This is a genomic window from Acidovorax sp. Root267, from assembly GCF_001429215.1.
Classification (GTDB): domain Bacteria; phylum Pseudomonadota; class Gammaproteobacteria; order Burkholderiales; family Burkholderiaceae_C; genus Acidovorax; species Acidovorax radicis.
On the sequence record NZ_LMJC01000002.1, the window covers coordinates 111831 to 168599 of the forward strand.

50 protein-coding genes (1 of these 50 cut by a window edge) are annotated in these 56769 nt (G+C 67.3%); 14 read left to right on the forward strand and 36 right to left on the reverse strand.

Features of this window, described 5'->3' with window-relative positions:
• Positions 1–63: 63 nt before the first annotated feature.
• A complete protein-coding gene (locus tag ASE39_RS04830) occupies positions 64–1131 on the forward strand; it encodes a PfkB family carbohydrate kinase (protein ID WP_057270397.1) in 1068 nt (355 codons plus the stop codon).
• A gap of 3 nt (positions 1132–1134) precedes the next feature.
• Here ASE39_RS04830 and ASE39_RS04835 read toward each other — a convergent pair whose 3' ends face one another.
• The 3 genes from ASE39_RS04835 to ASE39_RS04845 form a co-directional block, all read right to left on the reverse strand.
• On the reverse strand, positions 1135–2613 hold the full coding sequence (locus tag ASE39_RS04835) for an NYN domain-containing protein (protein ID WP_057270398.1): 1479 nt from the start codon (positions 2611–2613) through the stop codon (positions 1135–1137).
• Between the two features lie 69 nt (positions 2614–2682).
• Positions 2683–3645, reverse strand: coding sequence for a tripartite tricarboxylate transporter substrate binding protein (locus ASE39_RS04840; RefSeq protein WP_057270399.1), 963 nt, complete (start codon positions 3643–3645; stop codon positions 2683–2685).
• Positions 3646–3817: 172 nt separating this feature from the next.
• Positions 3818–4249 (reverse strand): Lrp/AsnC family transcriptional regulator, encoded by a 432-nt coding sequence (locus tag ASE39_RS04845; protein WP_057270400.1) that lies wholly within the window; start codon positions 4247–4249, stop codon positions 3818–3820.
• A 132-nt stretch (positions 4250–4381) separates the two neighbouring features.
• Here ASE39_RS04845 and ASE39_RS04850 point away from each other — a divergent pair, with 132 nt between their 5' ends.
• Positions 4382–5338 carry an arginine deiminase-related protein gene (locus tag ASE39_RS04850; RefSeq protein WP_057270441.1) on the forward strand — a complete coding sequence of 319 codons (957 nt, stop codon included), beginning with the start codon at positions 4382–4384 and terminating at the stop codon, positions 5336–5338.
• 203 nt (positions 5339–5541) lie between these two features.
• On the opposite strand, the gene ASE39_RS04855 is transcribed toward ASE39_RS04850, so the two are convergent.
• On the reverse strand, positions 5542–5886 hold the full coding sequence (locus tag ASE39_RS04855; RefSeq protein ID WP_057270401.1) for a hypothetical protein: 345 nt from the start codon (positions 5884–5886) through the stop codon (positions 5542–5544).
• A gap of 419 nt (positions 5887–6305) precedes the next feature.
• Between ASE39_RS04855 and ASE39_RS04860 the strand changes: the two genes are divergently transcribed.
• From ASE39_RS04860 to ASE39_RS04870, 3 genes are read left to right on the forward strand one after another with little or no spacing between them, the layout of a single operon-like run.
• Positions 6306–7328, forward strand: coding sequence for an ABC transporter substrate-binding protein (locus ASE39_RS04860; RefSeq protein WP_057270402.1), 1023 nt, complete (start codon positions 6306–6308; stop codon positions 7326–7328).
• Entirely contained in the window at positions 7325–8224 is a 900-nt protein-coding gene (locus tag ASE39_RS04865; RefSeq protein WP_057270403.1) for an ABC transporter ATP-binding protein, read from the forward strand. The genes ASE39_RS04860 and ASE39_RS04865 overlap by 4 nt, the downstream gene beginning before the upstream one ends.
• Complete coding sequence (locus ASE39_RS04870) at positions 8217–9074, forward strand: ABC transporter permease (protein WP_057270404.1); 858 nt, start codon at positions 8217–8219, stop codon at positions 9072–9074. Before ASE39_RS04865 ends, ASE39_RS04870 begins: the two co-directional genes overlap by 8 nt.
• 241 nt (positions 9075–9315) lie before the next feature.
• On the opposite strand, the gene ASE39_RS04875 is transcribed toward ASE39_RS04870, so the two are convergent.
• From ASE39_RS04875 to uvrA, 6 genes are all read right to left on the reverse strand, one after another.
• Positions 9316–9690 carry a ferredoxin family protein gene (locus ASE39_RS04875; protein WP_057225948.1) on the reverse strand — a complete coding sequence of 125 codons (375 nt, stop codon included), beginning with the start codon at positions 9688–9690 and terminating at the stop codon, positions 9316–9318.
• Complete coding sequence (locus tag ASE39_RS04880) at positions 9687–11339, reverse strand: FAD-binding protein (protein WP_057270442.1); 1653 nt, start codon at positions 11337–11339, stop codon at positions 9687–9689. Before ASE39_RS04880 ends, ASE39_RS04875 begins: the two co-directional genes overlap by 4 nt.
• Before the next feature lie 96 nt (positions 11340–11435).
• On the reverse strand, positions 11436–13238 hold the full coding sequence (locus ASE39_RS04885) for a twin-arginine translocation pathway signal protein (RefSeq protein WP_057270443.1): 1803 nt from the start codon (positions 13236–13238) through the stop codon (positions 11436–11438).
• Positions 13239–13309: 71 nt separating this feature from the next.
• Complete coding sequence (locus ASE39_RS04890) at positions 13310–14494, reverse strand: sigma 54-interacting transcriptional regulator (RefSeq protein WP_057270405.1); 1185 nt, start codon at positions 14492–14494, stop codon at positions 13310–13312.
• Positions 14495–14820: 326 nt separating this feature from the next.
• On the reverse strand, positions 14821–15327 hold the full coding sequence (locus tag ASE39_RS04895) for a hypothetical protein (protein WP_057270406.1): 507 nt from the start codon (positions 15325–15327) through the stop codon (positions 14821–14823).
• Between the two features lie 200 nt (positions 15328–15527).
• Positions 15528–21401 carry an excinuclease ABC subunit UvrA gene (gene uvrA / locus ASE39_RS04900; RefSeq protein WP_057270407.1) on the reverse strand — a complete coding sequence of 1958 codons (5874 nt, stop codon included), beginning with the start codon at positions 21399–21401 and terminating at the stop codon, positions 15528–15530.
• A 184-nt stretch (positions 21402–21585) separates the two neighbouring features.
• On the opposite strand from uvrA, the gene ASE39_RS04905 reads away from it, so the two are divergent.
• From ASE39_RS04905 to ASE39_RS04915, 3 genes are all read left to right on the forward strand, one after another.
• A complete protein-coding gene (locus ASE39_RS04905; protein ID WP_010466706.1) occupies positions 21586–22701 on the forward strand; it encodes an ABC transporter substrate-binding protein in 1116 nt (371 codons plus the stop codon).
• Between the two features lie 184 nt (positions 22702–22885).
• Positions 22886–23953 carry an ABC transporter substrate-binding protein gene (locus ASE39_RS04910; RefSeq protein WP_242421366.1) on the forward strand — a complete coding sequence of 356 codons (1068 nt, stop codon included), beginning with the start codon at positions 22886–22888 and terminating at the stop codon, positions 23951–23953.
• Between the two features lie 104 nt (positions 23954–24057).
• Positions 24058–25170, forward strand: coding sequence for an ABC transporter substrate-binding protein (locus ASE39_RS04915; RefSeq protein ID WP_057270409.1), 1113 nt, complete (start codon positions 24058–24060; stop codon positions 25168–25170).
• A 109-nt stretch (positions 25171–25279) separates the two neighbouring features.
• Here the strand turns inward: ASE39_RS04915 and ASE39_RS04920 are convergent, their stop codons facing one another.
• From ASE39_RS04920 to ASE39_RS04950, 7 genes are all read right to left on the reverse strand, one after another.
• Positions 25280–25471, reverse strand: a complete 192-nt coding sequence (locus ASE39_RS04920) for a hypothetical protein (RefSeq protein ID WP_057270410.1) — start codon at positions 25469–25471, stop codon at positions 25280–25282.
• A 154-nt stretch (positions 25472–25625) separates the two neighbouring features.
• A complete protein-coding gene (locus tag ASE39_RS04925; protein WP_029414364.1) occupies positions 25626–27287 on the reverse strand; it encodes an MFS transporter in 1662 nt (553 codons plus the stop codon).
• A gap of 174 nt (positions 27288–27461) precedes the next feature.
• A complete protein-coding gene (locus ASE39_RS04930; protein WP_057270411.1) occupies positions 27462–28115 on the reverse strand; it encodes a 2-hydroxychromene-2-carboxylate isomerase in 654 nt (217 codons plus the stop codon).
• On the reverse strand, positions 28112–28378 hold the full coding sequence (locus ASE39_RS04935) for a DUF1289 domain-containing protein (RefSeq protein ID WP_057270412.1): 267 nt from the start codon (positions 28376–28378) through the stop codon (positions 28112–28114). The genes ASE39_RS04930 and ASE39_RS04935 overlap by 4 nt, the downstream gene beginning before the upstream one ends.
• Entirely contained in the window at positions 28375–28893 is a 519-nt protein-coding gene (locus tag ASE39_RS04940) for a YbaK/EbsC family protein (RefSeq protein ID WP_057270444.1), read from the reverse strand. The genes ASE39_RS04935 and ASE39_RS04940 overlap by 4 nt, the downstream gene beginning before the upstream one ends.
• A gap of 26 nt (positions 28894–28919) precedes the next feature.
• Entirely contained in the window at positions 28920–29828 is a 909-nt protein-coding gene (locus tag ASE39_RS04945; protein ID WP_057270413.1) for a hydroxymethylglutaryl-CoA lyase, read from the reverse strand.
• A gap of 156 nt (positions 29829–29984) precedes the next feature.
• The gene (locus ASE39_RS04950; protein WP_057270414.1) at positions 29985–30896 is read right to left on the reverse strand and encodes a LysR family transcriptional regulator; all 912 of its coding nucleotides are present in this window, start codon (positions 30894–30896) and stop codon (positions 29985–29987) included.
• Between the two features lie 88 nt (positions 30897–30984).
• Between ASE39_RS04950 and ASE39_RS04955 the strand changes: the two genes are divergently transcribed.
• The 3 genes from ASE39_RS04955 (at position 30985) to ASE39_RS04965 (ending at position 33938) form a co-directional block, all read left to right on the forward strand.
• Entirely contained in the window at positions 30985–31965 is a 981-nt protein-coding gene (locus ASE39_RS04955) for a 3-hydroxyacyl-CoA dehydrogenase NAD-binding domain-containing protein (RefSeq protein ID WP_057270415.1), read from the forward strand.
• Complete coding sequence (locus tag ASE39_RS04960) at positions 31962–32798, forward strand: 3-keto-5-aminohexanoate cleavage protein (protein WP_057270416.1); 837 nt, start codon at positions 31962–31964, stop codon at positions 32796–32798. The genes ASE39_RS04955 and ASE39_RS04960 overlap by 4 nt, the downstream gene beginning before the upstream one ends.
• 87 nt (positions 32799–32885) lie before the next feature.
• Positions 32886–33938, forward strand: a complete 1053-nt coding sequence (locus tag ASE39_RS04965; protein WP_057270417.1) for a tripartite tricarboxylate transporter substrate binding protein — start codon at positions 32886–32888, stop codon at positions 33936–33938.
• Between the two features lie 27 nt (positions 33939–33965).
• Here the strand turns inward: ASE39_RS04965 and ASE39_RS04970 are convergent, their stop codons facing one another.
• The 8 genes from ASE39_RS04970 to ASE39_RS05005 form a co-directional block, all read right to left on the reverse strand.
• Positions 33966–34424 (reverse strand): DUF3592 domain-containing protein, encoded by a 459-nt coding sequence (locus tag ASE39_RS04970; RefSeq protein ID WP_057270418.1) that lies wholly within the window; start codon positions 34422–34424, stop codon positions 33966–33968.
• A 68-nt stretch (positions 34425–34492) separates the two neighbouring features.
• Positions 34493–35413, reverse strand: coding sequence for a glyoxylate/hydroxypyruvate reductase A (locus ASE39_RS04975; RefSeq protein ID WP_057270419.1), 921 nt, complete (start codon positions 35411–35413; stop codon positions 34493–34495).
• 219 nt (positions 35414–35632) lie between these two features.
• Entirely contained in the window at positions 35633–37654 is a 2022-nt protein-coding gene (locus tag ASE39_RS04980; RefSeq protein ID WP_057270420.1) for an acetyl/propionyl/methylcrotonyl-CoA carboxylase subunit alpha, read from the reverse strand.
• Positions 37655–38374: a DUF4126 domain-containing protein gene (locus ASE39_RS04985; protein ID WP_010466736.1), complete on the reverse strand. Its 720-nt coding sequence runs from the start codon at positions 38372–38374 to the stop codon at positions 37655–37657. It lies immediately after the preceding gene.
• A gap of 156 nt (positions 38375–38530) precedes the next feature.
• Complete coding sequence (locus tag ASE39_RS04990; RefSeq protein WP_057270421.1) at positions 38531–39310, reverse strand: enoyl-CoA hydratase/isomerase family protein; 780 nt, start codon at positions 39308–39310, stop codon at positions 38531–38533.
• Complete coding sequence (locus ASE39_RS04995) at positions 39307–39816, reverse strand: DinB family protein (RefSeq protein WP_057270422.1); 510 nt, start codon at positions 39814–39816, stop codon at positions 39307–39309. Before ASE39_RS04995 ends, ASE39_RS04990 begins: the two co-directional genes overlap by 4 nt.
• 17 nt (positions 39817–39833) lie before the next feature.
• Positions 39834–41441: a carboxyl transferase domain-containing protein gene (locus tag ASE39_RS05000; RefSeq protein WP_057270423.1), complete on the reverse strand. Its 1608-nt coding sequence runs from the start codon at positions 41439–41441 to the stop codon at positions 39834–39836.
• 22 nt (positions 41442–41463) lie between these two features.
• The gene (locus ASE39_RS05005) at positions 41464–43197 is read right to left on the reverse strand and encodes an AMP-binding protein (RefSeq protein ID WP_057270424.1); all 1734 of its coding nucleotides are present in this window, start codon (positions 43195–43197) and stop codon (positions 41464–41466) included.
• A 101-nt stretch (positions 43198–43298) separates the two neighbouring features.
• On the opposite strand from ASE39_RS05005, the gene ASE39_RS05010 reads away from it, so the two are divergent.
• Positions 43299–44411, forward strand: a complete 1113-nt coding sequence (locus ASE39_RS05010; protein ID WP_242421363.1) for an AraC family transcriptional regulator — start codon at positions 43299–43301, stop codon at positions 44409–44411.
• Positions 44412–44545: 134 nt separating this feature from the next.
• Positions 44546–45232, forward strand: a complete 687-nt coding sequence (locus tag ASE39_RS05015; protein ID WP_057225912.1) for a glutathione S-transferase family protein — start codon at positions 44546–44548, stop codon at positions 45230–45232.
• A gap of 36 nt (positions 45233–45268) precedes the next feature.
• Here the strand turns inward: ASE39_RS05015 and ASE39_RS05020 are convergent, their stop codons facing one another.
• From ASE39_RS05020 to ASE39_RS05035, 4 genes are read right to left on the reverse strand one after another with little or no spacing between them, the layout of a single operon-like run.
• On the reverse strand, positions 45269–46696 hold the full coding sequence (locus ASE39_RS05020; protein ID WP_242421364.1) for a patatin-like phospholipase family protein: 1428 nt from the start codon (positions 46694–46696) through the stop codon (positions 45269–45271).
• Between the two features lie 51 nt (positions 46697–46747).
• Positions 46748–47401, reverse strand: coding sequence for an HAD family phosphatase (locus tag ASE39_RS05025; protein WP_057270426.1), 654 nt, complete (start codon positions 47399–47401; stop codon positions 46748–46750).
• A gap of 51 nt (positions 47402–47452) precedes the next feature.
• On the reverse strand, positions 47453–47893 hold the full coding sequence (locus ASE39_RS05030; RefSeq protein WP_057270427.1) for a YchJ family metal-binding protein: 441 nt from the start codon (positions 47891–47893) through the stop codon (positions 47453–47455).
• A 20-nt stretch (positions 47894–47913) separates the two neighbouring features.
• Positions 47914–48612, reverse strand: coding sequence for a DUF4197 domain-containing protein (locus ASE39_RS05035; protein ID WP_057270428.1), 699 nt, complete (start codon positions 48610–48612; stop codon positions 47914–47916).
• A gap of 130 nt (positions 48613–48742) precedes the next feature.
• Between ASE39_RS05035 and ASE39_RS05040 the strand changes: the two genes are divergently transcribed.
• Positions 48743–49216 (forward strand): YetF domain-containing protein, encoded by a 474-nt coding sequence (locus ASE39_RS05040; RefSeq protein WP_010466759.1) that lies wholly within the window; start codon positions 48743–48745, stop codon positions 49214–49216.
• 23 nt (positions 49217–49239) lie between these two features.
• Here the strand turns inward: ASE39_RS05040 and ASE39_RS05045 are convergent, their stop codons facing one another.
• The 7 genes from ASE39_RS05045 to ASE39_RS05075 form a co-directional block, all read right to left on the reverse strand.
• Positions 49240–50304: a hypothetical protein gene (locus ASE39_RS05045; RefSeq protein WP_057270429.1), complete on the reverse strand. Its 1065-nt coding sequence runs from the start codon at positions 50302–50304 to the stop codon at positions 49240–49242.
• Positions 50305–50411: 107 nt separating this feature from the next.
• Positions 50412–51581: an MFS transporter gene (locus tag ASE39_RS05050; RefSeq protein WP_057270430.1), complete on the reverse strand. Its 1170-nt coding sequence runs from the start codon at positions 51579–51581 to the stop codon at positions 50412–50414.
• Positions 51582–51603: 22 nt separating this feature from the next.
• Entirely contained in the window at positions 51604–52236 is a 633-nt protein-coding gene (locus tag ASE39_RS05055; protein WP_010466765.1) for a hypothetical protein, read from the reverse strand.
• 4 nt (positions 52237–52240) lie between these two features.
• Complete coding sequence (locus ASE39_RS05060; protein WP_010466766.1) at positions 52241–53728, reverse strand: aminotransferase class III-fold pyridoxal phosphate-dependent enzyme; 1488 nt, start codon at positions 53726–53728, stop codon at positions 52241–52243.
• Positions 53729–53766: 38 nt separating this feature from the next.
• On the reverse strand, positions 53767–54408 hold the full coding sequence (locus ASE39_RS05065; RefSeq protein WP_010466768.1) for a class II aldolase/adducin family protein: 642 nt from the start codon (positions 54406–54408) through the stop codon (positions 53767–53769).
• Positions 54405–56024, reverse strand: coding sequence for an FGGY-family carbohydrate kinase (locus ASE39_RS05070; RefSeq protein WP_057270431.1), 1620 nt, complete (start codon positions 56022–56024; stop codon positions 54405–54407). The genes ASE39_RS05065 and ASE39_RS05070 overlap by 4 nt, the downstream gene beginning before the upstream one ends.
• 1 nt (position 56025) lies before the next feature.
• On the reverse strand, positions 56026–56769 hold the 3' portion of the coding sequence (locus tag ASE39_RS05075; protein WP_057270432.1) for a TorF family putative porin. The gene runs 138 nt beyond the window's last position; the window shows 744 of its 882 coding nt (coding positions 139–882); its start codon lies beyond the right edge, outside the window; its stop codon occupies positions 56026–56028.

Sequence of the window (56769 nt, forward strand, 5' to 3'; positions counted from 1 at the left end):
TTGTCGGGTGGATGGGATCGAACTATAGTGGCCAACGAGTTAATAAATCAAGTGGATTTACTTATGGTTTTCCCTATCCAGTCCGCCGACTCCAGCCCCGCCCACACCGCACCGCCGCTGCGGGTGGCCACGGCGGGCGAGGCCTTGTTTGACCTGATCGAAGAGCCCGATGGCCGCCTCAAGCCCTGCGCGGGCGGCGCGGTCTACAACCTCACGCGTGCGCTGGGCCTGCAGGGCGTGGGCACGCTCTACCTCAACCCGCTGTCGGGCGACCTGCTGGGCCGCCAACTGGCCCACGGCTTGCAGGAGGCGGGCGTGGCCCTGGCCGCCCCAGCGCCGGTGCGTGCGCCCAGCGCGCTGGCACTGGCCGCACTGGATACCGAGGGCAAGGCCAGCTACAGCTTCTACCGCGACGGCGTGGCCGACCGCCAGGTGACGGCCGATGCGCTCATTGCCGCGTGCGCCGCCCAGCCCCACCTGCAGGTGGTGGCCACGGGCTGCCTGGCGCTGGTGGCGCAGGACGCCGCCATCTACCTGCCCTGGCTGGCCGCGCAGCGCGCTGCCGGGCGCATGGTGGTGGTAGACGCCAACCTGCGCCTGTCCGCCGTGGACGACGCGCCCGCCTACCGCACCAATGTGATGGCCGCGTTGCAACAGGCCCACCTCATCAAGGTGAGCGACGATGACCTGGAAGCGCTGGCGGTGCCGGGCGCCGATGCGCTGCAACGTGCCCGCCACCTGCTGCGCCAGACGCCCGCCCAATGGCTGGCACTGACCCTGGGGCCCGGCGGCGCCTGGCTGCTGCAACGCGACGGGCGGGCCGTGCATGCGCGTGAGGAAATGCCGCTCACGGTGGTGGACACCGTGGGCGCAGGCGACTGTTTTCTGGCGGGTTTGATCACCGCCCTGCTGGCGGGTCCGGAGCGCGGCGAAGAGGCCTTGGCACTGCGTCCTGGTGGCCTGACGGCCCCCGTCACCGAAGCCCGTTTGCTCGCCGTGCTGCACCACGCGCTGGCCAGCGCCAGCCACTGCGTGGAGCGGGCAGGCTGCACGCCGCCCAGCTATGGGGAAGTGCGCGAGCGGTTGGCGTTACTGCGCACGGCCACTACCCCTACCGCAGCCGCCCAGTAGCCGTCACTCGGCCGGTTTGTCCGCAGGTTTGCGGGTCCGGCTGCGCGGGCGCGCAGCGGACGGTTTGGTGGGCGCTGCACCCTCCGCGTCGGGTGCGGTTGGCTCTGGCGCGGCGGTTGCCGACGGCTGCGAACCCGCGGCATCGCTTGCATCCGCCACGGCACGCGGGCCGCGCGCACGGGGCGCTGCGGTTTTGCGGCCGGCACCGCCTGCGCTACTGCCGCTGCTGCTATCGCCCTTGCTGCGAGCCCGGCTGCGGCGGGGTGCTGCAGCATCGACGCCATCGGGTTCTGCGGGAGCCAGTCCGGCCGGAGGCGAGGCGCCATCGTCGGCCTCGGGAAAGGCATCCGGTAGCGGCGCGGCCTCGGCCGCGACCGGCTGGCTGAAATACCGGCTTGCTGGGCGCTCTGCGGGGGCATCGGCCTGCTCGGGCTCGTGCGACTCGCTGCGGGGTGCGTTGCGCATGTCCGCGCGGTCTACCCCCTCGCTGCGGCGGCCTCGGCTGCGCCCGGCAGGCCCCTGACCATCGCTGCCGCCAGCGGGCAGGTCGGGCGCAGTGGCCACCGCATGGAAGTCGTGCCGCACCGACGCGCCCTGGGGGACCCGCTCGCTCCCTGCCTCGGACCGTGCTGGCGCCGCCGCCCCCGTGGACTGACCGTGGCTGCGGTACACGTACGCACCCGATTTTTCGTCACGCCCAAACTCCAGCAGCCCGCGCGCCTGCGCTTCTTCCAGCAGATTGCCAAACGTGCGGAAGCCGTATCGGCCCTCACTGAAATCGGGCTTGCGCCGCTTGATCGCCTCCTTGAGCACCGAGGCCCAGATCTTGCCCGTGTCGCCGCGCTCCGACAGCAGGGCTTCGAAGGTCTCGGCCGCCAGTTCGACGCCCTGGGTGCGGCGTGCATCCTGGGTTTCCTTGCGGCTGCGCTCTTCTTCAGCGCTGCGGCGTGGGGCGGGCGGGTTGTTGTTGCCGGGGTTCTGGCGGCGCGCCTGGGCGCGCTGGTTTTCGCGCACCAGGTCGTCGTAGAAGATGAATTCGTCGCAGTTGGCAATCAGCAGATCGGACGTGGACTGCTTCACGCCCACGCCGATCACCTGTTTGTTGTTCTCGCGCAGCTTGGAGACCAGCGGCGAAAAGTCCGAGTCGCCGCTGATGATGACGAAGGTGTTCACGTGCGACTTGGTGTAGCACAGGTCCAGCGCGTCCACCACCAGGCGGATGTCGGCCGAATTTTTGCCCGACTGGCGCACGTGGGGGATCTCGATCAGCTCGAAGTTCGCCTCGTGCATGGTGGCCTTGAAGCCCTTGTAGCGCTCCCAGTCGCAATAGGCCTTCTTGACCACGATGGAGCCCTTGAGCAGCAGGCGCTCCAGGATGGGCTTGATGTCGAACTTTTCATACTGCGCATCGCGCACGCCCAGGGCGACGTTTTCAAAGTCGCAAAACAGGGCCATGCTGATGCTGTCGGAGGGGGATGCCATAGATGTTCCGTTCAATGTCTGCACGGATCATCACACGGAACGCCTTTGCCCCCTCCGAGGGTTGGGCTCTCAAGCGGGCTTGGCCAAGCCCAGCTTTTCGACCAGGGCCTTCTCGCGCGTGAAGGTGTCCTGCGCAAACTTCTTGTACGCCGCCGTGCTCATGTACATCGGCACCATGTCATAGCGCGCCAGGGCGGTGCGGTAGCTCTCCTGCTCCATCGCCTGCTTGAAGGCATCATGCAGGCGCTTGACCACCGCATCGGGCGTGCCCTTGGGTGCGCCGATGCCAAAGGGCGAGTTCTGCACCAGATTCAGCCCCAGCTCCTTGAGCGTGGGCGCATCGGGGAACTTGGCCAGGCGCTCTGCGCCCCAGGTGTTGAGCACGCGCAGCTTGCCCGCCTCGACCTGCGGAGCAAAACCGGTGGAGTCGGCCGCCGCCATGATCTGCCCGCCCAGGATGGACTGCATCAGGTCGGCACTGCCCTTGTAGGGCACGTGCAGCAGCTCCAGGCCCAGCTGCTGGGCGATGAGTTCCATCGTCAGGTGCGGGCTGGTCATGGTGCCGGTGGAGCCGTAGCTGAGCTTGCCGGGGTTGGCCTTGGCCCAGGCCACGAAGTGCGTCCAGGTCTTGAGCGGGGAGTCGGCAGGCACCACCAGCCCAAACGCATAGCCGGTGACGTTCAGCACATAGCTGATGTCCTTCACCGGGTCCCAGTTGATCTTGGTGGTGTAGGGCAGGCGGAATACGCCCAGCGGGATCTGCGCCACGGTGTATCCGTCCGCAGCGGCGGTCTGCAAGGCCTGCGCGGGCAGCGTGCCGCCCGCGCCGGGCTTGTTTTCGACGATGACGGGCTGGCCCAGGATCTTGCTGGCGTTGTCGGCCAGAGAGCGCATGGTGATGTCGGTGGGGCCACCGGCCGGGAAGGCGATCACGAGCTTGATGGGCTTGTTCGGAAAGCTCTGGGCCTGCGCCACGAATGCGGGGGCAACGAGGCTGGCGGCTCCCCATTGGATGATCTGGCGACGTTGCATGGCGGGGCTCCTGAAAGGCAAAACAAAGACTTCGCCATTGGACTGCAGCGGGCCTGACGACGGTGATGCGGAAACCCCCTAGCCGGTGTCGCCAATGTGGCACGACCCCCTTCAGGCGCTGCGCTGACTGGACGGTCGTGTGCCGACCATCGCCGTCCGCCAACCTTGGGGCTCAAGCCTTGTACGTGGACAGCAGGATGCTCGTCTCGGTGTTCGCAATGCCCGGCGTCAAGCGGATGCGCCCCAGCGCCGCGTCGAAGGCCTCCAGGCTCTCGGCCCGCACCTCGGCCACGATGTCCCAACGGCCGTTCGTGGTGTGCAGCGTGCCCACCATGGGCTCGCCGCGCAGCGTGCGGATCACCTCGGGCGCTGCGTTGCCTTCGACCGCGATGCTCATCCAGGCGCGGATGCGCTGGGGCTCGGAGTCGGGCCGCAGGCGCACGGTGTAGCCCACGATGACGCCGCCCTCCTCCATCTTGTGCAGCCGGTTCTGCACGGTGCCGCGCGAGACGCGCAGTTTGAGCGCCAGCGTGGCCACGGGCGTGCGCGCGTCGGCCCGCAGGATGCTGAGGATTTCGCGGTCGGTGTCGTCCAGTCTGTTCATAGTGGGCCTCTGGGTGATCAAAACGCCAGATTTTGCTGCATTTCGATCAGTTTTAAGTCTTTTGGTTGGTTGGCACTGTTCGGAAAATTCATGCACCGCCACCTTGCAGACATCTTGCAACCACTGACCGCCATGCCCTCACCCGCCTCTGCCCAAGCCCCATCCGCCGTCGTGATGGTCCGCCCCCACCGCTTTCACCCCAACCCGGACACCGCGCACGACAACGCCTTTCAGTCCGTAACCACCAACGCAGCCCCGGACGACATCGCGCGCCAGGCATACACCGAGGTGACGCAGGCCGCCGCGCAACTCGAAGCCGCCGGTGTGCGCGTGCACCTGTTCGACGACCTGGGCGAGCGCCACGCGCCCGATGCGGTCTTCCCCAACAACTGGTTCTCCACCCACGCCGGCGGCCATGTGGCCGTGTACCCGATGTACGCCGCCAGCCGGCGGCGCGAGCGCCGCAGCGACGTGCTGGACCTGCTCAAGGCCGAGTACCGGGTACAGGACGTGATCGACTACTCGGGACTGGAGGCCGACGGCATGTTCCTGGAGGGCACCGGCGCGATGGTGCTCGACCACATCGGCCGCATCGCCTACACCGCGCAATCGAACCGCGCCGACCCGGTGGCGCTGGAGCGGTTCTGCACCCACTTCAACTACGAGCCGATGGCCTTTGCCACGGCCGATGCGCAGGGCCGGCCGTGCTACCACAGCAACGTGATGCTCTGCGTGGGCACCGACTTCGCGCTGGGCGGGTTCCACCTGATCACCGACGCCACGCGGCGCGACGCCGTGCGCGAGCGGCTGCGCGAAACCGGCCGCGACGTCATCGAGCTAAGCGCCCACCAGATCGGCGAATTTGCCGGCAACGCGCTGGAGCTGACCGGCGCCCAGGGCCGCGTGCTGGCCCTGTCGTCGCGCGCCGCCGCCAGCCTGACCGCTGCGCAGAAGGCGGTCATCGAACGCAGCGCCACGCTGCTGCCGCTGGCCGTGCCCACCATCGAACTGGCGGGCGGGTCGGTGCGCTGCATGCTGGCGGGCGTGCACCTGGCGCGGCGCAGCGCGGTAGACGCCCTGGCCAACTGACCGCTCATAGAGCAGTCGGCGAGCACACGGCGTTGCTGCTGTGCCGCTCCGATAACGGAGATTTGATTTAAAAAAGCCCTCTACTGCTTGATAGGCAAGCGCTAGCAGCTATATTTTTAATAGCAACCACCTTCCAGGCGCTGCGTAGCGCACCGCCTGCTGCCCCATCCCGCCAACAGTTCCCTGGCCAGCCACCACCCAGTTCACGGGCGCGGCACGTCGGTGGTCGCCACATCCGCATCGCACCCTACGCCCGCCGCAATCCACCGCCGCGCCAACCAAGCCAGCGGCGCCATCAACCATCGCTGCCGCAGGCCCGTGACCTCGCCCGGGTCGGCCACCATGCCGCACAGGTACCGTGCGTGCGCATCGTCCCACCGCAGCGCCACGCAGGCACCCCGGCGGCGGCGTGACACCAGCATGCCCAGCGGGCAGGGCTCGGCCAGGCAGCACAGGCCGCAGCCATTGCAGGGCGCATCCACGGCCGGCTTGGGCGGCGCATCGGCCTGCAGCCAGACCACGGCGTGGCGCGGGGGTGGGGTCGTCATCGCGCCATTGTGCCGACCGTCCGCCTCCCAGCGCATCCACCACACCCCTGCGCCGCTTTGCAGCGCCCCGCGGCCGCTGCTGGCTTTTCAGCAATGGGCGCCAAAGCGCACACGCCCTGCTGCAAATCCAGCAGCCGTGCACAGGCGCTCGCACCCCAGCCGTGGCGCCCCCGACTGCTGTCAGCTGCCATACGCGTCAACGCCGCAAGGTGCGTTTACCCCAGCGACGCAGCGCAAAGGCGGGGCAGGCGCAGCGCCCCGGAGCCATGCGCGATTTCCGCATAAGCAGCCTCGACGCCATGGCACGCGGGTTGCGAAAGGCACAGGGTCTCAGGCCGCGGCAACGGCGCCCGGTCCGAGTGAATGCACACGCACTGCACTGCACACCTCACTGAACCACTGCAACGAAGGAACTCCCCATGCTCGATCTGTCGAAACGCTTCCTGCTGGTCTCCGCGCTGGCGCTGGGCCTGGCGGCCCCTGCCGCCGCGCAGAACCTGGAGAAATCCGAAATCCGCTACCAGGGCTGGGCCGGCCAGGTAGTCTGGATCGAACTGGCCGAAGACCTCGGCTACCTCGCACCGCTCAAATCCAAATGGGTGGGCAACACCATCAGCGGCCCGCAGGACATCCAGGCCGTGGTGACCGGCGACGTGGACATTGGCGGGGCCTTCTACGGCGCCATCATCAAGCTCGCGGCCAAGAAGGCGCCGGTCAAGGCCGTGCTGGGCTACTACGGCTCGGACGACAACACCTACAACGGCTACTACGTGAAGGACGACAGCCCCATCAAGGGCCCGCGCGACCTCATCGGCAAGAAGGTCGCGGTGAACACGCTGGGCGCGCACCACGAGTTCATGCTGCGCGAATACCTGGAGCGCGGCAAACTCACCAACGCCGAGGCCAAGCAGGTCACGCTGGTGGCCACGCCGCCCGTCACTGGCGAGCAGGCGCTGCGCCAGGGGCATGTCGAAGTCTCCACGCTCGGCGGCGTGCTGCGCGACAAGGCGCTGGAGCGCGGCGGCATCCGCCCGCTGTTCAAGGACCGCGACCTGTTCGGCAACTTCACCGGCGGCGCATTGGTGCTGCACAACAAGTTCATCGAGCAGAACCCCAACACCAGCCGCCACCTGGTATCGGCCCTGGCCCGCTCCATCGAATGGGCGCGCAACACACCGCCCGCCGAAGTGCGGGCGCGCTACACCAAGATCATCGAAGGCCGCAAACGCGCCGAGACCGCCGACGCCATCCAGTACTGGAAGAGCACCGGCGTGGCCGGCAAGGGCGGCCTCATCACCGACAAGGAACTGCAGATCTGGGTGGACTGGCTGGTGAAGGACGAGGTGGTCAAGCCCGGCCAGCTCAAGGCCGCCGACCTGTACACCAACGCCTTCAACCCCTACTCCAACGGCGGCGTGGACAAACTGGCAGCCAGCAAATGACAAACGCCATTCATCCCCACACCGCGGCCGCTGCCGCGACCAACGCGCCGGCCAAGATCCGCTTCGAGCATGTGACCAAGGAGTTCACCGTGCGCGCCGACGACGGCGGCCCATCCAAGCGCTTCGTGGCCGTGCAGGACGTGACGCTCGACATCCGCCCCGGCGAGTTCCTGGTGCTGGTGGGCCCTAGCGGCTGCGGCAAGTCCACCCTGCTCGACCTGCTCGCGGGCATCACGCCGCCCACCAGCGGCCAGGTGCTCATCGACGGCAAGGCCATCACCGGCCCCGCGCGGGACCGGGGCGTGGTGTTTCAGCAGTACGCGCTGTTCCCCTGGCTCACCGCGCTGGACAACGTGGCCTTCGGCCTCGAAGTCGCGGGCCTGGGCAAGCGCGAGCGCCGCGAAAAAGCCGCGCATTACCTGCAGCTGGTGGGGCTGTCCGACTTCGCGCAGCGCTACCCGCACGAGCTCTCGGGCGGCATGAAGCAGCGCGTGGCGATTGCCCGCAGCCTGGCTTACGAGCCCCAGGTGCTGCTGATGGACGAGCCCTTTGCCGCGCTGGACGCGCAGACCCGCGAGACGCTGCAGGAAGAGCTGGTGGACATCTGGCAGCGCACCGGCAAGACCATCGTGTTCATCACCCACGGCATCGACGAGGCCGTGGTGCTGGGCCAGCGCGTGGCGGTCATGACCACCCGCCCCGGCCGCATCAAGGAGATCGTGGACATCCCCGAATCGCTGCGCGCCGAGACCGACGACATCCGCTCGCTGCCGCTGTTCGGCGAGCTGCGCCACCGCATCTGGGGCCTGCTACACGACGAGGTCGCCTCCGCGCGCCACGAACGCCGCAGCCGCATCGCCGCCCAACCCGCGATCAAGGAGTCCCACCATGTCTGACATCGCACTGCCCGCGCACGCTGCGCAGCAACCCGCAACCGCCCTGCCCCATGCCGCACAGGCGCTGCCCACCGTGTGGCTGCGCCTGGCCCGCCGCGTGGCCAACGGCGCCTGGCGCTCCGGCCTGGTGCTGGCGCTGGCCGTGCTGTGGGAGCTGGCGCCCCGCCTGGGCCTGACCGACCCGACCTTCCTGCCGCCCCTGACCGAAGTGCTGGCCGCGGGCTGGGTGCTGGCGCAAAACGGCCAGCTGTGGGAGCACACCTTCATCAGCCTGGCACGCTCGCTCGGCGGCCTGTCGATCGCCGTCGTGGCCGCGATTCCGCTGGGTCTGGCCATCGGCTGGTACCAGCGGCTGGGCCAGGCGCTCAACCCGCTGATCGAGCTGCTGCGCAACACCGCGCCGCTGGCGCTGCTGCCGGTGTTCCTGCTGCTGCTGGGCATCGGCGAGGTGTCCAAGCTGTCCATCGTGGTCTATGCCTGCGCCTGGCCGCTGCTGCTCAACACCATCGCCGCCGTGCGGCAGGTAGACCCGCTGCTGGTCAAGTCCGCCCGCACCATGGGCGCCACGCCGCGCCAGCTGTTCGTCAAGGTCATCCTGCCCGCGTCGGTGCCCACGATCTTCGTCGGCATCCGCCTGGCTGCCGCGTCGGCCATGCTGGTGCTGATCGCCGCGGAAATGGTGGGGGCGAAGGCCGGGCTGGGCTACCTCATCATCTATGCGCAGTACAGCTTCCTCATCGGCGACATGTACTTCGGCATCATCGCGATCACGGCGATTGGCGTGAGCCTGAACTTCGCTCTGCAGAAGCTGGAGCGGCATTTCACCGCCTGGCAAGGCGTGGCGCGCTAAGAGCGGATAACAAAACTCTTCTGGCGTCGTTGCCGCGTCTTGTCGTACTACTCGTACTGCCTGCGACGCGGCGCCTAGCCAGAACCGCTTCGCTGAGTTTTGTTATCTGCTCTAAAGCTGCATTCACCCGAAAGTCATCGACATCACCCCAGCAAAAAGGCCACTGCGTGCAAACGCGGTGGCCTTTTTTGTTGGGGTGCAGCGACATGGGTGCGGGCGCTGCGCGCTTGTGCCGTTGGTTTCAACGCAGCGCGGCGCCCAGCAAGTGGTAGCTCTGGTCCAGCCGTGCGGTGCTGCCGTCGCGCACATCCCAACCGACCGCACGGCGGTAGCTGCCCCACAGGGGGGCCGCCGGCTGCGCGGCAGGACTCACATCGGCCTGGGCCTCGGCAAGCGTTGCCAGGGGCACCGTCTGCGGCGCCACGTACAGCGCGTCCACCGGGCAATACAACTCGCACATGAAGCAGGTCTGGCAGTCCGCCTGCCGCGCAATGGCCGGCAGGCCCGCAGCGTCTGTACCCGACGCGGCAGGGGCCGCATCGAAGACGCGCGTGGGGCACACCGCCACACAGATGTTGCAGCCCGTGCAGCGGGCTGCGTCAATCAGTTCGATCATGCGGCGGCCACCTCACGCTCGGTGGAGGCGCCGCGGCCGGCTGGCAGGCGAGCCACCCACACCTGCTGCAGCCCGCCCACCACGAGATGGTGCTGCTGGGCGGGGTCCAGCTGCGCAAAGTCGGTGCGGCGGTGCATGCCCCGCGTCTCGGTGCGCGCCAACGCGCTTTGGTACATCCAGCGCGCGTGGGCCAGCAGGGCCACGGCCTGGCGTGTGCGCCGCAGCGCCTCGGGCAAGGCGGGGGCGCTGCGCTCGGCCAGCGTCCACAGCGCGTCCAGGCGCTGCAGCGAAGGCTCCAGCCCATCACGGCTGCGAAACCAGTTGCGCTCGAGCGGGAAGACTTCGGCCTGCACGGCCGCCACCAGGGCTTGCGGGTCAATGCGCTGCGGGGTCGCCGTGCTGACGTGCGAGCGCGCCGCCAGCCCCACCTGCCCCGCACGCCACACCGGAGCGGCGGCAGGCGTGCTGCGGTGCGCCAGTGCGTGGTCGGCCGCCCCGGCCCCGGACCAGAACCCGGTGGACAAGGCCCAGGCAGCGTTGTGGCTGCCGCCGCCGGTAAAGCCGCCGCAGATGGGCTCGCGCGAGGCCACGTCGCCGGCGGCGTACAGCCCCGGCACGCGGGTCGCGCAGTCGAGCCCCTGCAACTGCAGGCCACCCGTGCCACGCACGGTGCCTTCGAGCCGCAGGGTGATGGGAAACGGCTGGGTGAACGGGTCCCGGCCCAGGCGGTCAAAAGGCAGGAAGAAATTGGGCTGCGCCTGCCGCATCCACGCACGCACCGCGCCGTCGGCCTTGTCGAGCACGGCAAACACCGGCTCGCTGATGAGGCGCCGCGCGATGATGCTGCGGCCCTGCGACGAGCCTGCGCCGTCGATGACGGCGCCGCCCGGTTCGCGAAAAGTCGCCCAGTTGTAGAACAGCGATTTGGTCACACTGGAAAACGTGGGCCCGAGGCCGTAGGCACTCGAAAACTCCATGCCTGAAAAAGCTGCGCCCGCCTCGGCCGCCATCAGGTGCCCATCGCCGGTGAGCACATCGGTGCCCAGCGCCTTGCTAAGGAAGGCGCAGCCACCGCTGGCCAGCACCACAGCCCCTGCGTGCACCGCCCAGGGCGTTTCGCCGGGCTCTGCCACGCCCGTGGCGCCGCGCACCTGGCCGTGGGCATCTACCAGCAGTTCGAGCGCGGGGTGGTGGTCCAGGATGCGCACCCCCACCGCCTTCACCCGCTTGCGCATCAGGCGCATGTATTCGGGGCCCTGCAGCGAATTGCGCCGCTCGTTGCCCGCATCGTCCACCGGGAAGGGGTAGCCCCAGTCGGCCAGCTGCTGCAGGTTGTGCCAGGTCTGGTCGAGCACGCGGTCCATCCACTCGTGGCTGGCAAGAAAGCCGCCCGGCGCCTCGCGCTGCGCCTTGGCGGCGGTGCGCGCCTGCAGGTCGGGCGGCACCCACCAGGTACCGGTGCCCGAGGGTGCAGTGGCGCCCGACGTGCCGCAAAAGCCCTTGTCCACCAGGATCACGCGCGCCCCGCGGGCTGCAGCGGCAATGGCGGCCCAGGTGCCGGCCGGGCCGCCGCCGATCACCAGCACATCGGTTTCGTGGGTGGGATGCGCCAGGCGCTCGGCGCGGCGGGTGTCGAAGGTTTCAGTCATGAAAAACTCCAAGGGGGTGAAACAAGAACGGACGGCGCACGACGGCAGACCGCCGCTGCCGTGCCCGCCACGCGGACCACGGCAGCGGCGGGCGCATCAGATCGTGATGCGGGTGCCGTCGAAGCGTGTGAACGAGAAGCCCTCGAACGGCTCGCGGAAGGTCTGCTTTTGTTCGCGCAGCAGGCTGACGACCAGGGCCTCGCCCTGCGCATAGGCGGCAGCGGCATCGGAGCGCCAGTGGATGCCGGCGGCCGTGCGGCCCGAGCCGTAGTTCAGCGCCAGCTTGTTGAGCTCGCCCCCCACCGTGAGCGCGGGCCCCTGGTAGGGGATAAGCCGCGTGGGGTCGCTCGGGTCGGGCTGCACCGGGTTGGCGATGACCAGGGATTCGTCGTAGAACGCCTTGAGCAGCGTGGCGGTGACGGCCGCGATGATGGCCGCGCCGCCGGGGTAGGACGAATGAATGGGCGCGCCCTCCGGGTACACCTGCGGCAGCAGGTAGGTGCCGTTCTTCGCGCGGCTGCGCTCCAACGCCTGCGAGCCCAGGAAGGACTCATGGATCGGGTACTCGTTGACCCGGTTGGCCAGGCGGTGGTGCACCAGCCCGCCAAAAGCCTCGGGGCGCAGGATGCGCTGCTCGTACCACTTCTGGTAGTAGTTGACGCGGATGGCCAGCGATGTGGCCAGCGACAGCACCGACTGGAAGTAGGCCGAGCCGAAGGTGCCCGAGGCACCGCCGCTGGTCTTGAGCTTGAGGTACGGATTGCTGGGCGCCAGGCTTTTGTCGCCCGCAAACAGCCCGCCGTAGCCCGGCTGCGCCGCCGACAGCGGCGTGCCCAGCAGTTGGTTGGCCGCAAAGCTGAACGCCACCGCCGCATGCGCGTAGGCCGCCAGGTCGCGCGTGTTGGCGATGTAGCGCAGCGTGGGGTCGAACGCAATGCGCCCGGCGGGGGCCTTGCCGTTCTGCACGTTGAGCCACTCGTCATAGCCCGTGAGGAACTCGTTGGCCGGTGTGTAGGTGCGGATGCGGGCCGACAAGGTTTGCGGTCCCAGGGGCACATCGCGGTACAAAAACTGTGAAATGTAAGGCCCGTCCGTCACGCCCGGCGGGGTGGCCCAGCGGCCAGTGCGCCCCGTGCGGTCGTTGCTGTCCACGTACCACGCCGCGCCACGGAACAGCGTCTGCGGCGTCACCTTGCCGTTGACCTTGGGGCCGTGGAAGTCCGGCGCGCGGCTGAGTTCGTCGGCTGCGGCAATCACATCGGCGTGCCGCGTGCCGTCCTGGAATTCACTGAAAGGCACGTCACGCAGCAGCGCCACCCAGTAAATTTCGGCGGCCTCGCCCGCGCGCTGCGTGCCCGCCAGGGTGGGCGCGGGCGGCAGCGAAAACTGGGCGGCGTTCAGGCCGTCCAGGCTCACCGCCAGGGTGCCGATGGGGTTGACCAGCTTGCGTGTGCCACCGAGCACGATCTTCTCGAAATCGGCCGGGTCGCGCGACGCGAACGCGGCCGTGGCCAGGTTCCAGGCCGGCAGGTCCACCTCGCCGCGGGCATTGTGGGGCAGGCCCCGGGTGTCCGAGCCGATCTTGTTGGCATACAGCGCATCGTCACCGTTGACAGGGTGCGGAGGAATCGGCACGGCCGCACTGGCGCGCGCGAGGTCGATGCGCAATTGTTCAGACCTGCGCAAAAACTGCGCGTCGTAGCCTGCGGCAGCCGCACCGCCAGTCCCCGCCTGCTGTGCCTGTGCCGCCGCGCTGCCCACCAGGAGAGAGGGAGCCACAGCGGCGCCACTGGCCAGGCCCGCCAGCCCTGCACCCGCTTGGCCCAGGAAGTAGCGCCGCGGTGTGTTGTGCGGAGCGCCCGATGTAGAGGCCGTAGGTTGCGATTCAGATGGATGCATGAAAACTCCCTGGGTTGTTGTGGTGGCGAATGGGTTGGGCAGCGGTTGCGTGGCGCTGGAACGCCGCAGCTTCACTGTGCGTAGCGCAAGTGGCTGGGCGGTTGAAGCGGCAGAGGGCGATGGTTGCCAGAGTGGGCGGGCTCGGCCAGCAGGCCATGGCGTTTGAGCAGGGTGCGCAACGTGTTGCGCGTGACCCCCAGCAGCCGCGCGGCCTGCACCTGGTTGTCATTCGATTGCTCGAAGGCGCAGCGCACCAGCGCCGCCTCGACCGATTCGTACAGCCGGGGGGCGCCCTGCTCCACCAGGCTCTGCAACGCCGCCTGCAGCGATTCGGTGGCCGACGCGGAGGGCGGCGGACCCCGTGGTGGCACCTGGGCGGGCATGAACATGCCCGCGAACCCCGGCGCAGGCTGCAAGGTGGGCATCAGCTTCAGATCGCCAGGCTCAATGACCCCCATGTGGGCAACGATCAGCGCAAAGTGCACCACGTTCTCCAGCTCACGGATGTTCCCGGGCCAGGCGTACGACAGCAGCGCTTGCAGCGCGGCGGCTGACAAGCGGGCCGGTGACTGCCCCAGGCGCTGTGCGTAAAGGGCCATGAAATGCTCGGCCAGCGGCAAGATGTCGCCGGGCCGTTCTCGCAACGGCGGCAAGCCTACGGAGGCCACGTTGAGCCGGTAGTAGAGGTCTGCACGGAAATGCTGTGCCTGGACGGCGCGCGCCAGGTCGATGTTGGTGGCCGCAACGAGGCGCACATCCAGCGTGACGGGTTTGCGCGAGCCCAGGCGCACAACCTGGCGCTCCTGCAGCACGCGCAGCAGCTTGACCTGCAGCGCCTGGGGCAGGTCGCCGATCTCATCCAGAAACAGCGTGCCCCCCTGCGCGGCCTCGAACCAGCCTGCGCGCGCTTGCGTGGCGCCTGTGAAGGCCCCGGCCTCGTGGCCGAACAGTTCGGCGTCGATCAATGACTCGCTGAAAGCACCGCAATTGACCGCCACAAACGGCCCCCGCCGGCCACTCTGGGAATGGATGTGGCGTGCGATCAGCTCCTTCCCCGTGCCGGTTTCTCCCACCACCAACACCGACGCATCGCTGCGCGCAATGCGGTCCACATGGACCAGCAACCGGACAGAGTGCGGGTCATGGAACAGCAGCGCCTTGGCCCGGATGGTCGGAGCCCCCCCTGCTGGCGATTCGGGCAGCGTGAGCACACGGTGTGAGGAAGGGGCGGCAGAGGCCGGCGAGAGACTGGACATGCCGCCAGACTAAGGCGCTCTTCACCGCATGCGAACGCAGGATTTCGCATGTGGATATGCAGGAAACCGGCGCGGTGGTCCGGCAGCCTCACACACCATTCCACGCGACCGCGCAGTCTCGTCGCATTGCGCTACGGGGCAGCATCTACACCACTCCGACATCTTTCCCGGGAGGGCGTAAAAAAAGCCCTCGCTGCCGGGGCAGCGGGGCCAAATCCGGTCGCGGGGACCGGCGAGGGAGACAAGCTACACGAGAGAAAAGGGGCGTCCACTGCGGCAAGGCCGTCAGCCCATTCCCAGGGCCGACCCCATGCCGAACCCAGGGCTTAGCAGCCGCTGGGGCGGTTGGGGCGCATGGGGACGATGCCCGTCACACGCAGCGTGGCGTTCGAGCCGTCGGAGGCCGTCAGTGTCTTGCCACTGAAGCGCACCTGGTTGCTCTCCCGCACCACTGCCGTGTCGGTAGGCTCGCCACTGGCGTATTCCTTGCCGTCAAAGGTCAGGAAGACCTGGTGCAGACCCGTCGCATCCGGGCGATAGCGAATGTCGCCAAACGCGGTCGCCGCAGAGCCTACCTTGTTGGCGCCATCAAAGCGGAAAGCACACAACTCGGGCACCGAGCCGACGGGGTTTTCCTTGTCCACGTTCGTGAGGTTCAACGTTCCGTTGCCATACACGCCGTTGAGGCCATCGAGCGTGGCGCTGCTCACTGTCAACACGCCAGGTTCGTTGCTGGGCGTCGGGTCGTCATCATTGCCGCCGCCGCAGGCCACCAGCAGTACAGAGGAGGCCGCGAGGGCGGTACAGGTCTTGAGGAAAGTAGAAGCGTTCATGGTGATGGGCGTCCTTGGATGTGGATGGAAGGTGGGGAGCCGATCCCCTGAAACCCATCGTAGGAAGCCCACCCCGTACAACACGTGCGCCATGTTCCGCGCAATGCGTAGGACACGGGCCGACAGGGGTGTGCGCCAAACACCGGGCTCGCACCCTGCCGCCGCCCTCACTCACACGACCATCACACCGCCGGCGCGCCTCAGCGTGCCAGCACAGTCGCCAGCGCCTTGCCCGTGTGCGTGCCTGCGGCCACCACGGCCTCGGGCGTTGCTGCAGCCACAATGCGCCCGCCCGCGTTGCCGCCCTCCGGCCCCAGGTCCAGAATCCAGTCAGCCTCGGCGATCACATCCAGGTCGTGCTCGATCACGATCACGCTGTGGCCGCCATCCACCAGGCGGTGCAGCACGCGGATGAGCTTGTCCACGTCGGCCATGTGCAGGCCCACGGTGGGCTCGTCGAGCACATACAGTGTGTGCGGCGCCTTCTGGCCCCGTCGGCCCACCTCGTCGCGCACCTTGGTCAGCTCTGTCACGAGCTTGATGCGCTGGGCCTCGCCACCACTCAGCGTGGGTGACGGCTGGCCCAGTGTGAGGTAGCCGAGGCCCACGTCCTGCAGGAGCTGCAGTGGGTGCGCAATGCTGGGCATGGTGGCGAAGAAGCCCACGGCCTCGTCCACCTCCATCTGCAGCACATCGCCAATGCTCTTGCCGCGCCAGGTCACGGCCAGCGTCTCGGGGTTGAAGCGCGCGCCGTGGCAGGTTTCGCACAGCACCTTCACGTCGGGCAAGAAGCTCATCTCGATGGTGCGCACGCCCGCGCCTTCGCAGCTGGGGCAGCGGCCTTCGCCGGTGTTGAAGCTGAAGCGCCCGGCGGCATAGCCACGGGCCTTGGCCTCCAGCGTTTCGGCAAACAGCTTGCGGATGGTGTCCCAGAAGCCGATGTAGGTGGCGGGGCAGGAACGCGGCGTTTTGCCGATGGGCGTCTGGTCCACTTCGAGCACGCGGTCAATGCTCTCAAAGCCCGACAGGCCCGTACAACCCACCAGCGGCGGCGCCTTGCCTGCATCCATGGCATCGCGCCCGGCGCGGGTAGCGCGCTGCTGCACCCAGGCCTGCACATTGGCGAGCAGCACGTCGCGCGCCAGGGTGGACTTGCCCGAGCCGCTCACCCCCGTCACCGCCACCAGGCGGTGCAGCGGCACCGTAGCGGTCACGTTCTGCAGGTTGTGCAGCTGCGCTCCATGCACGGTGAGCCAGCGCATGGCGGCGCGTTCCTTGGCCTCGGTCAACGCGTCAGCCGCCAGCGATGCGGCCTGGGCCGCACGCTTCTTGACGGCCGCGCTCTGCCGGCCGGTGGGAGCCGCCGCCTCGGACTGTGCAAAGGCGGCCGTGGCCTCGGCGCTCACCTCGCCAGCCACCATGCTGCGGCGCAGCTGCAGCGGGTGCTTCATGGCGTGCAGCAGGTAGCGGCCGGTTTGCGAATCTTCAGCGCCCGTGATGTCGGCCACGCTGCCCTGCGCCACCAGGCGCCCGCCGCGTTTGCCCGCGCTGGGGCCAATGTCGATGATGTGGTCGGCGCGGCGGATGGTGTCTTCGTCATGCTCCACCACCACCAGCGTGTTGCCCTTGTCGCCGAGCTTGTGCAGGGCATTGAGCAGGATCTGATTGTCGCGTGCGTGCAGGCCAATGGTGGGCTCGTCGAGCACGTAGCACACGCCCTGCAGGTTGCTGCCCAGTTGCGCAGCCAGACGAATGCGCTGCGCCTCGCCGCCGCTCAGGGTGGGCGCACCCCGGTCCAGCGTGAGGTAGCCCAGGCCCACTTCTTCCAGAAATTCGAGGCGACTCTGGATCTCGGGCACCAGGTCGCGGGCGATATCGGCCTCGCGCTGGGTCATACCACCTTCGATACGCAGGGTCTCGATCCAGCGGCGCACGTCGGTTACCGAGAGTGCGGCAATGTCGGTGATACCCACGCCTGCAAATCTGACCGCACGCGCGGTGGCGTTCAGGCGTGTGCCACTGCAGCTCGGGCAGGCGGTGTCGGCAAGGTCTTCCACCTCGGGCTCGGCAAAGGTCTGCTCACGGCCTTTTTCCTTGTCGTCCTGCACCGAGTCGTCAAACACCTTGCGCTGGTCCTTGGTGAGCTTGACGCCCGTGCCCACGCAGTCGGGGCACCAGCCGTGTTTGCTGTTATATGAGAACAGGCGCGGGTCCAGCTCGGCATAACTCGTGGCGCACACGGGACAGGCACGCTTGGTGGAAAACGCCTGCAGCGTGCCAATGCCCGCCGTGGGCTGGCCGCGTTCCATCGCAGCGCGCAGACTGGTCATGTCGCTCAGCACATGCACCACACCCTTGCCATGGGTGAGCCCCTCGGCCAGTGCCGTGCGCAGCGCGGCTTCGTTCTCGGGCGACACATCGAGGCTGGCCACAGGCAGCTCGATGGTGTGTTCCTTGAAGCGGTCGATGCGCGGAAAATTGGTGGTGGGCAAGAAGTTGCCGTCCACGCGCAGGTGCGTGTGGCCCCGCGGGCGGGCCCAGTCAGCCAGCTCGGTGTACACGCCCTTGCGGTTCATCACCAGTGGCGCGAGCAGGCCAATGTGCTGGCCCCGGAACTGCGTGAGCAGCTGGGCCGCGATGCTCTCGGGCGTCTGCGGCTGCACGGCGGCGCCGTCCTTGGTGCAGTGCTGGGTGCCGAGCTTGACGTACAGCAGGCGCAGGAAGTGCCACACCTCGGTGGTGGTGCCCACGGTGGACTTGCGCCCGCCGCGCGAGAGGCGCTGCTCGATGGCCACGGTGGGCGGAATGCCGTACACCGCATCCACCTCGGGCCGGCCGGCGGGCTGCACGATGGAACGCGCATAGGCGTTGAGCGATTCGAGGTAACGGCGCTGGCCTTCGTTGAACAGGATGTCGAACGCCAGCGTGGACTTGCCCGAGCCGCTCACGCCGGTGACCACGTTGAACTTGCCGCGCGGAATGTCCACGCTCAGGTTCTTGAGGTTGTGCTCCTTGGCGTTGATGATTTCAATGGCGTTTTTCGCCGCTGGCGCTTTATCCATAAGCGCTGCACGCTCCTGTTTTCGTAGCGTAGCAGCTTTTTCGTGCACCGAGTGGCCACCGATGCCCAGGGTCAGTTCGTAGTCGCGCAGGGCCAGGCCGGTGTGCGAGGTGGCGTGCTGGCGCACATCTTCGGGCGTGCCCTCGGCCACGATGAGGCCGCCCGCGTAGCCGCCCTCGGGGCCCAGGTCGATGAGCCAGTCGCTGGCGCGAATCACATCGAGGTTGTGCTCGATGACGATGAGCGAGTGCCCCGCATCGATCAGCTTGCGCAGCGCGCGCATGAGCTTGGCGATGTCGTCAAAGTGCAGGCCGGTGGTGGGCTCGTCGAACAGGAACAGCGTGCCCTTGCGCGCCACCGTCTGGCGTGATTTGGACGCGCTGCGCGCGGCCTCGGCCAGGAAACCCGCGAGTTTGAGGCGCTGCGCCTCGCCGCCGCTGAGCGTGGGCACGGGCTGGCCCAGCGCCACGTATTCGAGCCCCACATCGACGATGGGCTGCAGCGCGCGGATCACATCGCGGTCGCCCGCAAACAGGTCGGCTGCCTCGGCCACCGTGAGGGCGAGCACGTCCGCCACGTTGAGGCTGCGGCCGCCGCGTTCGATGGTGATTTCCAGAATCTCGGGCCGGTAGCGCTTGCCATCGCAGTCGGGGCAGCGCAGGTACACGTCCGACAGGAACTGCATCTCCACATGCTCAAAGCCTGAGCCCCCGCAGGTCGGGCAGCGCCCGTCGCCGCTGTTGAAGCTGAACTTGCTGGCGGTATAGCTGCGCTGGCGCGACAGCGGCGCCACGGCGTACAGCTCGCGGATGCTGTCCCACGCGCCGACGTAGCTCACGGGGTTGGAACGGGCCGTCTTGCCAATCGGTGACTGGTCCACAAACACGACATCCGACAAATGGTCGGCGCCCAGCATGCGGTCGTGCGCGCCCGGCGTGTCGGTGGCCTTGCCAAAGTGGCGCAGCAGCGCGGGGGCCAGCACGTCCTGGATCAGACTGGACTTGCCCGAGCCGCTCACGCCGGTCACGGTGACCAGCCGCTGCAGGGGGAATTCGACCGACACGTTCTGCAGGTTGTGCTCGCGCGCGCCTTCGAGGATGAGGCGTGGCGTGGACTCCGTCACCATGCGCTTGAAGCCAAAGCCCACATGCTTGCGGCCGCCCAGGTAGGCGCCGGTGAGCGTGTCGGCATTGCGCAGGTCGGCCGTGGTGCCGTCAAAAACGATCTGCCCGCCCAGGCGTCCGGGGCCGGGGCCCATGTCGATCATGCGGTCGGCCGCGAGCATCACGGCCGGATCGTGCTCCACCACCACCAGGGTGTTGCCCGCATCGCGCAGGCGCAGCATGGCCTCGGTGATGCGGTGCATATCGCGCGGGTGCAGGCCGATGCTGGGCTCGTCGAGCACGAAGAGCGTGTTGACCAGCGAGGTGCCGAGGGCCGTGGTCAGGTTGATGCGCTGCACCTCGCCACCGCTCAGCGTGCGGCTTTGCCGGTCGAGCGTGAGGTAGCCAATGCCCACGTCGCACAGGTATCTGAGGCGCGTGGTGATTTCTTCGTGCAGCAATTTGAGCGCTTGCGCATCGCCGCCTTTGGCATCGTCGCCTACCGGCAACTGCATGCGATCAAAGAACCTTCGCAGACGGTCAATAGGCAGCAGCATCAGGTCATGCAGGCACAGGCCGGGCAGCGCCTCAAGCTGCTCGCGCGACCATTGCACCCCCTCGGGCATGAACCGTTTGCCAGGCTCCAGCACCGCATCGGCGTCTTCCTTGCGGCCGATGCGCCAGAGCAGGCTTTCGGTCTTGAGGCGCGCACCGGCGCAGGTGGGGCACGGCGTGTAGCTGCGGTACTTGGACAGCAGCACGCGGATGTGCATCTTGTAGGCCTTGCTCTCCAGGTACTCGAAGAAGCGCTTGATGCCGTACCACTGCTTGCTCCACTGCCCATCCTTGTAGCCCGGCGTGCCTCCGATGACCCATTTCTTCTGGTCGTCGGTGAGCTTGTACCAGGGCGTGTCGCGCGGGATGCCCGCCGTCTCGGCATGGCGCATGAGGTCGTCCTGCGCTTCTTTCCACGCGGGGGTCTGGATGGTCTTGATGGCCCCCGCGCGCAGCGTGAGCTTGTCGTTGGGGATGACCAGGCCGTAGTCCACACCGATCACGCGGCCAAAGCCCCGGCAGCTGTCGCACGCGCCCACGGCGGAGTTGAACGAGAAGGCGGACGGAATGGGGTCGCTGTAGCGCAGGTCGCTGTCGGGGCAGTGCAGGCCCGTCGAAAAGCGCCACAACTCGGGCTCACTTTCGTCCACCAGCCGATACACGTTGAGCCGCCCCGTTCCGCGCTTGAGCGCGACTTCGATGGCCTCGATCACGCGCGCCTTCTCGGCATTGCCCAAGCGGAAGCGGTCGGCCACCACATCCAGCACCTTGCGCGGCCCTGTGGGCGTGCCCACTTCGCGCTCGGCCTGCACCTTGGTGAAGCCGCTGGCGGACAGCCATTGTTCGACCTGCTCGGCCGACGTGTTGGCGGGTAGTTCGACCGGGAAGGTCAGCACGATGCGCGGATCACCGGCTGCGGCGCAACGCGCGGCCAGCTCGGCATAGATGGTTTCGGGCGAGTCGTGCCGCACCGGCTGCGCGGTTGCTTTGTCGAACAGCTGGCCGGCGCGGGCGAACAGCAGCTTCAGGTGGTCGTTCAACTCCGTCATCGTGCCCACGGTGGAGCGGCTGGAGCGCACCGGGTTGGTCTGGTCGATGGCAATGGCCGGGGGCACGCCCTCGACCTTGTCCACGGCGGGCTTGTCCATGCGGTCGAGGAACTGGCGCGCGTAAGCGCTGAAAGTCTCCACATAGCGGCGCTGGCCTTCGGCATACAGCGTGTCGAACACCAGGCTCGATTTGCCCGAGCCGCTGGGGCCCGTGACCACCGTGAGTTCGCCGGTGCGGATGTCCAGATCCAGGTTCTTGAGGTTGTGCTGGCGTGCGCCGCGGATACGGATCAGTCCCTGGGTCATGTGGGCAGTCTTTTTCGAGGGTGAGGCGGAACATTCTAGGGACCGCTGCAGGCCCCGTCTGTCCGTGCCGCAATACCCCCTGAATGCGCATCTACTGACAAGTCCTGTCACAACATCGGGTTATGCCGGTTCGCAAACAGAGTGCATTTGTCTAGAGTGGCCAGACAATTGCAAGGAGACGACCATGTACAGATGGACACAATGGGGAGCCACGGCAGCCCTGGCCGCCGCGCTGTGCGGCACGGGCCATGCCCAGATCCTGATCGGACAAACCGCAGGTTTCTCCGGGCAAGTGGCGGCTGGCGTCAAAGAAACCACCGATGGCGCCCTGCTGTACATCGATGCCGTCAACGCCAAGGGCGGCGTCAACGGCCAGAAGATCGAGCTGACTTCGCTGGACGACAAGTTTGACCCCAAGCTGGCCGCAGAAAACGCGCGCAAGCTGATCGAGGAAAACAATGTGTCGGCGCTGTTCCTCACTCGCGGCACGCCCCACACCGAGGCCATCATCCCCATGCTGGAGAAGCACGGCGTGGCGCTGGTCGGGCCCTCCACGGGGGCCATGGTGCTGCACCAGCCGGTGCGCAAGTACATTTTCAACGTGCGCGCCACCTACCAGCGCGAGGCAGAAAAGGCCATGACGCATCTGGCCTCCATGGGTATTACCCGCATTGCACTCGTCTTTGCCGATGACAGCTTTGGCGCCGATGGCGTGATCGGTGCGCAAAAGGGGCTCACCGCCGCCAAACTGACGCCCGTGGTGTCGGAGAAGTTCGACCGGGCCAAGCCTGATTTCACCCCCATTGCCGCCAAGGTGTCGAAGGCTGACGCGCAGGCCGTATTGATCATTGCCTCAGGCTCTGCGGTGGTCGATGCCAGCAGTGCGCTGCGCACGGCGGGCTCGGCCGCGCAGATCGTGACGCTGTCCAACAACGCATCGGGCGGCTTCATCAAGAGCCTGGGCAACAACGCGCGCGGCGTGATCGTGACCCAGGTGTATCCCAATGAACGCGCGGTGACCTATGCCATGGTCAAGGAAGCCCAGGAGCTGGCCCGGGCGAAGGGCCTGAACGAAATCAGTCCCGCCATGCTGGAGGGTTATGCGGCGGCCAAGGTGCTGGTCGAAGGCCTCAAGCGCGCCGGCCCCAAACCCAGCCGCGAAAAGATCCACACAGCGCTCGAAAGCCTGCGCAAGTTCGACCTGGGTGGCCTGGAGATTTCGTACACCCCGGAAGACCACACAGGCCTGGACTTTGCCGACCTGTCCATCATCGGCACGGACGGCAGGTTCCGCCGCTAAGAGCCATCCACCCGACGCCGACGGGTTTCGCTGGCCTGGTTTTGTCCGGGCCTACGTGTTTCTACAGTTTCTTCGTCACAATTTGTATCTATATTGACGCGTCCAACAATCAGGCTTCCTGGGGACAAACATGAGACTCACACAATGGCTTCGCAAAGGCGCCACCCTCGCCGCACTCTTCGCAATGGTGGGCGGAGCCCAGGGCCAGATCCTTATCGGCCAGACGGTGGGCATCACGGGCTCGGCCGCGGCCACGGTGGCCGAATCGATGCAGGGCGCGGCGCTGTACATCGACCACATCAATGCCCGGGGCGGCGTCGGCGGCCAGAAGGTGGAGATCGTGTCGCTGGACGACAAATTCGACCCCAAGCTGACCCTGCAAAACACCCGCACCCTCATTGAGGAAAAAGGGGTGATCGGGCTGTTCATGACGCGCGGCACCCCCCACACCCAGGGCATCATGCCGCTGCTGGAGCAGCACGGCGTGCCGCTGGTGGGCCCCTCCACCGGAGCCATGGTTCTGCATCAGCCTGTGCACAAATACGTCTTCAACGTGCGGGCGCCCTACCAGCGCGAGGTGGAAAAGGCCATCACCCACCTCAACACCCTGGGCATCAAGCGCATCGGCGTCGTGCATGTGGACGACACGTTTGGCGCTGACGGGCTGGCAGGGGCGCAACTGGGCTTCAAGGCCAACCAGCTGGAAGCCCTCTTTATCGAGAAGTTTGACCGCGCCAAACCCGACTACAGCGCCATTGCACCCCGTGTGGCCCAAAAGCAGCCGCAGGCCGTGGTCTTCATTGGCACCGGTGCGGCTGTGGTGGACGGCATCAAGGCGCTGCGTGCGGCGGGAGTGTCAGGGCAGATCGTGACGCTGTCCAACAATGCCTCGGGTGGTTTCGTGAAACTGCTGGGCGACCAGGCCCGGGGGGTCGTGGTCACCCAGGTATTCCCGTCCGAGCGGTCGGTGAACTACCCGGTGGTCAAGGAGGCCATGGAGCTGGCCCGCGCCAAGAACATTTCTGATCTCACACCCGCCATGGTGGAAGGCTTCGTCAGCGCCAAGGTGCTGGTGGAGGGCATCAAGCGCGCCGGCCCCAAGCCAGACCGCGCCAGGCTGCATGCAGGCCTGGAAAGCATCAAAAAGTGGGACCTGGGCGGAGTGGAACTGAGCTACAGCCCCACCGACCACAGCGGTCTGGAATTCGCCGACCTTTCCATCATCGGAAGGGACGGCCGCTTTCAGCGCTGAAGGGCCCCCGCGGCGGTAACTCAAGAAAATGGGTACGCATTTATACAGATGCCCCGCCTTGCCCCATACATAGACTTGCGCATTTCACAAAATGAAGCAAGAGCATGAAAATTTTTGTTCGCACGCTGGCGGCAATCGGCGTGGCCGTTCTATGTAGCACGGGGCAGGCACAGATTCTTATTGGGCAGTCAGTGGGTCTCACGGGCTCGGCAGCGGCCACGGTGGCTGAATCGATGCAGGGAGTAGCGCTCTACCTTGATCACATCAATGCCAAAGGCGGCGTGGCGGGTCAGAAGGTAGAAATAGTGTCCCTGGACGACAAGTTCGACCCCAAGCTGACCCTGGAAAACACGCGCACCCTCATTGAGGACAAAGGCGTGATCGGCATGTTCATGACGCGTGGCACGCCCCACACCCAAGGCATCATGCCAATGCTGGAGCAGCGCGGCGTGCCACTGGTGGGTCCCTCTACCGGGGCCACGGTTCTCCACCAGCCTGTGCACAAATATGTCTTCAATGTGCGGGCGCCTTACCAGCGCGAGGTGGAAAAGGCCATCACCCACCTCCACACCCTGGGCATCAAGCGCATTGGCGTCGTACATGTGGACGACACCTTTGGCGCTGACGGACTGGCAGGTGCGCAACAGGGCTTCAAGGCCAACCAGCTGGAAGCCCTGTTCATCGAGAAGTTTGACCGCGCCAAGCCCGACTACAGCGCCATTGCACCGCGTGTGGCGCAAAAGCAGCCCCAGGCGGTGATCTTCATCGGCACGGGCGCGGCCGTGGTGGACGGCATCAAGGCCCTGCGCGCCGCCAGCTTCAAGGGCCAGATCGTCACGCTGTCCAACAATGCATCGGAAGGCTTCATCAAGGCGTTGGGCGAGCAGGCCCGGGGGGTGGTTGTCACGCAGGTATTCCCGTCGGAACGGTGGCTGAACTACGCAGTGATCAAGGAGGCCATGGACCTCGTGCGCGCCAAGCGCCTGAGCGCGCTGACCCCTGCCATGGTGGAAGGCTTCGTGAGCGCCAAGGTACTGGTGGAAGGCCTCAAACGTGCTGGCCCCAAACCAAACCGAGCCAAATTGCATGCAGGTCTGGAGAGCATTCACAACTGGGACTTGGGCGGCCTGGAACTGAGCTACAGCCCCACCGACCACAGCGGTCTTGGTTTCACCGAGCTGGCGATCATCGGGGAAAACGGCCACTTCCAGCGCTGAGTTCACACCCTAGCATTCTCACCATAAGCAAAAGGCCCGACGCCAATGGCGCCGGGCCTTTTGTTGTGAGTGGACGGCGGGGCATCACACCCGCCGTCCTATCGAGGTATCACTGCGCGCTGGCTGCGGATGCCGGTGCCGACGCGGGCATGGCGGCGGGTGCACTGGCAGCAGACTCAGGGGCATGCACGGCATCCGCACCGTGTTTTTCACCGCCCATGTCGGCCTTGTCGCCCGCCTTGATGATCACATACATCGACAACGCTGCAAACAGGACGAAGCCAACAACAATCTTCCACATATCAATATCTCCTTGGATGGGTTTGTTCAATCAAGGGGCCTGGAGCGCGGCGCTCTAGAACCTGTTCTTGGGTTGTACTGGGCAGCACAAGCCCCTTGATGGAACACAGGGCCCGTCCCTTGCGGGGCGGGCCCTGCACACCGGTCAGAACCGATCAGTCGTTGGCGTAGATGTCAACGTCCTTGGTTTCCTTGATGAACAGGCCACCGATCACCACGGTTGCACCCGCAATGATGATGGGGTACCACAGGCCGTTGTACATGTTGCCGGTCTGGGCCACGATGGCGAATGCCGTGGTGGGCAGCAGGCCGCCGAACCAGCCGTTACCGATGTGGTACGGCAGGGACATCGACGTGTAGCGGATGCGGGTCGGGAACATTTCCACCAGCATGGCAGCAATGGGGCCGTACACCATGGTCACCAGCAGCACCAGGTAGGTCAGGATCACGGTGACCATGACCTTGTCGATGCGGGCGGGGTCTGCCTTGGTGGGGTAGCCCGCAGCCTTCAGCGCATCGGCCACTGCCTTCTTGAACTCGCCGTCCTTCTTCTTGGCTTCATCAGCAGGCAGACCCTTGCTGGTGTACGAGGAGATGACCGTCTCACCGATCTTGATCGAGGCGGGCGTGCCGGCGGCGGACGTGGCGTTCTCATAGCTCACCGAAGCCCCAGCCAGAACCTGCTTGGCGATGTCGCACGAGCTGGTGAACTTGGAGGTGCCGGTGGGGTTGAACTGGAACGAGCATTCCTTGGGGTCTGCCGTCACGATCACCTGGTTCTTGGCCTGTGCTTCGGCCAGGGCGGGGTTGGCCGCCTTGGTCAGCGCGCCGAACACGGGGAAGTACGTCAGCGCGGCCAGCAGGCAACCTGCCAGGATGATGGGCTTGCGGCCAATCTTGTCCGACAGCGAACCGAACACGATGAAGAACGGCGTGCCGATCAGCAGCGACACAGCCACAAAGATGTTGGCGGTGGCGCCATCGACCTTCAGCGCTTGCGTCAGGAAGAACAGGGCATAGAACTGGCCCGAGTACCACACCACGGCCTGGCCAGCGGTCAAGCCCACGAGTGCCAGGATCACGATCTTCAGGTTCTTCCACTGGCCGAAGGACTCGGTCAGCGGGGCCTTGGAGGTCTTGCCCTCAGCCTTCATCTTCTGGAACGCAGGCGATTCGTTCATCGACAGGCGGATCCAGACCGAGATGGCCAGCAGCAGGATCGACACGATGAATGGAATGCGCCAGCCCCAGTCGCCGAAGGCTTCTTCGCCCAGAGCGGTCCGGGTACCCAAAATCACCATCAGCGACAGGAACAGGCCCAGAGTGGCCGTGGTCTGGATCCAGGCGGTGTAGGCGCCGCGCTTGCCGTGCGGGGCATGCTCGGCCACATAGGTAGCTGCGCCGCCGTACTCACCACCCAGCGCCAGGCCTTGCAGCAGGCGCAGGATGATCAGGATGACGGGAGCCGCCACGCCGATGGACGCATAGGTCGGCAAGATCCCCACGATGAACGTGGACAAACCCATGATCAGGATGGTGACCAGGAAGGTGTACTTGCGGCCGATCATGTCGCCCAGGCGGCCGAAGAAGATGGCACCGAAGGGGCGAACAATGAAGCCCGCTGCAAACGCCAGCAGCGCGAAGATGAAGGCCGAGCCGGCATCCAGACCGCTGAAGAACTGCTTGGCGATGATGGCTGCAAGCGAGCCGTACAGGTAAAAGTCGTACCACTCGAAAACGGTGCCGAGCGACGAAGCGAAGATAACTTTCCTCTCTTCGGGCGACATCGGCCGCGGTGCGGGATGAACGGTTGCCATGGTGTCTAGTCTCCTGTTGGTTGTGCAGACCGCACTGCGGCGGGCTGTACGCATTCTTGGAGATGGCACTGACCACGCTCTGACGCGAAACCAACAAGACCTTGCACCAAACTGACCGCTCTCTGACAACTTAGGGTGAAACCCTTGCGCCCGCTTTCAGGATGCGAGAACCGCTCAGTTTTTGGCGGAAAGCCCCGATGGAAGCTGACGAACCGCCTCCCAGTCCGGCCCCTCGAACCACGCGTCTCCATCCAGGTAGGCGCGCAGCATCGGCAACCCGTCCAAGCCCCAGAACAGCTTGTCATCCACCGCGAACGCAGGCACGCCGAACACGCCCGCCGCCTGTGCAGCTTCGGTGTTGGCACGCAGCAGCGCCTTGGGCCCTTCGCTGTTCGCGTCCTGGCCCGGCCGGACCTGTTCCGACAGCGCTGTCGCCAGAGCCCCCAGACGCTCGGCATCCAGCGCATCCTGCCCGCCCTGCCACACATGGCGCAGCAGCGTACCGGCCACAAAGCGGTTGATGAAACCATCATCGCTGCAGGCCAGGGCCTGGCGCAGCAGCGGCAGCGGGTTGAACGGGTGGCGTGCTGGCATCTGCAGCGGCGTGCCTTGCGCATGGCCTAGCCAGGTCACGTGGCGGTAGGTCCACGCACGCTTGGGTGCGATGCCCGCCGGACCAGGGTTGGCATGCTGCTGCAGCAAAGCGCCCAGGAGCACGGGCTGGTAGGCCACGCTGTAGCTCAACCCCTCCAGCGCTTCAGGCAGCCGCTCGAAGGCGAGCCAGGCGTAGGGTGAAACGAAGTCAAGGTAGAAGGTGATGTGCTTCATGGCCGGATCTCCTGGGGGGTCACTTCGATGCCCGCGCGATCCAGCAGCTGCGCCCAGATGCCGCGGCGCAAACTGGCATCGGCGCGTGACCAGATGCGGATCTCGTCGAGCGTGCGAAAGCAGCCCTCGCAGTGGCTGCGGTCGGGCGACATGCGGCATACCGAGATGCAAGGCGAAGGCACGGCCTCGATGTTTTCGGCATCAAAATGACCTTCAGCGCTTATTTGTAGAGCGCGAGCAGCTAGCAAATTAATAGCACTCATGCTACGGACCCAGGTGCCACCACCTGCACCACATCCACCACGGGCGCACCCGTCAGCCGCTGAAGATCGCTGGGGTGCAGCGGGAACACGCTGTGCGGATGCCCGGCCGCCGCCCACACCACGTCGAAGCGCAGCAGGTCCTGGTCGATCAGCGTGACGGGCGGCGTGGCGTGCGCCACGGGCGAGACGCCGCCGATGGAAAAGCCGGTGCGCGATTTCACGAAGTCAGCATCGGCCCGGCCGATCTTGCCGCCCACATGGGCCTCGACCTTTTTCTCGTCCACGCGCCGGTCGCCCGAGGTGACCACCAGCACGGCCACGTCGTCGCTCTTGCGCCGAAAGATGATGCTCTTGGCCACCTGCCCCACCAGGATGCCCAGTGCATCGGCCGCCTGCTGCGCGGTGCGCGCGGCGTCGTCCAGCATCTGCGGCATGTGGGGGTGGTTCAGCGTTTGCAGCGCCGCAGCCACACGCTGCACGCCTTCGGGAAGGTTCTTCAGTTCAGCTCCACACACGGTCGTCATCTCCTGCGCCGATGGCGCTATCCCGCGCGTTTCGTCAGCAACGCATTCGCCGCGCGGGAATTGGGTTTACGGTTCAGGAACCCACTGATGTAGGCCCCCGCATCGATGAGCTTATCAAGATCGATGCCCGTCTCGATGCCCATGCCGTGCAGCATGTAGACCACGTCTTCGGTCGCCACGTTGCCGGTGGCGCCCTTGGCATACGGGCAGCCGCCCAGGCCCGCCACGGACGACTGGTAGTTCCACACCCCCAGCTCCAGCGCGGCCAGCGTGTTGGACAGCGCCTGGCCGTAGGTGTCGTGAAAGTGCCCCGACACGTCGTCGATGCCGAAGTGCTTCAGCGTGGCTTCGAGCGCACGCTGCACCTTGCGCGGCGTGCCCACGCCGATGGTGTCGGCCACGTCCACGCGCTGCACGCCGATGCCCTGGAGCAGGCCGGCGAGGTACTCCACCCGCTCGGGCGCGATCTCGCCCTCGTACGGGCAGCCCACGGTGCAGCTCATCGCGCCGCGCACGCCGATACCGGCCGCCAGCGCCGCCTCGACCACGGGCGCAAAGCGCTCGATGCTCTCGGCGATGGAGCAGTTGATGTTCTTCTGGCTGAACGCCTCGCTGGCCGAGCCGAAGACCACGATCTCGTCGGGCCGGTCCGCCACCGCGGCTTCATAGCCCTTGAGGTTGGGCGTGAGCACCGAGTAGCGCACGCCGGCCACGCGGTTCACGCCCTGCATCACCTCGTGGTTGTCGGCCATCTGCGGCACCCACTTGGGGCTCACGTAGCTCGTCACCTCGATCTCCTGAAGCCCCGCGTCCTGCAGGCGGTGCACCAGCGCGATCTTGACCTCGGCGGGCACGGGCGATTTCTCGTTCTGCAGCCCGTCGCGCGGGCCGACATCGATGAGTTTGACGCGGGATGGAATGCTCATGGTGGGGCTACCTGAAAAAGAGGACGTGGAACGGGGCGGGCCTGGGCCGGGGCCGGGCAGGCGCCTCCCATTGTCCGGGCTTCGGCGGCGCGGCACCACCTCATATCCTGCCAGACCACTCTCCGCTCGTGCCATTGCGGCACCCCGGCGCTGCGGCTACGCACCAGCCCCCTCGTCCATCTCCTGGCGCAGCAGCGCCACCATCTGCACCGCCGCCAGCGACAGGCGCCGCCCGCGCAGCGTGACCAGGCCGATGGGCCGGCGCAGCGACGGCTGCTTGAGCGGCCGGGTCACCACCTCGGGCCGGCGCACCACCTGCGCGGCCAGCTCGGGCAGCGCGCTCACGCCCAGCTGCGCGGCGACCATGGCCGCGATGGTGGCCAGGTGCTCCACCTCGTAGCGCGGCGCAAAGCGGATGCGGTGCGTGAGCAGCGCCTCGTCGGCGTACTGCCGCACGCTGGTACCAGCGGGCATGGAGATGTGCGGCAGGTCTGCCACATCGGCCCAGGCCAGCGCACCGCGGCCGCGCGCCAGGGGGTGGGCGCGGGCCAGCAGCAGCACGAAGCGGTCGGACGACAGCGGGGTGTAGTCGAGGTCGGCATACGCGGGGTTGGCGGCGGTGAGCGCGAAGTCCACGCGCCCGGCGCGCACCATGTCGAACGCCGGGCCCGCCAGGCTGTCGAACAGCTCCAGGTGCACGCCCGGGTGCCCCGCCGCAAAGCGCGAGAACGCGCGGGGCACCACACCCGCCGCCAGCGACGGCAGCGCTGCCAGCGCCAGCCGCCCCACCTGCACCTGCGCCACCGCCTGCACGCGGCGCACGGTTTCGTCCATCTGGTGGCGCAGAAAGCGGGCCTGCTCGGCAAACACCTCGCCCGCCTGCGTGAGCTGCACCGTGCGCGTGGTGCGGTCGAACAGGCGCGCGCCCAGCATTTCTTCGAGCCGCGCGAGCGTGCCCGACACCGCCGACTGCGACAGGTGCATCTGCAGCGCGGTGCGCCGAAAGCTCAGCGTGTCGGCCAGCGCCAGGAACACATCGACCTCGCGGGCCGACCAATTGATCTTCATGGCCGATCAGTCTATCGAAAAATACGTCTGGACCGCGCAATGCGGTCTGCCTAGACTGCACCGCAAGACAACACAAGGAGACATCAGCATGGACATCAGTTCGCCGCGCAATGCACGCACGGTGGTCGTGGGCGGGGGCACCATGGGCGCCGATGTGGCCGTGGTCCTGGCCCGAGGCGGCGCCCGGGTCACGGTGGTGGACCCGCACACCGCCCGGCGCGACCTGCTCTTGCCGCACATCGCCGCAGAGCTCGACGCCGCCGGCCTGGCCGCGAGCGCGGGCCCCGTGGAGGTGTGCGCCAGCCTGCAGGACGTGGCCTGGGACGGCGTGGTGCTGGTGGTCGAATGCATCACCGAACAACTCGCCGCCAAGCAGCAGCTGTTTGCCGAGCTGGAGGCCATCGCCCCGGCCAGCGCGGTGCTGGCCAGCAACAGCTCGGGCTTTCCGATCAGCGCCATTGCGCACGGCCTGCCCACCGCGCAGCGCATGCTGGGCCTGCACTTCTTCATGCCAGCGCACCTGGTGCCGCTGGTGGAGGTGGTGCTGGGCGAGCGCAGCGACCCCACGCTGGGCCAGTGGCTGCACGGCTTCATGCGCCGCTGCGGTAGCGTGCCGGTGCTGGTGAAGAAGGACAAGCCGGGCTTTTTGGCCAACCGCATGCAGCATGCGCTTTCGCGCGAGGCCTTTGCACTCATCGACGAAGGCATCGCGTCGCCCGAAGACGTGGACGCCGCCGTGCGCTTTGGCTTCGGCTTTCGCTTTCTGGCGGCGGGCCCGGTGCTGCAGCGCGACCACGCGGGCATCGAGGTGCACTGCGCGGCCGCGGCCACCATGTACCCCACGCTTTCCAACACCGACGTGCCCGCCCAGGCGCTGCGCGACCGCGTGGCCAACGGCGAGCTGGGCATGAAGACCGGCAAGGGCTTCTTCGACTGGCCCGAGGACCGCAAACGCGCAGAGCGCACCCGCTACGACACGCTGCTGCGCCAGGGCCTGGCTCTGCTGGCCAGCGAGCTGCCCGCCATCGAGCCCGCCTGCGCACACACCACGCCGGGAGCCACGCCATGAACGCCACCGGCCAATGGCCTGACCCGCTGATCGTCACCGTGGCGCCCAACGGCGCCTACAAGCTGCCCAGCGACCACCCCGCCGTGCCGACCACGCCGGCCACCCTGGCCGCCACCGCCAAGGCCTGCCTGGAGGCGGGCGCGGCCATGATCCACATGCACATCCGCGACGCCCAGGGCCGCCACAGCCTGGACGTGGAGGGCTACCGCGAAGCCCAGCGCGTGGTGCAGCACGCCGTGGGCGATGCGATGGTGGTGCAGGTCACGAGCGAAGCCGCAGGCGTGTACCGCGCCCCGGCGCAGATCGCGATGGTCGAGGCGCTGCAGCCCGAGGCCGTGTCCATCGGCCTGCGCGAGATCGACCAGCCCGAGATCGGCGAGGCCGGGCTGCAGCGCTTCTTCACGGGCCTGGTGCAGCGCCGCTGCATGGTGCAGGTCATCCTGTACGACGTGCCCGACCTGCGCCGCTGGCAGGCGCTGCGCGCCAGCGGCGTGGTGCCGGATGCGCCGTGGTTTCTGCTGTTCGTGCTGGGCCGCTACAGCGCGGGGCAGACATCGAGCCCGCGCGACCTGCTGCCCTTTTTGGCGGCACACGACGGGCCCGAGCCCTGGGCTGTGTGCGCGTTCGGCGCGGCCGAGAACACCTGCATCACCGCCGCCGCCCTCTTTGGTGGACATGCCCGCGTGGGGTTCGAAAACAACCTGCTGCGCAAGGACGGCAGCACCGCGCCCGACAACGCGGCCCTGGTGCGCCAGGCGGTCGAGGCCGCGGCCGCGCTGGGCCGGCCGCTGGCCACGGCGCAGGACATCCGCCAGCGCTTCGGCGCGGGCTGAGCCCTCGCCCGGCTCTGCACTTCCTCAGCACCTATCAAACCCATCAGCCCGCGCCAGACGGGCCTTCATCCATCCGCAGGAGACACCATGCAACAACACCCCACCGCACACGCCCCCGTCCCGCAGGCACGCCGGGCCACGCGCCGCACGGCCATCCGCCTGGCGCTTGCCGTGCCCGCCACCTGGGCCCTGGCCCTGGGCACGGCAGGCCACGCCGTGGCCCAGACGGCCCCGGCCGCCTTCCCCACCAAGACCATCCGCTTCGTGGTGCCCTACCCGCCCGGCGGCCCCACCGACCTGATGGCGCGTATGCTGCAGCCCGAACTGCAAAGCCGGCTGGGCGTGACCGTGGTGGTGGACAACAAGGGCGGCGCGGGCGGCAACTCCGGCAGCGCCGAGGTGGCCAAGCAGGCGCCCGCCGACGGCCACACCCTGCTGCTGGCCGCCAGCGGCCCGATGGCGGTGAACCCGTCGCTGTACGCCAGCATGCCCTTCAACCCGCTGACCGACCTGGTGCCCGTGGTGCAGCTGTCGGCCTTTCCGCTGGTGCTGGAAGTGCACCCCTCGCTGGGCGTGAAGACGCTGGCGGAGCTGATCGCCCTGGCCAAGACGGGCAAGCCGGTGCTGAGCTTTGCATCGGCCGGAAACGGCACGCCGCAGCACCTGGCGGGCGAGCTGTTCAACACCATGGCCCACGTGAAGATGGGCCACATCCCCTACCGCGGCGCGGGCCCGGCGCTCAACGACCTGCTGGGCGGGCAGGTGAACGTGATGTTCGACATCGTGGGCAGCTCGCTGCCACACATCCAGTCGGGCAAGCTCATCCCGCTGGCAGTCACCTCGCCCGAGCGCGCCAAGGTACTGCCCAACGTGCCCACCATGGCCGAGGCGGGCGTCTCCGGTTACCAGATCACCGGCTGGCACGGCATTGCGGTGCGCGCCGGCACGCCGCAGGCCACGGTGGACAAGCTCAATGCCACGGTCCATGCAATTTTCAAAGACCCCGCCTTCCGCGTGAAATGGGAGGCCATCGGCACGCCGGTGGTGGCAGGCACGGCCGCGGACTTCGGCGCGCTGATCAAGTCCGACGCGCAGCGCCTGGGCAAGCTGGTGCGCGATGCGGGCGTGACGATGGATTGAAGATGGACTGACGCCGCCGGGCGATCCCTACGCGGGAGCGCGCGGCCGCAGGCGCAGCAGCAGCCAGCCCGCTGCCATGCCCACGGCGCCGAACAGCAGCCCCAGGGCGCCCATGAAGACCTTCAGCGTGGTGGAGCCGCTGATCTCGGCCAGCGACGGGTTGTGGGCCGGGTAGCGCACGGTGACGGCGTCGCCCACATCGTGCACCGCCTGCAGGCGCCGCACCAGCGAGTCCGTGAAGCGCACCGTGCGCCCGTCTTTGGCCACAAACTCGACCACACTCTTCTTGCCGTGCGCCTGGCGGTGGGCCGGGCCGGCCACCGCACTCTCGTGGGCCACCACTCGGCCCTTGGCGCTGTGCGTGTCGCCCACGATGTGCAAGCCCGTGGCCAGGAGCCAGCTGGCAGCCACGGCCATCAGGGCGCCGGGCACCAGGAGCAGCCAGCCGAGAAGGCCGAAAAACCGGCGAAAGGATGTGGAGCGCATGCCTGCGATTGTGGGGGCGGACCGTGGGGGCGAATTGTGGGGCTTGATGCTGCCAGCGCACCGGCGGGTCAGTACCCCCGTCCGGGGTCCACAATGCCTGCCACCGCCTCGCCACGCTCCATCGCCGCCATCTTGCGCGTGATCTGCGCAATGCTCTCTTCCCGCATGGTACGGGCCGAAGTGTGGGGCGTGGCGGTGATCCGCGGGTGGGTCCAGAACGGGTGCCCGACCGGCAAAGGCTCGGTGCGGAACACGTCCAGCGTGGCGCCCGCGATGTGGCCGTTGTCGATCATCGCCAGCAGGTCTTCTTCGACCAGGTGCGCGCCGCGCGCCACGTTGACCACATAGCCCCCGGGCTGCAGGCGCGACAGCGTGTCGCGGTTGATGATGTCCTGCGTGTCGGGCGTGAGCGGCAGCAGGTTGACCAGCACGCGGCTGGCGGCCAGGAAGTCGTGAAAGCCCTCTGCGCCGCTGAAGCCGCGCACGCCGTCCACCGCCTTGGGAGACCGGCTCCAGCCGTTCACCGGAAAGTCGAAATGCGCCAGCGCCCGCGCCACGCGCTCGCCCAGCACGCCCAGGCCCATCACGCCGACCGGAAACTCCGAGCGCACCCGCGGCCGGCGAAAGCCCCAGCGGCCGGCGCGCATGTCGCCCTCGTACGCGTCCAGCTCGCGAAAGTGGCGCACCACCGCGTGGCACACGTATTCGGCCATCTGCACCGCCATGCCGCCGTCGTCGATGCGCACGATCTGGCAACCAGCGGGAATGCGCAGCTTGAGCAGCGCGTCCACCCCTGCGCCGATGTTGAACAGCCCCCGCAAGGCAGGCTGCTCATCCAGAAACTGCTGGGGCGGCGCCCAGACCACGGCGTAGTCGGCCTGCGGTGCCCCCCGCTGCCACACGCTGATGTGGGCATGGGGCAAGGCAGCGGCAAGCCCCTGCAGCCAGGGCTCGATCTTGGTGTCGGTACAGCAAAGAGTGATGTTCATGCGGTCAAGGGTAACTGCATTGGCGCCGCTCGGATGTTGCACACGGGTTGCGGTGGAGCCGTGTGGTACCCCGCACCTCTCATGGATTCCATCCTTCGATACCGTTCGGGCTGAGCTTGTCGAAGCCTTGCGCGGCGCTTCGACAAGCTCAGCGTGAACGGGTTTTTTGGATGAACGGGTTTTTATCGGGGGAAGACCCAGAGGTGACGCGCCAGCGGCTTACGCCGCCACCGCCAGCTTGAGCAGCTCCGCCCCTTCCGTCACCTGGTCGCCGGGCGCGTACAGCAGCTCCTGCACCACGCCGTCGGCCGGTGCGGCAATCGTGTGCTCCATCTTCATGGCCTCCATCACCGCCAGCGGCTGGCCCTTGGTGACGGCATCGCCCGCCTTCACGGCGAACGACACCACCTTGCCGGGCATGGGGGCCGTGAGCCGCCCGCCCTCGGCCGCCGACTCGCCCGAATGCGCCAGCAGGTCGATCGCGGTGATCTGCGTCGCGCCCACGGGCGTAAAGATGTGGTCCACCTCGCCCTGCGCGTACACCGCGGCGCGGGTACGCTGGCCGGCGAACTGCAGCTCGATGCCGCCGGCTTGTTCCGCGAACTTCAGCGGTCCTGCCACAGCGGCATCGCCCTCGCCCACTGCCAGGTGCAGCGCGCCATCGCGTTTGTAGGTGAGCCAGGCCTTGGCGTGCTCGCTGCCAAACTCGAACTCGAAGCGGCGGCGCGTGAGCGCATGGGAATGGAAGCCGTCGCGGCGGCTGAAGGGGTCCACGCCTTCGCTGGCGCGCTCATGCAGCACCGTCTGCGCCACGGCAGCCGCGGCGGCCAGGGGCAGGCCCACCGGCTCCTGGTGGAACAGCACCGCCTGCTCGCGCGGGATCAGCGCGGTGTCGAGCTGGGCACTGGCAAATGCACCGGTGCGCGCCACGCGGCGCAAGAACTGCACATTGGTCGCCAGGCCGACGATGTGCGTCTGCGCCAGGGCTTCGTCCAGCCGCGCCAGCGCCTGCTCGCGCGTGCCGCCGTGCACGATGAGCTTGGCCACCATGGAGTCGTAGAACGGGCTGATCGCATCGCCCTGGCGCACGCCGGAGTCCACGCGCACGGCACCCCTTTCGAAAGTCACGCAGTCGGGCAGCGCATACACGTTGAGCGAGCCCGTGGCGGGCAGGAAGTTGTTGTCGGGGTTCTCCGCGCAGATGCGCGCCTCGATGGCGTGGCCTGTGATGCGCAGGTCTTGCTGCTTCACCGGCAATGGCTCGCCCGACGCCACGCGCAGTTGCCACTCCACCAGATCGAGCCCCGTGATGGCCTCGGTCACCGGGTGCTCCACCTGCAGGCGGGTGTTCATTTCCATGAAGTAGAACTTCATCTGGTCAGGCCGCTCGTAGCCGCCCGGCTGCTCCACGATGAACTCCACCGTGCCGGCGCCCACGTAGTTCACCGCCTTGGCGGCGGCCACCGCGGCTTCGCCCATCTGCTGGCGCAGCGCGGGCGTCATGCCAGGGGCCGGAGCTTCTTCCAGCACCTTCTGGTGGCGGCGCTGCACGGAGCAGTCGCGCTCGAACAGATAGACGCAGTTGCCGTGCGTGTCGCCAAACACCTGGATCTCGATGTGGCGTGGGCGCTGCACATACTTTTCGACCAGCACCGCATCGTCGCCAAAGCTGTTGATGGCCTCGCGCTGGCAGGATGCGAGCGCGGCGGCGAAGTCCTCGCTTTTGTCCACCGCGCGCATGCCCTTGCCGCCGCCACCCGCGCTGGCCTTGATGAGCACGGGGTACCCGATGCGGTCGGCCTCGCGCTGCAGCAGGGCCGGGTCCTGATCACTGCCGTGGTAGCCGGGCACCAGCGGCACGCCGGCCTTTTCCATGAGCTGTTTGGACTCGGCCTTGAGGCCCATGTCCTTGATGGCCGAGGGTGGCGGGCCGATGAAGACCAGGCCTGCTGCCGCGCAGGCATGGGCGAAGTCTTCGTTCTCGGACAGGAAGCCGTAGCCCGGGTGGATGGCCTGTGCACCCGTGGCCTGGGCAGCCTCGATGATGCGCTCCCAGCGCAGGTAGCTGTCCTTGGGCGCGCTGCCACCGATGTGCACGGCCTCGTCGCACACGGCCACGTGCTTGGCATTGGCGTCGGCATCGGAGTACACGGCGACGGTCTTCACGCCCAGACGTTTAGCGGTCGCCGCTACACGGCAGGCGATCTCTCCGCGATTGGCGATCAAGATTTTTTTGAACATTTAGGCCACCTTGGCAGAACCAGAAAAGAAAGAAGACAAGCGCCGCACCACGGCGCGCAGAAACTTGAACAGCACCACCAGCAGCAGCACCGACACGGCCACCATCAGCACCAGCGCGATGCCGAATGCCACCGGGTGCTGCGTGGCGAGCCACACCACGGCCACCACCAGGCCGTCTTCGAAAAAGGACAGCAGCCAGTTGGAGAACGGCTCGGGCGAGGTGTTGGCCGCGGCGCGCGTGGTCATCTTGGTGGCCATCGACGTGGCAGCCAGCGACCCGCCCAGCAAACCGGCCACGACGCCCATGGTGGCGTTGTCGGCACCGAACACGCCCGCGGCCAGCAGAGCCCCGCCGGGCACGCGGATAACGGTGTGCACGGCGTCCCAGGCACTGTCGATCCACGGGACCTTGTCGGCAAAGAACTCGACCAGCATCAGGCCGCCCGCCACCAGCAGCACCAGCGGGTTCTGCAGCACGTGCAGACCGGGGGGCAAGGGCATCCAGCCCATGGCCCCCATGCCGCCGACGATGAAGACGACTGCGTACAGACGGAATCCGCTGGCCCAGCCCAGCGCGGCGGCGAGCGCCAGCAGGCTGGGCATGTCGAGTTGCGCCGTGGCACGCGCTGCGCCTGCAGCCACGTCGCGCGCGGTGCCAGCGTCGACATGCAGCCCTAGCGTGTGGAGCCACTGCACGATGTTGAACCAAAGGGTGTCCATATCAGTCCTCCACCGCGCTCTGCACTGCCTCGGGCCTACGAGACCGCCACGGCGCCATGCCAGAGATGCCGAGCAAGGGCCGCCCCGCAGCGATGGCATCGTCCCCCTCCCGCGCAGCGAGAGAGGGGGAAGGCGCGAAGCGACTCAGGGGGTGTTTCATAGCCAGTTCGGCTTGCGCTTGTTCAGGAACGACTGCACGCCTTCCTTGCCTTCGTCGCTGGCGCGGATGTCCGCAATGCCCTGCACGGTGGCGGCGATCAGATCCGCGTTGATCTCGCGCTCGGCCACGTCCATTACCAGCTTCTTGCAGGCGCGCACGGCGTGGGGGCTGGCGCTGGTCAAGGCCTTGAGCAGTTCGTCGACCTTGGCGTCGAGTTGGTCTGCAGCCACCACCTCGTGAACGAAGCCAACTCGGAGCGCCTCGGCGGCATCAAAGCGCTCGGCCGTCAGGAAGTAGCGGTGCGCGGCGCGGGGCCCCATGGCGCGGATCACGTAGGGGCTGATGGTGGCGGGGATGAGGCCCAGCTTCACCTCACTCAAGCAAAAGCCCGCCGTGTCCACCGCCACCGCCATGTCGCACGCGGCCACCAGGCCCATGCCGCCGGCGTACACGTCGCCCTGCACGCGGGCAATCGTCGGCTTCTCGCATGCGTAGATCACGCGCAGCATCTCGGCCAGCTTGCCCGCGTCGGCCACGTTCTCGTCGCGCGTGTAGTCGGCCATGCGGCGCATCCAGTTGAGGTTGGCGCCCGCGCAGAACGCGGGGCCCTCTGCGGCCAGCACCACGGCGCGCACGTCGGCGCGCGCGCCCACTTCGGTGAAGGCCGCCGTCAGCTCGGCAATGACCTCATCGCTGAAGGCGTTGCGGATCTCGGGCTGCGTGAGCGTGATGCGCGCCACGGCGCCGGCTTGGGTGATGGACAGGTTCTGGCTCATGGCGTGGGCGGGTTTTGCAGGAAGTAGACAAGGTCCAGCTCGGGGCTGGGCTGGCGCAGGACGGTCAATGCGGCGGTGATCTGGCCCCGGTGGTGCGTGCCGTGGTTGAACACATGCGCCAGCGTGGCCGCAAACGGCAACGATGCCGCCGTGCCCCGCATGGTGGTGTAGTTCAGCGTGCCGTCCCAGCGGCCTGGAGCGAACGAAGCAATCAGCGGTGCCCAGCGGGCCGCGCCTTCGCGCAGGCGGGCATCCAGCCGCGCACGGTCGCTTTCCAGTTCGGCGTCCAGCGCCATCTTGGGCGACGTGCCTTCGGCGAACCGCACAAACCACAGATGGTGTTCGCCCACCAGCAGGTGGTTGAGCGTGCCATGGATGCTTTTGAAGAACAGGCCCACATCGCGCCGGTAGGCCTCTTCAGGCAGCGCCCGCACGGCATCGAGCAGGCGCGCAGTGGCCCACACGTTGTAGCGTGCGAGCTGTGTGAAGTGGGCGACGGCGTCCATGGCTGCTCCCGGCCCGGTCACATGCGGAACAGGCCGAACTTGGTGTCTTCGATGGGCGCATTGCGCGTGGCCGCCAGGCCCAGCGCCAGCACGCGGCGGGTGTCGGCCGGGTCGATCACGCCGTCGTCCCACAGGCGCGCGGTGGCGTAGTAGGGGTGGCCCTGGTCTTCGTACTGGCGGCGGATGGGGGCCTTGAAGGCTTCTTCTTCCTCCATGCTCCACTGCCCGCCCTTGGCTTCGATGCCGTCGCGCTTCACCGTGGCTAGCACGCCCGCAGCCTGGTCGCCGCCCATGACGCTGATGCGTGCGTTGGGCCACATCCAGAGGAAGCGGGGCGAGTAGGCCCGGCCGCACATGCCGTAGTTGCCCGCGCCAAAGCTGCCGCCGATGATGATGGTGAACTTGGGCACGCTGGCCGTGGCCACGGCCGTGACCATCTTGGCGCCGTTGCGCGCGATGCCTTCGTTCTCGTACTTGCGGCCGACCATGAAGCCGGTGATGTTCTGCAGGAACACGAGCGGGATCTTGCGCTGGCAGCACAGCTCGATGAAGTGCGCGCCCTTCAGGGCCGACTCGGAAAACAGGATGCCGTTGTTGGCGATGATGCCGACCATCATCCCCTCGATGCGCGCAAAGCCCGTGACCAGCGTGGTGCCGTAGCGCGCCTTGAATTCGTCGAACTCGCTGCCATCGACGATGCGGGCGATGATCTCGCGCACGTCGAAGGGCTTGCGGGTGTCCACGGGGATCACGCCGTAGAGCTCTTCTGCTACAAACTTAGGAGCTACTGGCGATTGATCAGCAAGCGCCGGAGCCTTGTTTTTATTCAAATTGCGCACGGCATTGCGCGCCAGCTGCAGCGCGTGCATGTCGTTCTGGGCCAGGTGGTCGGCCACGCCCGACAGGCGCGTGTGCACGTCGCCACCGCCCAGGTCTTCAGCCGTAACCACCTCGCCCGTGGCGGCCTTCACCAACGGCGGGCCACCCAAAAAGATGGTGCCCTGGTTCTTCACGATGATGGACTCGTCGCTCATGGCCGGCACGTAGGCGCCGCCCGCCGTACAACTGCCCATGACCACGGCGATCTGCGAGATGCCCATGGCACTCATGTTGGCCTGGTTGAAGAAGATGCGGCCGAAGTGGTCGCGGTCAGGAAAGACCTCGTCCTGGTTGGGCAGGTTGGCACCGCCCGAGTCCACGAGGTAGATGCAGGTCAGGTGGTTTTGTTGCGCCACCTCCTGCGCGCGCAGGTGCTTCTTGACGGTGAGCGGGTAGTAGGTGCCGCCCTTCACCGTGGCGTCGTTGCACACGATCATGCAGTCCACACCGCTCACGCGGCCGATGCCGGCAATCAGCCCCGAGCTCGGTGCATCGTTGTTGTACATGTTGAGTGCGGCCAGCGGCGCCAGCTCCAAAAACGGCGTGCCCGGGTCCAGCAGCATCTGCACCCGCTCGCGCGGCAGCAGCTTGCCGCGCGCGGTGTGCTTGGCGCGGGCCGCTTCGCCGCCGCCCTGGGCAACCTTGTCGAGCTGGGCGCGCAGGTCGTCGACCAGCGTGCGCATAGCCGCGGCATTGGCCAGAAAGTCCGCCGAGCGGGCGTTGAGTTGGGTGTCGAGAATGGTCATGCTGTGTTGCTTCTTGTGTGTTTCACGCGGTCTTGGCTTCGACCAAACCGAGCTGATCCTTCATCTCGTCGCGGATCTTGAACTTCTGGATCTTGCCCGTCACCGTCATCGGGAAGCTGGTGACGAAGCGGATGTAGCGCGGCACCTTGTAGTGCGCGATCTGGCCCTTGCAGAAGGCGCGCACGTCGTCCTCGGTCGGTGTCGTGCCGGGCTTGGCGATGATCCAGGCGCACAGCTCCTCGCCGTACTTGGCATCGGGCACGCCCACCACCTGCACGTCCTGCACCTGCGGGTGGCGGTACAAGAACTCTTCGATCTCGCGCGGGTAGATGTTTTCACCGCCGCGGATCACCATGTCCTTGATGCGGCCGACGATGTTGACGTAGCCCTCGGCGTCCATGGTGGCCAGGTCGCCGGTGTGCATCCAGCCGTCGACGTCGATCGCCTCGCGGGTCTTGGCGTCATCCCCCCAGTAGCCGTGCATCACCGAATAGCCCCGGGTGCAGAACTCGCCGCGCTGGCCGATGGGCACCACGGCGCCGGTGTCGGGATCCACGATCTTGACCTCCAGGTGCGGCTGCACCTGGCCCACGGTGGAGACGCGTTTGGCCAGCGGCGTGTCGGTGCTGCTCTGGCAGCTGACCGGGCTGGTCTCGGTCATGCCGTAGGCGATGGTGATTTCGCGCAAATTCATCTGCTCCACCACGCGTTTCATGACCTCGGTGGGGCACGGCGAGCCGGCCATGATGCCGGTGCGCAGGGTGGACAGGTCGAACTCGGCGAACCGCGGGTGGTCCAGCTCGGCGATGAACATGGTGGGCACGCCGTGCAGGCCGGTGCAGCGCTCGTCCTGCACCGTCTGCAACACGGTGAGCGGGTCGAACCCATCATTGGGGTAGACGATGGTGGCGCCATGCGTGAAGCACGCCAGGTTGCCCAGCACCATGCCGAAGCAGTGGTACAGCGGCACAGGGATGCACAGGCGGTCGTCCGGCGTGAGCTTCATGCATTCACCGATGAAGAAGCCGTTGTTCAGGATGTTGCGGTGCGTGAGCGTGGCACCCTTGGGGAAGCCCGTGGTGCCGCTGGTGAACTGGATGTTGATCGGGTCGGTGGCCTTGAGCGTGGCGGCGATCTGCGCCAGGCGCGCATCCTGCGCATCGCCGCGCGCCAGCAGGTCCGAAAACCGCAGCAGCCCGGGCTCGTCGGCGCCCTGCCCCGCCCCGTCGTCGATCCACACCACGGTGTTCAGGTGCGGCAGCTTCACGGAGCCCAGTTGGCCCGGTTGCTGGTGCTGCCATTCGGGCGCCAGCTCGCGCAGCATGCCCAGGTAGTCGCTGGTCTTGAAGCGCGCCATACTCACCAGCAGCCGGCAGCCCACCTTGTTCAGGGCGTATTCGACCTCGGACGTGCGGTAGGCCGGGTTGATGTTGACCAGCACCAGGCCCACCTGCGCGGTGGCCAGTTGCATCAGCACCCATTCGGCGTTGTTGTGCGACCAGATGCCCACGCGGTCACCCGGCACCAGGCCCTGGCCCAGCAGCGCGCTGGCCAGGCGCTGCGATTCGGCCTGCAACTGGGCATACGTGTAGCGGCGCCCCTGGTGCACGCTGACCAGCGCCTCGCTGTCGGGCTGGCGGGCCGCCATGTCGGCAAAAAAGGCGCCGAGGGTCTGTTCGATCAGGGGAACGTCGGTGGCGCCACGGGCGTGGCTGTCCACCAGCGGTGCGGAGTTCGTTGCGGCTGCACTCGTCACGGGTGTTGTCTCCTCGGCTTTGTCATCCGGCCCTGCGCCATAGGGATATGCGGGCGGCGATCCGTAAGCATAGAAGCCTGTGCCCCCTGAGGGTGGACACAATGGTTGCAAATCGTGCCACGGCTGGCACACTCTGCGGCGTGAAACCGCCCGCCCCCACCGCCGACCGCCCCCCTTCGGCCACGTCCGCCCCCGCCGCCACGCCCATCGCCTTTGTGCGCGCCATTGTTCTGGCGTACGAGCGGCGCGGCATGCGCCCCGAGCGCGCCCTGGCGCAGGCACAGATTGCGCCGCAGCTGCTGCAGGACGACCACGCCCGCATCACCGCCTGGCAGATGGAGCAGATCTCCGACGCCGCCATGCAGGAGCTGGACGACGAAGCCCTGGGCTGGTTCAGCCGTCGCCTGCCCTGGGGCAGCTACGGCATGCTGGCGCGCGCCAGCATCAGCTCGCCCACGCTGCAAGTGGCACTGGCCCGCTGGTGCCGCCACCACGGTCTGCTGGCAGACGACATTGCGCTGCACCTCACCACCCAGGGCGACACCGCCACCCTGGCCATCACCGAGGCCCGCGACCTGGGTGGGCTGCGCGAGTTCTGCCTGGTCTCCGTATTGCGCAACGCGCACGGCCTGGCCTGCTGGATGGTGGACTCGCGCATCCCCCTCATCGCTGCCGAATTTGCGTTTGACGCACCGCCGCACTCCGATGCGTATGCCGTGCTGTTCCGGGGCCCCGTCACCTTCCACGCGCCACGCACGGCCATCCACTTTGATGCCCGCTACCTCAGCCTGCCCCTGCGGCGCGACGAGCAGGCACTGCGCCAGATGCTGCAGCACGCCCTGCCGCTCACGGTGCTGCAGTACCGGCGCGACCGGCTGCTGGTGCAGCGCGTGCGCCAGCTGCTGGGCGCCCCGGTGGCAGGGCAACTGGCGCACGCCCTGCCCCAGCACAGCGCCGAGTCGCTGGCCAGCCTGCTGCATGTGTCGCCCCGCACGCTGCACCGGCAGCTCAAGGAAGAAGGCGCCACGCTGCAGGGCCTCAAGGACGAGGTGCGCCAGAGCCGCGCGGTGGAACTGCTGCACCGCACCGACCGTCCCATCAAGCAGGTGGCCGAGGCCGCAGGCTTTGTGAACGAAAAAAGCTTCATCCGCGCCTTTCGGGGCTGGACAGGCCATTCACCTGCGGAGTTCCGGCGCCACGCCCGCCAAGCCTGAGGGTGTGATAGCGGATGGCTTGGTGGCGCGATCTGCACCCTGCATGGCCGCCACAGGAGGGCCGCCCCCAGCCACCCGCCACTACACTGGCCCACGCTCCCTCCACCGCCCCGCCCTTTCGCCCCCTTCCCGCCATGATCCATCTGTACCACTGCGTGAGCGCGCGCTCCTTCCGGCCCCTGTGGATGCTGGAAGAGCTGCAACTGCCCTACACCCTGCACATGCTGCCGTTCCCGCCCCGGGCCCATGCGCGCTGGTTCCTGGAAGAGAACCCGCTGGGCACCGTGCCGCTGCTGGTGCAGGGCAAGGCGCCACACCAGGTGCGCATGACCGAATCCGCCGCCATCTGCCAGTACCTGGCCGCCGCACACCCCGACGCGGGGCTGGACGTGCGCCCACCCGACCCGGCCTTTGGCGCCTACCTGAACTGGCTGCATTTGGGCGAAGCCACACTCACCTTTCCGCAGACGCTGGTGCTGCGTTATGGCCGGTTCGAGCCTGCCGAACGCCGGCAGCCCCAGGTGGTGGAGGACTACAGCCGCTGGTTCCTGGCCCGGCTGCGCGCCGTGGAAACCGCCCTGACCCACAACCACAGCGACTATCTGTGCGCGGGCCGCTTCACGGCGGCAGATGTATCGGTGGGCTATGCCCTGCTGCTGGCCGAGCATCTGGACCTGGCCCCTCAGTTTGGCCCCGCCACGCAGGCCTATTGGCAGCGCCTGCAACAACGCCCCGGCTACCAAAGGGCCATGGCGGCGCAGATGGAGGCAGCCCAAGACCAGGACGTGCCCACCACCCCGGCACCCGACACAAGACCGTGATGCGCTGGAGCCCGGCAGACAGCCGGGCCCGCGCGGCTACTCGGTCTTTGTCGGCACGGGCACAGGCGCAGGTGAAGGCGGGGCCTGCCGGGCCAGCGATTGCACCAGCGCGCGGAACTCGGGCGAATGGCGCAGCACGCTGCCGCCCGCCTCGATGAGGTCGGTCACTTCATCGGGCGCAATCGAGAACGCCGTGGGCACCTGCAGCAGGCGACGGCGCGCCACGTCGTCAGGGGCGTCGCGCAGGTTGACGGGAATGACGTGGATCTCGGCACCCGGCGCGAAGGCGTCGTTGCTGCCCGTCGAGCCTGCGGCCAGCGACTGGCGCCACTGCTGCGTGATGTCGCGCAAGAACTCCTGCGTCTCGCGCGTGGCGCGCCCGCCCGTGCCGAACAGCAGGGAGTCCACCACCTGCACCATGTTGGGCACCTCGTCACTCATGTCGATGTTGACCGACGGGTCGCGCTCGGCATTCACGGTGACCAGCACCAGCTTGCGGATGGTGCCCGGCGGAATGCCCACCTCGCTGAAGGTCTCGCGCAGCCCGCCGCCGGCGAGGGCTCGGTCAAGCAGCCGCTGCACACCCAGGTTGTCGGCCAGGCCCCCGTCCACCAGGTGGATGTAGGGCCTGCGCTGCGCGTCCAGGTAGCTCAGTTCGTGCGCGCGGTACAGCCGGGCACGGTAGTCGCCGCCTGCGGCCAGGGTGCCCGCGCGGGACACCGTCTTGTGCTCCGCGCACTGGTCGGAGTAGTTCTTGAGCGTCATCGGGCTCAGCAGCAACGGCACGGCCGATGATGACGCCACGGCAAACGACAGCGGCACCTTGCGCAGGTCCGAGCAGATCAGCGCGAACTGCTCCCAGGTGAACTCGAAGCCCGAGCCCAGCGACATGTCCGTGGCCGTGATGAACAGCTGCGGGTGGCGCGGGCGTCGTGCCACATCGCCAAACGTGAGCCCGCCATAAAGCTCATCCAGCCGCCGCGCCAGCAGGTGGGTGCGGCCGAGCCAGGGCGATGTGAGGTCCACCAGGTTGCCCGGGCGCAGCGCCTGCGTGATCAGGCTGTTCTGGAAGTTCTGGCGCAGAAACTCGTGCTCGAAACGCGGCAGCCCATCGATGCCGTGCGCCGCCAGGTACGCGGCCACGATGCTGCCGCCCGAGACGCCGCTGATCACATCGGTGGCATCGAGCAGCGTGGTGGGGCGCCCGTTCCAGTCAAAGCGCGTGGCCTGCATCTCGGTCAGCACGCCAAAGCCGAAGGCCGCCGCCCGCGCACCGCCGCCAGAGAGTGTCACGGCAACAAGGATGGAGGGATCGCGCTCGGACTTGCGCTCGGGGATGCCCTGGTCCTCGGGCTTCAAGGGCTCGTTGATCCAGGGCCGCACCGACGAGCAGCCCCCCAGCAAGACCAGGGCGGCCACCACGGCGCACCGCCACACCCTCTGCTGCATGCGAAATACCGGCATCGCGCTCCTCCCAGGGTTGCAGGCTTTTCTTTCAGGCTCGCCTTGCCAGCGTCAGCAGCCCAGCAGTGCGGGCAGCTCGGCCATGCTGCGAAACACCTGCGATGCGCCTGCGGCACGCAGGGCCTCGCCGTCGTCCAGCGGCGCATAGGCAAACACCGTGGCCCCGGCGGCCACGCCTGCACGGACGCCGATGGTCGAATCCTCCACCACGGCGCAGCGCGCCGGATCGGCCTGCAGAGCGGCAGCGGCGGCCAGGTACACGTCGGGCGCCGGTTTGGTCTGGGGCACCTCGTGGCCGCTGAAGATGCGGCCTTCAAAGAAGCGCATGAGCCCCACCTTGGCCAGTTGCATCTCCACCTTGAAGCGATCGGCTCCCGAGGCGCAGGCAATGCGCCCGCCATGGTGGGCATGCACACGCTCGATGGCGGGGTGGATGTGCGCGATGGCCACCAGGCGCCGATCCAGTTCGGCATTGCGCCGCGCATAGAAGCTGGCCATCCACTCGTCGGTGAGTGGCCGACCGGTCTCGGCCTCAATGCGGACGGTGGCGCTGCGCACCGTCCGGCCGATGAAATAGTCCATGCATTCTTCGTGCGTGATGGCCCAGCCCGCCTCGTTGAGCATGTCGCGCAGCACGCCGTTGGTGATGGGTTCGCTGTCTACCAGCACGCCATCGCAGTCAAACAAGATTGCTTCAAATTTCATAGCTATTAGCGCTTATGGGTAAAGCGCTGGAGTTCATTTTTATTCAAAATTTCAGCTGTGGATATCGCCATCCACATACCACCAGCGCCCGCCTTCGCACACGAAGCGGCTGGTCTCGTGCAGGCGCACGGCACGCCCGCCCACGCGGTAGCGCGCGACAAACTCCACCTCGACCCGGCCTTCGCCCGTGGCGCGGTGGCTGCGCACCTCCAGGCCCAGCCATTTGGTGCCGGGGTCGAAATCCAGGACCGCCGGCCGGGTGCTGGCATGCCAGGTGGCCTGCAGGTAGTCGCCACGTTCGAGGACAAAGGCGGTGTAGCGTGACCGCATGAGGCTCTCGGCATCGGGCGCGGCAGCGTCGTCCCAGTGGTCGAGGTAGCGGCCGCAGCAGTCCCCATAGGACAACGCCGCAGCCTTGGCGCTTTTGCCGGGCTTGGCCTGGTTACGGCCGCAGGGGCAGGGTTCGGAGTTCGTCAGAGACACGGCGGGCATGCGTTTCACACGGGCGACAATCAGCGCAGCGTTCCAAACACCTTGCGGGCGATGGCACTGCCCGCACCAGCGGGGTTCTGGCGGATGCGGCGCTCTTCCTCGCCGATCATGAAGTACAGGCCATCGAGTGTCTTTCCGGTGACGTACTGCGCGAGGTTGGCCTCCTCGGGCTTGAGCAGTCCAAACCCTGCGGCCTTGCCGGCGAAGGCGTTGTACTTCTGGGTCAGGCCCACCTTTTCGGTGGCCTGATTCACCACCGGCAGGAAGCGCTCGGAGAGCGGGGTGCGTGTTTTTTCGGCAAAAAAGGCCGTGACCGAGGTGCTGCCACCGGTCAGGATGTTCTTGGCATCGGTCACCGTCATGTTCTGCACGGCGCCCACCAGCAGATCCTTGCCCATGGGCACGGCGGCCTCTGCCGCGCGGTTGATGGAGGTGACGAGCTCGTCGATGCGCCGGCCCTGCCCTAGCGACTTCATGACCTTGGCCGCGTCTTCCAGATAGCCCGGCAGGCCAATGCGCACCTGAGGGTTGCCCAGAAAACCATCGGGCCGCCCCAGCAGCGCGACCGCCGCCTGGGCGCCCTGGCCGAGCGCGGCCTTGAGGCCACCGGAGGCATCGGCGTTGGAGAGATCCCCGAGCGACAGGGCCCAGGCCTGCTGACCGGTGGCGCACAGCAGGGCAGCCAGGACGCTGGCTTGGTGAAATTGGCGACGTTGCATCGAGCGTTTTCTTTCGGTGGAGAGGGGGGGCGCTGCCTGGCGGGTACGCAGGCAGGCAACAAGCACAGGGGATTTTCGCTCAGCACCGTAGACTGGTGTTCGACACAACCCTCCAACAAGGAGCCCTGCAATGTGGGAAATGAATGTGCCGTGGTGGGAATTCGTGCTGCGCGGCGTGGTGGTCTACGTGTTTCTGCTGGTGTTCCTGCGCCTGACGGGCAAGCGCCAGACCGGCCAGTACGCGCCGTTTGACCTGGTGCTGCTGCTGATCCTGTCCAACGCGGTGCAGAACTCGATGAACGCGGGCGACAACTCGCTGGTGGGCGGGCTCATCTCAGCGGTCACGCTCATCGGCTGCCATGTGGTGCTGGCACAGCTGACGTTCCGGTTTGCGTGGATGGAGCGGTTGATAGACGGCACCCCGCAGGTGCTGGTGCAGCAGGGCCAGGTGAACGCCGAACTCATGCGCAAGGAGCTGCTCTCGACCGACGACCTGGAAGCCGCGCTGCGCGCCAGCGGCTGCCTGGACCTGCACGAGGTGGAGCGAGCCACCATCGAAACCAACGGCCAGATCACCGTGGTGCTGCGGCGCCGGGGTGGCTGAGGCACCCCGGCGCCCAGCCCAAACTAGTTCTGCGTGTAGCAGATCTTGTTGGGAATGATGGTGTTGGCGTAGTTTTCCACGCTGGCCGCTGTAGGAAACACCGTGGGTGTCTGGTCGCCCAGCATGCACAGGCGCGTTCCCTTGCGGGCCCAGACGATGCGCGAGTTCAGGCCCGAAGGCTGGCTCCACAGACCCCAGAACGCAGTCAATGTGGCGGTGCTCGCGTTGCGGTCGAACACCAGATTGCCCACTTCGGACAGCGGCCCCGCCGCGGTGCCAGTGCCCGTGCAGTTGGCATCGGCGTAGGTGGTCACGCCGATCTGCCCCGTCACCCGGTTGTCGGCCTGCCGCGTAATGCGCCACAGCGCGCGGCCCCACTGGCCAGGGCGCACCGGCACACACAGCTCCTGCTTCCAGTCGCCTTCGGGCAAGGCCACCACGGTGCCACAGCTCACCTCGACCGAGCCCACGTTGGCCGATGCCACCGTGCCCGCGCCATTGCGCACCGAGCAGCTCTGCCCCGCGGGCTGCGTGCGCACGGTGACTGCATATGCCGCGCCCCCCGCCACCGCCGTACCAAAGGTAAAACCGCCGTTGCTGGTGAGCGAAAGATCGTCGCCACCGTTGTTCTGCAGCACCAGGGTGCCACTTGCCAGGCCAGAGACCGAACCACCCACCGTGAAGGTGGCTGCCGCCAGGTTCTCGCAACGCACCTGCACAGTGCTCACGTTGGCGGTAGCGGTGCCGGCGCCCTGCGTCACGGTGCAGCGCTGACCATTGGGCTGCGTCTTGACCGTGACGGCATAGGCCACGCCACTGTCCATGCGGGTGACGAACACGAAATTGCCGTTGGCACTCAGGGTCAGGTCGTCGATGCCAAGGTTCTGCAGGGTCAACGTCTTGCCCGTGCCCAGGCCACTTACGACGCCCCCCACCGAGAAAACCCCTGCCGAAGGCGGTGGCGACGTGCCGTTGTCGTCATCTCCGCCCCCGCAGCCCGCCAGCAGCACGGCGGCCAGTCCCAGAGAAGTCCAGCGGAAAGTGGGCCGTGCGTGGTGCCAGCTGCCCGGGGCGCTTGTTATGGTCATGTACAGAAACCTCCAGATGATGAATGGAGGACGGATTCTGTGCAGCGCACCGCGCCTTGCGAAACCCTACCCTGGTAGGGTGACCCCCATGACCCGGTGAAAGGCGCTCATGGCAGCGACCTCAGCGCCGGCGCACTGCGCGGCGCTCGCCCCACCAGCACCAGCGCAGCCGCTGCAAGGGCGAAACCCGCGCTGAGCAACGGCACGGCACTGGCGTTTTCACCTTCGACAATGAACGAGGCCGTGAGCGGACCGAATGCACTGCCCAGCAGTTGTGCTGCAGGCACCAGCCCGGCCAGGCGCCCGCTGGGGTCGGCACGGAACGCCAGGCCAATATGAAACGGCAGCATGAAAAGCCAAACAAAACCGAACAAGGCACAGGCCAGGGCAAAGTCCCGTGTGTTGCCACTGGGCAACTGGTGAGCGGCAGTGGTGACGATGGCGAGCAGCACGGAGCAGGCCACCAGCGTGGACACCACGGGCAGGCGCCTCACGGCCAGCGCGGCCAGGCTGCCTCCCACCACCTGCATGGCCAGCACGGCGGCGACCAGGGTCTGCGCGCTGCGCGCATCGAAACCAGCGGCCTTGCCCAAGGGCTCCAGGTACGCCCAGAACGAACCCAGCGTGGCCAGCTGCAGAAACACCACGGCCAATGGCTGAAGGGTGGCCGCCGACCAGCGAAACCCCGACACCGCAGGCGGCGCCAGCGGCGAGAGGCGCGCCGGTTGCACAAACGCCAGCAGACAGGGCAGCAGCGCCAGCAAGCCCAGCGCCACGAAACCGCCACGCCAGCCCCAGTGGGGAATGATGGCATTGGCCAACACCACGCCCAGCAACGCCTGTGCCAGGGTCTGCGCAACGAAGAAGATGCCGCCCACGCGCGCCGGGTTGGCGGTGCGCACGACCACGCCGGTGGTGCCCCAGATCAGCACACCTTCGGCCAGGCCAGCAGCCGCTCGCACGCCCGTCAGGGCGCCGTCGCCCGTGGCCAGCAGCGTGAGCAGATCCAGGCCCGCTGCGCACACCCCGGCAACGAGGGTGATCGACCGCAACCGCGCACCCGGCAATAGCGCGTCGCCGAGCACCACGCCGAGGCCCAGCATGATGATCTCGGCCATGGCCACAATGCCCACGCCCTCCAGACTGACCTGCCGGGCTTCGACAAGTTCGCCGAGGAGAATGGGCTGCACGCCCACCATAAGCACGGCAATGGTGCCGACCGCCAGCGCGGAAACCACCTGCGCTGCGGACATCTTTACATCGTGATTGGAGGACATGGGAAGCCCTTTCTGTGGGGGGTCAGTAGCCTTTGCTTTCCTCGGGCAGCTGACCCTGCAGGAACCGCGCCAACGCGCGCTGCTCATCTTTCGCAAGTCGCCGGTTGGCGACCCAGCGCACGATCCAGGGTAAAGCACGCACGCGCCCACCCCCGGCCACGGCCAGCACGTAGGCCTTGGCACACTTCTCGAACAGTTCGGCATTGAGCGCCAGGCGCGTGGCGGTCATGCCAAGGCACACCGGGAGCCCTCGCACCAGCAGCACGTTGCCTCGCCCCTGCAAGACCGCCGCTGCATCGCCCATGTCTGCGCTGGCCGGTCCCATGGGCCCCAGGTGGCGCGCCTGTTCGTCGAACACCTGCGGCATCGCGCCACCAAAGTCCGCCAGGCAGCGTCCGAAAGCCCCTCCGCCGACAGCAATGGCGCCCACATCGCCGCGTTTGGCGTAGGCGGCGGCATGCACCTGGGCGTCGTGCGGCGCGGTCCGCCAAGGCACACGTTGGGGCGTGGCGCCGGACGCGAGCCCAAACCACATCGCGTCGCTGCCCGGTATGCGCAGCGACAAACTCGCGCCCTCGCTGTCCAGCAAACGCTTGGCTTGCAGCCTCTCGCGCAGCGGGAGCCACTGTGCGCGCACGTTCTCTTCGAAATCCATGGTGTCAGACCAGCTTGAAGACATCTTCGAAACGGTTCAGCGCATCATCGATCACCTCGTCGGTGTCGGCCAGGCTGGTGTAGATGCGGCTGCCAGCCAGCGTGATGAGGCCATGCGCGGTGTAGGCCGCACCCATCTCTTCCATCATGTGCTTGCGGCGCTTGGCTTCGTCCTTGGCCTTGAACAGCTTCCACAGGCTGCTGGTGTCCAGCAGCAACACGCCCGAGGTCTGCAGGTGCACGATGGATCCCATGTTGTAGGTCACGTAGGGCAGGCCGAGGCGGTGGATGATTTCCTCCAGGCCCTGGCGCAGCCGGTCGCCCGCGCGGCCTGCCACACCCGCAGCATCGGTGCGCTGCGCCTCCAGCAGCGCGAAGTACCCGGCCACGCACGACAGCGGGTTGGCCGACAAGGTGCCGCCGACAAAAGCACGCTTGGCAGTGGTACCGATGCCCCCCACCAGCATCATCATGATGTCCCGGCGCCCGCCGATGGCGCCCGCCATCGGGTAGCCACCGGTGAGGCACTTTCCGAGCACGGTGAGGTCGGGCTGGACGTCAAAGTAGGCCTGCGCACCACCTGCCCCCAGCCGAAAACCCGTGACCACCTCGTCAAAGATCATCAGCGCGCCGAACTCGTCGCACAGCTTGCGCACCTGGCGGTTGTAGTCGGGGTGCACCGGGCGTGTGCCGCTCTCGGGGCCCAGCGGCTCCAGCAGCACGGCAGCGGTGCCACCGCGCAGGCGGTTGATCTGCAGTTTGCTGCGCAGCGCATCCAGGTCATTCGGGTTGCACTCCTGGGTGCTGCCGGTGGCGCCGCGCGGGATGCCCACGGCTTCCATGCGGCCAGTCTTGGGCAGGCGCATGCCATAGACGACCTGGTCGCTCCAGCCATGGTAGGCACCGCCGACCTTGATGACCCACTTCTTGCCGGTGTAGGCACGGGCCAGGCGCACGGCGCCCATCACAGCCTCGGTGCCCGAACCGAGCAGGCGCACCATGTCCACCGCCGGCATGGACTGGCACACCAGCTCGGCCAGCTTGACTTCGTATTCGTGCAGCAGGCCGGTGACCGGGCCGCAGGAGTCCAGCACCTCGTTCACCTTCTGACGCACCACCGGATGGTTGGAGCCGAGCAGCGTGGGACCACCGGCCTGCAGGAAATCGATGTAGCGGTTGCCGTCCACATCGGTCATGTGGGCGCCCTCAGCCTGTGCGACGGCCAGCGGGAACGGGTGATTGAAAGCCAGGTTGTGCTGCACACCACCGGGAATCACGGTCTTGGCCCGTTCGGACAACCGCCGCGACCCCTGGCAGCGCTCATCGAAATACCGCATCACCTGCGGCATCTTGTCTGCGCGGATGGGCCGCATCGGCTGCTTGACCAGCTCGTCGAAGCGGCGATAGAGATGGCCGACATCGGGCCAGGCCGAAATGGCAGGGCGAGGCGCGGTGGCCGATGCGGCGGTGTGAACAGAGGCAAGGTTGCTCATGGCTTGGTGGCTGGGTAGCTGAGGTTCGGGGGGTTGGGTCAGGCTGCCAGCGCGTCAACGATGCGCTGCAGGGCCGGTTGCGCGAGAGGCTCCCGCTCCGAACGTGCAGAGATCGCGTGCAGCAACAAGGTCTTCGACAGGGCTTCGAGGTCTTCGACCGCCTGCAGGGCGGCCCAGGTGGTCGCGGCGCAGCACAGCACGCCATGGTTGAGCATGAGGTAGGCGTTGGTGTCGGGGCGCAGCGCGCGCGCCAGCCGGGACGATAGCCAGCCGCTGCCCGAGGGGGCATAGCCGACCACAGGAATGCGGCGGCCCAGCGAACGTTGCATTGGCCCGGCCGGCACCGTGAGCGCCTGTCCGAGCAATGCGCAGGCGCTGGCCACGGGCTGGTGGGTGTGGATGCTCGCTTGCACGTCAGGCCGCGCGCGCAGCACGCGGGCATGCAGGCCACTTTCGACCGAGGGTGTGCGTTCACCTTCCACCTGCTGCAGGTCCGCCAAGCGCAGCACACACACATCGGTCGCGGTCATCGTCAGGTAGTCGGTCGCCGAGGGGGTGACGGCGATGTGCGCTGCGTCGATGCGCAGCGCGATGTTGCCGCCGGTGCCCGAGAAGTGGCCCCGGTGGGAAAGTTCGACACACAGCTCGACGACAGTCTGGCGGATGTTCTGCGTGTTCATGCAGCGGCTCCTTGGGGTGCGTTGATGCGGTGGTACAGCGGCGCCAGGCGAGTGCGCACTTCCTTGAAGGTTTCGAACTGGTCGCCATACAGGCGGCGCAGCGCGCTGGAGGGTTCGTAGATGGTCCGCGTCCGCCGCAGGGGGCCCAGGTCGGCAAACGACAGCGCGCCCATGCCCACTCGGGCGATGAAGGCGGCTCCAATGGCATTGGTCTGGATGGGGTTCTCCAACTGGCGGATCGGCTGGCCCGTCACGTCGGCCATGATCTGGCACCACACGTCAGACTGCGCGCCGCCGCCCACGGCCGTGACGGTGCCCGCGTTGCGCCCGAGCAGACGCGCGAAGGGTTCGAGCATCCAGCGCGTGTTCAGTGCCACGCCTTCCAGAAACGCGCGAAAGATGTCCTCGCGGGTGTGCTCCAGGGACATGTTGAGCAACCCGGCACGCAGGCGCGGGTCGTCCACCGGTGTGCGCTCACCCAGCAGCCATGGGGTGTAGATCAGGCCCCGCGCGCCCGGAGGCACACGCGCGGCAATGCGGTTCAGCACCTCGTAGACGGCGGGATGCTCTTCGTCGCTGGCGAGTTCATCGGGGTGGTACAGGATGCGGTCGCGCAGGAACGACAGGTTGGCACCAGCCGTGGACTGCAGCGCCATGGCCAGGTAGCGCCCATCCACCGCGCTGGGCACGGCCGCAATTTTGTGGCGCACATCGGTTTTCATGAAGGGCACGTGCGCCCCCAGCCACGATGAGGTGCCCAGGTACAGATGGGTCTCGAAATCGGCCACGGCCGCACCCACCGCCACCGCAGAGGTGTCCACGGCGCCCGCGACGACCACGGTTTCGGGATTCAGCCCCAGGGCCTGCACGACGTCCGGCAGCAGCGGCCCCAGAACGTCGGTGGAGTGCACGATCTCCGGCAGCTTGGCCGCGTCGATACCGAGCAGGCGGATGAGGCCTGCGTCGTAACGGACCTGGTGCGGATTGCGGTTGTCGGTGACCCAGGAAGTCACCGCAGAATCCTGCGTGGCACAGAACCGGCCGGACAGGCGCAGGTTCAGGTAGTCGAGCACGTTGAGGAACTTGTAGGTGCGCTCGTAGCGTTGGGGCTCTTCGTCGCGGATGTAGGCCATGTGTCCCGCCGAGTCCCGCCCCGACAGAGAAGGCGCCCCACCAGTCAGCCGCAGCCAGCGCCACAGCTTGAGCGGCGCGTAGCCTTCGATGCGTGGCCCCCGCCCGCGCACCCGGCGTGCCATGGCGGCCGCACCGCGCGAATCCAGCCAGGTCAGCGCACGCCCCAGCGGCTGGCCTTGGCGGTCCACACACACGGTGCCTTCCGTCTGGGTCGAGCAACAAACGGCCACCACACGCTGCCTCAAGCTGGTCTCCGCGCCAAGCGCCTCCCCTGCACTGTGCAGGAACGCAGCCCACCAATCCTGCGGGGCCTGCTCGGCCAACGCGCCCTGCACGTGCAGCGGGACCGCATGGAAGGCCCAGGCGTGCACCGTGCCGTCCAGCGATACCAGGGCACATTTGCAGCCTGAGGTTCCCAGGTCCACGGCCAGCACCAGCCGCCCATCGGCCCGGTCGGGCACGGTATCCAAGGGTGGGCCCATCTCAGAAGCTGCGCGAGACGGAAACCACAAGGCGGTTGTTGTCGGTGGCACGCAGTCGGGTGCCATCCAGCGCGATATAGAGTTCGCGCACCCTGGTGCGGGTGGTCATCCACTCGGCGCTCCAGTGGAAGCCCCAGCGCTTGTGGGTGACCCCGATGGAATAGTCCGAGAAGTCCGCCTCCTTGAAGTTGGCGATCTTCTGGTAACCGGCATGCAGGTTCAGTGTGGTGGTCGGGTTCAGCGCGTATTTGTAGCCCAGGTCAAACAGCCAGCTGCCGCGCGAGTTGTGATCGCCACGCGCATAGCAGGCCAACCCTGGCGTGGGATCGGCCATCAACGACACCATGGTGCCGCAGACCCCACCGGTGTTCGCCCCCCGGTAGGTCTTGGAGATCACATTCATGACCCGCGCCTCCAGCGCCCCGTAGCCAATTTCGGCCACGGCGAATGCGCTGTCGTATTTGGTGCTGCGCCAGTCCGTGGGCGCGCCAGTGCCCATGTCAAAACCATGGGGAGCCTGAAACTTCGCGCCCGGGAACAACTCGGCGGCCAGGCCCGCACCATAGTGCCAGCCCTCGGGGTCCCCAAAACGGTAGCCGCCCGCCAGAGTAACCCCCAGGCCCGCGCCGTCCAGGAACTGCTTCCTGCTGACCGTGGCGAATTCAGCCAGCCCGACCAAGCCACTTTCATGGACGGCTTGCACGCTGAGCTTCATGCCGGGGCCGTTCAACGAGTCCGACACACC

Bases quoted from the DNA above. Each gene is read 5' to 3' on its own strand.
- ASE39_RS05040 (WP_010466759.1), top strand. From the start codon at position 48,743: ATGTGGGAAATGAATGTGCCGTGGTGGGAATTCGTGCTGCGCGGCGTG.
- ASE39_RS04915 (WP_057270409.1), top strand. From the start codon at position 24,058: ATGAAAATTTTTGTTCGCACGCTGGCGGCAATCGGCGTGGCCGTTCTA.
- ASE39_RS04990 (WP_057270421.1), bottom strand. From the start codon at position 39,310: ATGAGCCAGAACCTGTCCATCACCCAAGCCGGCGCCGTGGCGCGCATC.
- ASE39_RS04830 (WP_057270397.1), top strand. From the start codon at position 64: ATGGTTTTCCCTATCCAGTCCGCCGACTCCAGCCCCGCCCACACCGCA.
- ASE39_RS04975 (WP_057270419.1), bottom strand. From the start codon at position 35,413: ATGAACATCACTCTTTGCTGTACCGACACCAAGATCGAGCCCTGGCTG.
- ASE39_RS05015 (WP_057225912.1), top strand. From the start codon at position 44,546: ATGATCCATCTGTACCACTGCGTGAGCGCGCGCTCCTTCCGGCCCCTG.
- ASE39_RS04950 (WP_057270414.1), bottom strand. From the start codon at position 30,896: ATGAAGATCAATTGGTCGGCCCGCGAGGTCGATGTGTTCCTGGCGCTG.
- ASE39_RS04970 (WP_057270418.1), bottom strand. From the start codon at position 34,424: ATGCGCTCCACATCCTTTCGCCGGTTTTTCGGCCTTCTCGGCTGGCTG.
- ASE39_RS04855 (WP_057270401.1), bottom strand. From the start codon at position 5,886: ATGACGACCCCACCCCCGCGCCACGCCGTGGTCTGGCTGCAGGCCGAT.
- ASE39_RS04965 (WP_057270417.1), top strand. From the start codon at position 32,886: ATGCAACAACACCCCACCGCACACGCCCCCGTCCCGCAGGCACGCCGG.
- ASE39_RS05070 (WP_057270431.1), bottom strand. From the start codon at position 56,024: ATGGGCCCACCCTTGGATACCGTGCCCGACCGGGCCGATGGGCGGCTG.
- ASE39_RS04925 (WP_029414364.1), bottom strand. From the start codon at position 27,287: ATGGCAACCGTTCATCCCGCACCGCGGCCGATGTCGCCCGAAGAGAGG.
- ASE39_RS04850 (WP_057270441.1), top strand. From the start codon at position 4,382: ATGCCCTCACCCGCCTCTGCCCAAGCCCCATCCGCCGTCGTGATGGTC.
- ASE39_RS05050 (WP_057270430.1), bottom strand. From the start codon at position 51,581: ATGTCCTCCAATCACGATGTAAAGATGTCCGCAGCGCAGGTGGTTTCC.
- ASE39_RS04980 (WP_057270420.1), bottom strand. From the start codon at position 37,654: ATGTTCAAAAAAATCTTGATCGCCAATCGCGGAGAGATCGCCTGCCGT.
- ASE39_RS05035 (WP_057270428.1), bottom strand. From the start codon at position 48,612: ATGCAACGTCGCCAATTTCACCAAGCCAGCGTCCTGGCTGCCCTGCTG.
- ASE39_RS04875 (WP_057225948.1), bottom strand. From the start codon at position 9,690: ATGATCGAACTGATTGACGCAGCCCGCTGCACGGGCTGCAACATCTGT.
- ASE39_RS04860 (WP_057270402.1), top strand. From the start codon at position 6,306: ATGCTCGATCTGTCGAAACGCTTCCTGCTGGTCTCCGCGCTGGCGCTG.
- ASE39_RS04840 (WP_057270399.1), bottom strand. From the start codon at position 3,645: ATGCAACGTCGCCAGATCATCCAATGGGGAGCCGCCAGCCTCGTTGCC.
- ASE39_RS05060 (WP_010466766.1), bottom strand. From the start codon at position 53,728: ATGAGCAACCTTGCCTCTGTTCACACCGCCGCATCGGCCACCGCGCCT.
- ASE39_RS04935 (WP_057270412.1), bottom strand. From the start codon at position 28,378: ATGAGTGCTATTAATTTGCTAGCTGCTCGCGCTCTACAAATAAGCGCT.
- ASE39_RS04985 (WP_010466736.1), bottom strand. From the start codon at position 38,374: ATGGACACCCTTTGGTTCAACATCGTGCAGTGGCTCCACACGCTAGGG.
- ASE39_RS05020 (WP_242421364.1), bottom strand. From the start codon at position 46,696: ATGCCGGTATTTCGCATGCAGCAGAGGGTGTGGCGGTGCGCCGTGGTG.
- ASE39_RS04845 (WP_057270400.1), bottom strand. From the start codon at position 4,249: ATGAACAGACTGGACGACACCGACCGCGAAATCCTCAGCATCCTGCGG.
- ASE39_RS04880 (WP_057270442.1), bottom strand. From the start codon at position 11,339: ATGACTGAAACCTTCGACACCCGCCGCGCCGAGCGCCTGGCGCATCCC.
- ASE39_RS04960 (WP_057270416.1), top strand. From the start codon at position 31,962: ATGAACGCCACCGGCCAATGGCCTGACCCGCTGATCGTCACCGTGGCG.
- ASE39_RS05055 (WP_010466765.1), bottom strand. From the start codon at position 52,236: ATGGATTTCGAAGAGAACGTGCGCGCACAGTGGCTCCCGCTGCGCGAG.
- ASE39_RS04890 (WP_057270405.1), bottom strand. From the start codon at position 14,494: ATGTCCAGTCTCTCGCCGGCCTCTGCCGCCCCTTCCTCACACCGTGTG.
- ASE39_RS04905 (WP_010466706.1), top strand. From the start codon at position 21,586: ATGTACAGATGGACACAATGGGGAGCCACGGCAGCCCTGGCCGCCGCG.
- ASE39_RS04995 (WP_057270422.1), bottom strand. From the start codon at position 39,816: ATGGACGCCGTCGCCCACTTCACACAGCTCGCACGCTACAACGTGTGG.
- ASE39_RS04920 (WP_057270410.1), bottom strand. From the start codon at position 25,471: ATGTGGAAGATTGTTGTTGGCTTCGTCCTGTTTGCAGCGTTGTCGATG.
- ASE39_RS05065 (WP_010466768.1), bottom strand. From the start codon at position 54,408: ATGAACACGCAGAACATCCGCCAGACTGTCGTCGAGCTGTGTGTCGAA.
- ASE39_RS04910 (WP_242421366.1), top strand. From the start codon at position 22,886: ATGGTGGGCGGAGCCCAGGGCCAGATCCTTATCGGCCAGACGGTGGGC.
- ASE39_RS04895 (WP_057270406.1), bottom strand. From the start codon at position 15,327: ATGAACGCTTCTACTTTCCTCAAGACCTGTACCGCCCTCGCGGCCTCC.
- uvrA (WP_057270407.1), bottom strand. From the start codon at position 21,401: ATGACCCAGGGACTGATCCGTATCCGCGGCGCACGCCAGCACAACCTC.
- ASE39_RS05000 (WP_057270423.1), bottom strand. From the start codon at position 41,441: ATGACCATTCTCGACACCCAACTCAACGCCCGCTCGGCGGACTTTCTG.
- ASE39_RS05045 (WP_057270429.1), bottom strand. From the start codon at position 50,304: ATGACCATAACAAGCGCCCCGGGCAGCTGGCACCACGCACGGCCCACT.
- ASE39_RS04835 (WP_057270398.1), bottom strand. From the start codon at position 2,613: ATGGCATCCCCCTCCGACAGCATCAGCATGGCCCTGTTTTGCGACTTT.
- ASE39_RS04930 (WP_057270411.1), bottom strand. From the start codon at position 28,115: ATGAAGCACATCACCTTCTACCTTGACTTCGTTTCACCCTACGCCTGG.
- ASE39_RS04865 (WP_057270403.1), top strand. From the start codon at position 7,325: ATGACAAACGCCATTCATCCCCACACCGCGGCCGCTGCCGCGACCAAC.
- ASE39_RS04955 (WP_057270415.1), top strand. From the start codon at position 30,985: ATGGACATCAGTTCGCCGCGCAATGCACGCACGGTGGTCGTGGGCGGG.
- ASE39_RS05010 (WP_242421363.1), top strand. From the start codon at position 43,299: ATGGTTGCAAATCGTGCCACGGCTGGCACACTCTGCGGCGTGAAACCG.
- ASE39_RS04870 (WP_057270404.1), top strand. From the start codon at position 8,217: ATGTCTGACATCGCACTGCCCGCGCACGCTGCGCAGCAACCCGCAACC.
- ASE39_RS04885 (WP_057270443.1), bottom strand. From the start codon at position 13,238: ATGCATCCATCTGAATCGCAACCTACGGCCTCTACATCGGGCGCTCCG.
- ASE39_RS05030 (WP_057270427.1), bottom strand. From the start codon at position 47,893: ATGCCCGCCGTGTCTCTGACGAACTCCGAACCCTGCCCCTGCGGCCGT.
- ASE39_RS05025 (WP_057270426.1), bottom strand. From the start codon at position 47,401: ATGAAATTTGAAGCAATCTTGTTTGACTGCGATGGCGTGCTGGTAGAC.
- ASE39_RS04945 (WP_057270413.1), bottom strand. From the start codon at position 29,828: ATGAGCATTCCATCCCGCGTCAAACTCATCGATGTCGGCCCGCGCGAC.